This is a genomic window from Clostridium sp., from assembly GCF_047718555.1.
Classification (GTDB): domain Bacteria; phylum Bacillota; class Clostridia; order Clostridiales; family Clostridiaceae; genus Clostridium_I.
Window position 1 is genome coordinate 1 of the sequence record NZ_JBDNRK010000033.1, and the last position, 44,175, is coordinate 44,175.

At 30.2% G+C, this 44,175-nt stretch carries 44 protein-coding genes, 2 tRNA genes and 1 riboswitch; of the genes, 31 read left to right on the forward strand and 15 right to left on the reverse strand.

Features of this window, described 5'->3' with window-relative positions:
* Positions 1 to 62: 62 nt before the first annotated feature.
* A tRNA-Phe gene (locus ABF633_RS13295) sits at positions 63 to 138 on the forward strand.
* An 8-nt stretch (positions 139 to 146) separates the two neighbouring features.
* Positions 147 to 220: transfer RNA gene (locus tag ABF633_RS13300), tRNA-Cys, on the forward strand.
* 228 nt (positions 221 to 448) lie between these two features.
* On the opposite strand, the gene ABF633_RS13305 is transcribed toward ABF633_RS13300, so the two are convergent.
* On the reverse strand, positions 449 to 1,366 hold the full coding sequence (locus ABF633_RS13305) for a S66 peptidase family protein (RefSeq protein WP_415524372.1): 918 nt from the start codon (positions 1,364 to 1,366) through the stop codon (positions 449 to 451).
* A 58-nt stretch (positions 1,367 to 1,424) separates the two neighbouring features.
* Complete coding sequence (locus ABF633_RS13310; protein ID WP_415524373.1) at positions 1,425 to 2,606, reverse strand: metal-dependent hydrolase; 1,182 nt, start codon at positions 2,604 to 2,606, stop codon at positions 1,425 to 1,427.
* Positions 2,607 to 3,025: 419 nt separating this feature from the next.
* On the opposite strand from ABF633_RS13310, the gene ABF633_RS13315 reads away from it, so the two are divergent.
* From ABF633_RS13315 to ABF633_RS13370, 12 genes are all read left to right on the forward strand, one after another.
* Complete coding sequence (locus ABF633_RS13315; protein WP_415524374.1) at positions 3,026 to 3,697, forward strand: L,D-transpeptidase; 672 nt, start codon at positions 3,026 to 3,028, stop codon at positions 3,695 to 3,697.
* Between the two features lie 703 nt (positions 3,698 to 4,400).
* Positions 4,401 to 4,607, forward strand: a complete 207-nt coding sequence (locus tag ABF633_RS13320; protein ID WP_415524375.1) for a sigma factor G inhibitor Gin — start codon at positions 4,401 to 4,403, stop codon at positions 4,605 to 4,607.
* Positions 4,586 to 5,998 (forward strand): aminotransferase class I/II-fold pyridoxal phosphate-dependent enzyme, encoded by a 1,413-nt coding sequence (locus ABF633_RS13325; RefSeq protein ID WP_415524376.1) that lies wholly within the window; start codon positions 4,586 to 4,588, stop codon positions 5,996 to 5,998. The genes ABF633_RS13320 and ABF633_RS13325 overlap by 22 nt, the downstream gene beginning before the upstream one ends.
* Before the next feature lie 16 nt (positions 5,999 to 6,014).
* The gene (locus ABF633_RS13330; RefSeq protein WP_415524377.1) at positions 6,015 to 6,620 is read left to right on the forward strand and encodes a guanylate kinase; all 606 of its coding nucleotides are present in this window, start codon (positions 6,015 to 6,017) and stop codon (positions 6,618 to 6,620) included.
* Between the two features lie 230 nt (positions 6,621 to 6,850).
* Positions 6,851 to 7,180, forward strand: a complete 330-nt coding sequence (locus tag ABF633_RS13335) for a cyclic-di-AMP receptor (protein ID WP_415524378.1) — start codon at positions 6,851 to 6,853, stop codon at positions 7,178 to 7,180.
* A gap of 11 nt (positions 7,181 to 7,191) precedes the next feature.
* Positions 7,192 to 8,166, forward strand: a complete 975-nt coding sequence (locus ABF633_RS13340; RefSeq protein ID WP_415524379.1) for a DNA polymerase III subunit delta' — start codon at positions 7,192 to 7,194, stop codon at positions 8,164 to 8,166.
* Between the two features lie 79 nt (positions 8,167 to 8,245).
* Positions 8,246 to 9,151 (forward strand): PSP1 domain-containing protein, encoded by a 906-nt coding sequence (locus ABF633_RS13345; protein ID WP_415524380.1) that lies wholly within the window; start codon positions 8,246 to 8,248, stop codon positions 9,149 to 9,151.
* 10 nt (positions 9,152 to 9,161) lie between these two features.
* Positions 9,162 to 9,365, forward strand: coding sequence for a heavy-metal-associated domain-containing protein (locus tag ABF633_RS13350; protein ID WP_415524381.1), 204 nt, complete (start codon positions 9,162 to 9,164; stop codon positions 9,363 to 9,365).
* A gap of 81 nt (positions 9,366 to 9,446) precedes the next feature.
* Positions 9,447 to 9,617, forward strand: coding sequence for a DUF362 domain-containing protein (locus ABF633_RS13355; protein WP_015613588.1), 171 nt, complete (start codon positions 9,447 to 9,449; stop codon positions 9,615 to 9,617).
* Positions 9,618 to 9,739: 122 nt separating this feature from the next.
* Positions 9,740 to 10,219 carry a PTS sugar transporter subunit IIA gene (locus ABF633_RS13360; RefSeq protein WP_415524382.1) on the forward strand — a complete coding sequence of 160 codons (480 nt, stop codon included), beginning with the start codon at positions 9,740 to 9,742 and terminating at the stop codon, positions 10,217 to 10,219.
* 155 nt (positions 10,220 to 10,374) lie between these two features.
* Positions 10,375 to 11,169: a flagellar motor protein gene (locus ABF633_RS13365; protein WP_415524383.1), complete on the forward strand. Its 795-nt coding sequence runs from the start codon at positions 10,375 to 10,377 to the stop codon at positions 11,167 to 11,169.
* Complete coding sequence (locus tag ABF633_RS13370) at positions 11,169 to 11,945, forward strand: OmpA family protein (protein ID WP_415524384.1); 777 nt, start codon at positions 11,169 to 11,171, stop codon at positions 11,943 to 11,945. Before ABF633_RS13365 ends, ABF633_RS13370 begins: the two co-directional genes overlap by 1 nt.
* A 206-nt stretch (positions 11,946 to 12,151) precedes the next feature.
* Here ABF633_RS13370 and ABF633_RS13375 read toward each other — a convergent pair whose 3' ends face one another.
* Positions 12,152 to 12,856 carry an LrgB family protein gene (locus ABF633_RS13375; protein ID WP_415524385.1) on the reverse strand — a complete coding sequence of 235 codons (705 nt, stop codon included), beginning with the start codon at positions 12,854 to 12,856 and terminating at the stop codon, positions 12,152 to 12,154.
* On the reverse strand, positions 12,853 to 13,209 hold the full coding sequence (locus ABF633_RS13380) for a CidA/LrgA family protein (RefSeq protein ID WP_415524386.1): 357 nt from the start codon (positions 13,207 to 13,209) through the stop codon (positions 12,853 to 12,855). Before ABF633_RS13380 ends, ABF633_RS13375 begins: the two co-directional genes overlap by 4 nt.
* A gap of 530 nt (positions 13,210 to 13,739) precedes the next feature.
* Here ABF633_RS13380 and ABF633_RS13385 point away from each other — a divergent pair.
* The 4 genes from ABF633_RS13385 (at position 13,740) to ABF633_RS13400 (ending at position 18,528) form a co-directional block, all read left to right on the forward strand.
* A complete protein-coding gene (locus ABF633_RS13385) occupies positions 13,740 to 14,477 on the forward strand; it encodes a tRNA1(Val) (adenine(37)-N6)-methyltransferase (RefSeq protein ID WP_415524387.1) in 738 nt (245 codons plus the stop codon).
* A gap of 26 nt (positions 14,478 to 14,503) precedes the next feature.
* On the forward strand, positions 14,504 to 15,346 hold the full coding sequence (rsmI, locus tag ABF633_RS13390) for a 16S rRNA (cytidine(1402)-2'-O)-methyltransferase (RefSeq protein ID WP_415524388.1): 843 nt from the start codon (positions 14,504 to 14,506) through the stop codon (positions 15,344 to 15,346).
* A gap of 422 nt (positions 15,347 to 15,768) precedes the next feature.
* The gene (locus tag ABF633_RS13395) at positions 15,769 to 17,013 is read left to right on the forward strand and encodes an NlpC/P60 family protein (protein ID WP_415524389.1); all 1,245 of its coding nucleotides are present in this window, start codon (positions 15,769 to 15,771) and stop codon (positions 17,011 to 17,013) included.
* Between the two features lie 369 nt (positions 17,014 to 17,382).
* Entirely contained in the window at positions 17,383 to 18,528 is a 1,146-nt protein-coding gene (locus tag ABF633_RS13400) for an NlpC/P60 family protein (protein WP_415524390.1), read from the forward strand.
* 217 nt (positions 18,529 to 18,745) lie between these two features.
* Here the strand turns inward: ABF633_RS13400 and ABF633_RS13405 are convergent, their stop codons facing one another.
* Positions 18,746 to 18,991, reverse strand: coding sequence for an AbrB/MazE/SpoVT family DNA-binding domain-containing protein (locus tag ABF633_RS13405; protein WP_415524391.1), 246 nt, complete (start codon positions 18,989 to 18,991; stop codon positions 18,746 to 18,748).
* A 637-nt stretch (positions 18,992 to 19,628) separates the two neighbouring features.
* Here ABF633_RS13405 and ABF633_RS13410 point away from each other — a divergent pair.
* From ABF633_RS13410 to ABF633_RS13430, 5 genes are all read left to right on the forward strand, one after another.
* Complete coding sequence (locus tag ABF633_RS13410; protein ID WP_415524392.1) at positions 19,629 to 20,831, forward strand: HD domain-containing protein; 1,203 nt, start codon at positions 19,629 to 19,631, stop codon at positions 20,829 to 20,831.
* Between the two features lie 453 nt (positions 20,832 to 21,284).
* The gene (locus ABF633_RS13415) at positions 21,285 to 22,424 is read left to right on the forward strand and encodes a cysteine desulfurase family protein (RefSeq protein ID WP_415524393.1); all 1,140 of its coding nucleotides are present in this window, start codon (positions 21,285 to 21,287) and stop codon (positions 22,422 to 22,424) included.
* Positions 22,421 to 23,569: a tRNA uracil 4-sulfurtransferase ThiI gene (thiI, locus tag ABF633_RS13420; RefSeq protein WP_415524394.1), complete on the forward strand. Its 1,149-nt coding sequence runs from the start codon at positions 22,421 to 22,423 to the stop codon at positions 23,567 to 23,569. Before ABF633_RS13415 ends, thiI begins: the two co-directional genes overlap by 4 nt.
* Positions 23,570 to 24,106: 537 nt before the next feature.
* Positions 24,107 to 24,643 (forward strand): RNA polymerase sigma factor, encoded by a 537-nt coding sequence (locus ABF633_RS13425; protein ID WP_415524395.1) that lies wholly within the window; start codon positions 24,107 to 24,109, stop codon positions 24,641 to 24,643.
* Positions 24,644 to 24,711: 68 nt separating this feature from the next.
* Positions 24,712 to 26,019, forward strand: coding sequence for a DUF4179 domain-containing protein (locus ABF633_RS13430; protein ID WP_415524396.1), 1,308 nt, complete (start codon positions 24,712 to 24,714; stop codon positions 26,017 to 26,019).
* A gap of 254 nt (positions 26,020 to 26,273) precedes the next feature.
* Here ABF633_RS13430 and ABF633_RS13435 read toward each other — a convergent pair whose 3' ends face one another.
* The 3 genes from ABF633_RS13435 to ABF633_RS13445 form a co-directional block, all read right to left on the reverse strand.
* Positions 26,274 to 26,942 (reverse strand): DUF1292 domain-containing protein, encoded by a 669-nt coding sequence (locus tag ABF633_RS13435; RefSeq protein ID WP_415524397.1) that lies wholly within the window; start codon positions 26,940 to 26,942, stop codon positions 26,274 to 26,276.
* 17 nt (positions 26,943 to 26,959) lie between these two features.
* Entirely contained in the window at positions 26,960 to 27,631 is a 672-nt protein-coding gene (locus tag ABF633_RS13440) for a PspA/IM30 family protein (protein WP_415524398.1), read from the reverse strand.
* Positions 27,632 to 27,730: 99 nt separating this feature from the next.
* Entirely contained in the window at positions 27,731 to 28,057 is a 327-nt protein-coding gene (locus ABF633_RS13445; protein ID WP_415524399.1) for a hypothetical protein, read from the reverse strand.
* A gap of 702 nt (positions 28,058 to 28,759) precedes the next feature.
* On the opposite strand from ABF633_RS13445, the gene ABF633_RS13450 reads away from it, so the two are divergent.
* The 5 genes from ABF633_RS13450 to thiE all read left to right on the forward strand — a co-directional run bounded on the left by ABF633_RS13450 (position 28,760) and on the right by thiE (position 32,833).
* On the forward strand, positions 28,760 to 29,359 hold the full coding sequence (locus tag ABF633_RS13450; RefSeq protein ID WP_415524400.1) for a DUF1836 domain-containing protein: 600 nt from the start codon (positions 28,760 to 28,762) through the stop codon (positions 29,357 to 29,359).
* Between the two features lie 23 nt (positions 29,360 to 29,382).
* Positions 29,383 to 30,186 carry a bifunctional hydroxymethylpyrimidine kinase/phosphomethylpyrimidine kinase gene (gene thiD / locus ABF633_RS13455; RefSeq protein WP_415524401.1) on the forward strand — a complete coding sequence of 268 codons (804 nt, stop codon included), beginning with the start codon at positions 29,383 to 29,385 and terminating at the stop codon, positions 30,184 to 30,186.
* Positions 30,179 to 31,330, forward strand: coding sequence for a putative hydroxymethylpyrimidine transporter CytX (cytX, locus tag ABF633_RS13460; protein WP_415524402.1), 1,152 nt, complete (start codon positions 30,179 to 30,181; stop codon positions 31,328 to 31,330). Before thiD ends, cytX begins: the two co-directional genes overlap by 8 nt.
* Positions 31,323 to 32,126 carry a hydroxyethylthiazole kinase gene (gene thiM / locus ABF633_RS13465; RefSeq protein WP_415524403.1) on the forward strand — a complete coding sequence of 268 codons (804 nt, stop codon included), beginning with the start codon at positions 31,323 to 31,325 and terminating at the stop codon, positions 32,124 to 32,126. Before cytX ends, thiM begins: the two co-directional genes overlap by 8 nt.
* Before the next feature lie 89 nt (positions 32,127 to 32,215).
* On the forward strand, positions 32,216 to 32,833 hold the full coding sequence (thiE, locus tag ABF633_RS13470) for a thiamine phosphate synthase (protein ID WP_415524404.1): 618 nt from the start codon (positions 32,216 to 32,218) through the stop codon (positions 32,831 to 32,833).
* Between the two features lie 82 nt (positions 32,834 to 32,915).
* Here the strand turns inward: thiE and ABF633_RS13475 are convergent, their stop codons facing one another.
* Positions 32,916 to 33,536, reverse strand: coding sequence for a GNAT family N-acetyltransferase (locus ABF633_RS13475; protein WP_415524405.1), 621 nt, complete (start codon positions 33,534 to 33,536; stop codon positions 32,916 to 32,918).
* A gap of 531 nt (positions 33,537 to 34,067) precedes the next feature.
* Here ABF633_RS13475 and argF point away from each other — a divergent pair.
* A complete protein-coding gene (argF, locus tag ABF633_RS13480) occupies positions 34,068 to 35,063 on the forward strand; it encodes an ornithine carbamoyltransferase (protein WP_415524406.1) in 996 nt (331 codons plus the stop codon).
* A 103-nt stretch (positions 35,064 to 35,166) separates the two neighbouring features.
* On the opposite strand, the gene ribE (ABF633_RS13485) is transcribed toward argF, so the two are convergent.
* The 4 genes from ribE (ABF633_RS13485) to ribD all read right to left on the reverse strand — a co-directional run bounded on the left by ribE (ABF633_RS13485) (position 35,167) and on the right by ribD (position 38,976).
* Entirely contained in the window at positions 35,167 to 35,628 is a 462-nt protein-coding gene (ribE, locus tag ABF633_RS13485) for a 6,7-dimethyl-8-ribityllumazine synthase (protein WP_415524407.1), read from the reverse strand.
* A 273-nt stretch (positions 35,629 to 35,901) separates the two neighbouring features.
* The gene (locus tag ABF633_RS13490) at positions 35,902 to 37,104 is read right to left on the reverse strand and encodes a bifunctional 3,4-dihydroxy-2-butanone-4-phosphate synthase/GTP cyclohydrolase II (protein WP_415524408.1); all 1,203 of its coding nucleotides are present in this window, start codon (positions 37,102 to 37,104) and stop codon (positions 35,902 to 35,904) included.
* 96 nt (positions 37,105 to 37,200) lie between these two features.
* Positions 37,201 to 37,851, reverse strand: coding sequence for a riboflavin synthase (gene ribE / locus ABF633_RS13495; protein ID WP_415524409.1), 651 nt, complete (start codon positions 37,849 to 37,851; stop codon positions 37,201 to 37,203).
* Between the two features lie 30 nt (positions 37,852 to 37,881).
* The gene (ribD, locus tag ABF633_RS13500) at positions 37,882 to 38,976 is read right to left on the reverse strand and encodes a bifunctional diaminohydroxyphosphoribosylaminopyrimidine deaminase/5-amino-6-(5-phosphoribosylamino)uracil reductase RibD (protein ID WP_415524410.1); all 1,095 of its coding nucleotides are present in this window, start codon (positions 38,974 to 38,976) and stop codon (positions 37,882 to 37,884) included.
* 171 nt (positions 38,977 to 39,147) lie between these two features.
* Positions 39,148 to 39,262, reverse strand: a riboswitch (FMN riboswitch).
* Between the two features lie 622 nt (positions 39,263 to 39,884).
* On the opposite strand from ribD, the gene ABF633_RS13505 reads away from it, so the two are divergent.
* Both ABF633_RS13505 and ABF633_RS13510 read left to right on the forward strand, forming a co-directional pair.
* Entirely contained in the window at positions 39,885 to 41,864 is a 1,980-nt protein-coding gene (locus tag ABF633_RS13505; protein WP_415524411.1) for a hypothetical protein, read from the forward strand.
* Between the two features lie 145 nt (positions 41,865 to 42,009).
* Complete coding sequence (locus ABF633_RS13510) at positions 42,010 to 43,260, forward strand: EAL domain-containing protein (protein WP_415524412.1); 1,251 nt, start codon at positions 42,010 to 42,012, stop codon at positions 43,258 to 43,260.
* A gap of 133 nt (positions 43,261 to 43,393) precedes the next feature.
* On the opposite strand, the gene ispF is transcribed toward ABF633_RS13510, so the two are convergent.
* Entirely contained in the window at positions 43,394 to 43,867 is a 474-nt protein-coding gene (gene ispF, locus ABF633_RS13515; RefSeq protein ID WP_415524413.1) for a 2-C-methyl-D-erythritol 2,4-cyclodiphosphate synthase, read from the reverse strand.
* An 85-nt stretch (positions 43,868 to 43,952) separates the two neighbouring features.
* Positions 43,953 to 44,175: hypothetical protein (locus ABF633_RS13520; protein WP_415524414.1), on the reverse strand; the 223-nt coding region annotated here is incomplete at its 5' end.

Below are 44,175 nucleotides of genomic sequence, written 5' to 3' on the forward strand. Positions count from 1 at the left end.
TGTGCTGATGGTACTGCAGGGGTAGCCCTGTGGAAGAGTAGGTCGATGCTGGGTTCTTATTTGGCCAGTTAGCTCAGTCGGTAGAGCAGAGGACTGAAAATCCTCGTGTCCCTGGTTCGATTCCTGGATTGGCCACCATATATTATGGCGCTATAGCCAAGTGGTAAGGCAGAGGTCTGCAAAACCTTTACCCCCAGTTCAAATCTGGGTGGCGCCTCCAATTATTTAAAGAGTAGTCTATTGCTGATTTTTCAGTGGATAGACTGCTTTTTTTTAATGTAGAAATTTTAATACTTTGAGAGTTTTCGAGAGTATTATATAGATGAAGAAACTTGAATGAATAGTATGGTATTAAATGATCAAATTTTAGCAAGTAATAATATAAACGAAACTTCTCGTATGAAAATATTGTTTAGATTATGAAAAATAATGTAGGCTAACCCTTGGGTTAGCCTACTACTGGTTCAAGAACCCCTATAACACCATTTTTACAATCTAGTTGTATATTTGCACCAATGGGCAGGGTAAGTTTTGGATAGTCATGTCCGGACATGAAATTTAATACCGTAGGTATATTTAAAGATAAAATTCTATCCTGTATTATTTCTTCCAGGGTTAAGCTTCTCTCATAATGAGGCAGAGAGCATTTAGTAAATTGGCCAAGTATTATTCCCTTGCAAACTTGGAGTTTGTTAGCTAGCAATAAGTGTGTAAGCATTCTATCTATAGAGTAGGGTTCTTCTCCTACATCTTCTATGAATAAAATTTTATCTTTAGTATCTATTTCAAAATCAGTGGATAGTGTACTGCAGATTAGCGATAAATTACCACCTACCAGTGTGCCCTCTATAGTTATATCTGAATTGCAGTCAGTTGGTATATGATCAGGATTTTTTATAGTAAAAGAATTATATCCATTCATTACCGTATTTAAAAGAGAATTTAATGTAAATTCATCTTCAAATTTTGAAGTAAGCATAGGTCCATGAAAGGTTATTAAATTACATTTTTCATAAAAGCTGTTTAAGTAAGTAGTTATATCACTAAAGCCCACAAATATCTTAGGATTATTTTTTATGATATCAAAATCTATATAGGGTAAGGTTCTCATGGAGCCATAACCGCCCCTTATACATAATATCATTTTTATATTGGGATCAAGAAACATATTGTTTAAGTCTTGGGCTCTTTCCATGTCAGTTCCAGCAAGGTATCCTAAGCGATTATATATATGTTTTCCCTCTTTTAGGTTAAAGCCTTGCTTTCTAAAAAAATTTATTCCATTTTGTATAGCTTCAACATTTTCAGCACTTGATGGACATATTATGCCTATGGTATCTCCAGCACAAAGTCTTTTACCTATCATACATAATTGCACCTCTTTAAAATACTATATTAGCTTAACTGCTATAGTATAGTATATATTAAATAAGTGAATATGTTAAATTATTTGTTTTTGAGGATAATTCCATTTTAGCCTCTGAAATTAAAGATTCTTTTTCTATTAAGTCCAGTCCAGTTATAGCAAGGGCATTAGCAGTTTTTATAAGTATGTCTTTGGCAAAATCAGTTTGAGTAGCCAGAGCAAAATCTCTGGTACCATATTTTATAGTTTTATCTTTAGTAATATTTATATAATAATTTACGCTGGGAACTAAATGGCTGACATTACCAAGGCTTAAAGGAGAATTTAAATTTTTTGTTCCAAATATGTCTATTATACCTATTTCTTTTAGATTATGAGAAAGAAGCCTATTTAGGGTGTTATTTGGAATAAGTTCCCTACAAGGTAAGTCATATATATGCAGCTCTCCATCTATATTTAATAATTTCTCTATGGAATTCATAAAATAATCAATTTTATTTTTTATATTTTCAGCATTTTTTATGTTGTCTGTCTTTAATAAAAAACGAGCAGTAGCCTGTGAAATACTTTTATTTTTAGAATCACTATGTATATCTACGCTGTCAATAGAACAGATATTATCAAAACCTTTAATTATTAGATTAACTGCATTAAAAGTGAACATGCAAGAATCTATAGGAGAATATAGCTTAAGGTGATTTTCAAAAGTTTCTTTAATAGTAGTATTACTATACTTTATTTCAAGAGGTAAGACAGCAGGAGAAGTACCACCAGTGGCTGTTTCAGTATAAGGTTGTGCTGCAAGAACTATGTCTAAATCCTCAAAGGCACCCTGATGTGCCATGGTTAGCTTTGAACCTCCCAGTATTTCCCCAGGACAACCTATAACAATAACAGAGCCGCCTAATCTAGAAATTACATTGGAGAGCCCTAGAGCGGCACCTATAGATATAGCCGATTGAAGATTATATCCATATATTTGTCCCATATCCTTTATACCATCATACTGGCATAAAAAACAAATTTTTGGATGACCATTACCAAATTCTGCTTTAAACGCAGTATCAATATTAAGATATCTCTTTTGTATTTTAAAAGAATGATTATTTAATAGATCCGTTAAGTAATTGCAACTTTTGTTTTCATGAAAACTTTCTTCAGAATTTTCATAAATGTATTTGGATATTCCATATAATTCATCTTCAACAGTGCTTAAAAAGCTTATAATTTCTTGTTTCATATTCAGTCCTGCTACTTAAAATATAGATAAATATGTCTATATTAAGATTTTTCCTCTTTCAACGTGTCCGATTTTGCATAAGCTACTTTCGCTTGATATGACACTCTAAAGGCGTAAATTCCCCAAATAGCCTTGGGTACATACCTATAAATTCTTTAAAGTAATTATTTATAGGTTCGTAGCATTTCCTTCCTTTCTTTTTTATTTATCAAAATTGTAAATCATAGAGTAACTCTAAGATAAACATAAAAAACTTAGATATTTTATGATATTTATAGTATGTGCTAATAGAATCAAATATATTTACTATAAATGGAATATAAAAATAGTTGTAAATAAATGGAAAATGATATAATATAAAACTTGTCAATATAATATTATATTCAAGAATTCATAAAAAATTACTGGAGGAATAAGAAATGTATAAAAAATCCTTTAAATTTTTAAGTCTAACTGCTTTTATACTTGTATGTTTTTTTACATTAATACTTTCTTTTAATGTAAAGGGAATTGAAAATACTTATAAGGAACCTAAAAATAAACCTATAGGGATTAAGGACAATAAAGCAAAAAGTACTAATGTTAAAATTCTAGGGAATACCTATTCAGATAAAGAAAAAAGTAATGAAATAGTAGATTCTATTAATAATAAAAATTTAAAACCGAAAAATTATAAATTTAAAAAAATTGCTGGCAATTATAAGAAAAAATATACTAATGTTTATAAGGTAGTTGTTCACATTGGAAGCCAAACTGTAGATGTGTATAATAATAATGATCTAATAAAAACCATGGTTTGTTCTACTGGTATAGATAGTGCGCCTACACCTACGGGTACATTTGTTACTGGAAATAAAGGTACTTCTTTTTTTAGCGATAAATATGGTGAAGGCGGATATTATTGGACAAGCTTCTGGGGAAATTATCTTTTTCACAGCGTCCCCTTTGATAAAGATAAAAATATCATACAAGGTGAGGTGGCTAAACTAGGTGAGAAAGCGTCTCATGGTTGTGTTAGACTTTCTGTAGAAAATGCAAAGTGGATTTATAACAATATACCTAGAAATACTAAAGTATATGTGGAAACGTGAATCACTCCAATTTATCCGATGGCTACCCACTCTAATACTCCCATCTTCTTCAAAGTGGGAGTAAAGAGTGGCTACGTCCCTGGATAACGATTTCTAAGCATCAGAGGTCATAAACAAAAACTCCACCTGATGCCAAGAACTCTGTTTATAGAAGTTAGAGTTTCTTGCTTCCTAGAGTTTATAATCTACACTTTGCACAGGCTTAAAATTTATTTGCAGCAATGGTATTGTGCTATAAAATAATGATTATTATATAAATACAATTAAAATTGCAATTATATAATAATAGTTAAAATTCAAATAAAATAGTAGTTTTATAGTAAGAATATAAAGCTGTATATAATATAAATAAAAAATTAACTCTTTCTAATGCTTAAAATAGAAGGAGTTAATTTTTTATTTATTAAAAATATTTATGGACAAAATAAAAATGGACATGTGATTGAATAAAATATATATTAAGAGGCAAAATAACAAGTGATAAAACTTTATATAAATATATGCAAATTTACTGAATTCATATAATGTTTACATTATAATAAATTGAGATATTGAAATTATAGGCAATAATCAAGCTATGTAATTTGCATCAACAAATTGCTGATTAGTATTTAGACAAAAGTAATAAAATTATGAGCTTAATTAGTTATTTAGCAGTATAAACTATATAGTTTGTAAATGAAGATGATTTTAGGAGGTTGTAATGAAAAAACCAAGTTGTATTATATGCGGGAAGCCTCTAGCTGATGGTATAATAGTTAATGGAAGAGGTATTTGTAAAGCTTGTGAAGAAAGACTGGTTAATTTGGAACCTGGAAATGATTTCTACGAATACTATAAAGAATCCATAAGAAAAAATATGATCCAAGTAAGAGGAGCTGAATGTAATTGTCAAAATTACCACTTGTAGAGGGCATAATTAAATACTTAAAAGAAAATAATTTAATGTTCTGCATGCCTGGTCATAAAAGTGGCAGAGGATTTAAGAACACCAATGTAGGGAAAGAATTGTACGAGAATTTTATAAAGGCCGATATTACAGAAGTGGATGGAGTAGATAATCTTCACCATCCAGAGGGCATAATCAAAGAAGCAGAAAATATGTTAAGAGATTTTTACGGAAGTAAAAAGTCATATTTTTTAGTGAATGGAAGCACCAGTGGAAATTTAGCTATGATATTTTCCTGTCTTAAAGAAGGAGAGAAGGTAATAGTAGAGAGAAATTGTCATAGATCAATTTTTAATGGAATAATAATGAGAAAACTTAAACCCGTTTATATAAAAAATAAGATACACAATAAATTTAATGCCCCATTATCTATAGATGAGGATTACTTAATAGATTTGTTTGATAATAATTCAGATGCAAAGGCTGTTATAATAACTTATCCAAATTACTATGGTGTATGCTGTAATTTGAAATTCATAGTAGAAGAAGCCCATAAAAGAGGTATAAAAGTACTTGTGGATAGTGCCCATGGGGCTCACTTTGGAGTTCATAATGAGCTGCCGCAGCATGCTGTAAATTTAGGTGGGGATTTTGTTGTTATGAGTTCTCATAAAACACTTCCCAGCCTTACCCAAACAGCTTATTTACATATTGGCCAGAATATTGATACTGAAAAAGTAGATTTTTATGTTAGTGCATTTTTAAGTACAAGCCCTTCTTATATGTTAATGTGTTCAATGGATTATGCACGATATTATTTACAGGAAAAGGGTACAGGCGAATACAAGAGATTAATAGATTTATGCAATCATTATAGAGAGAAAATAAATTTAATAGAAGGGTTTCATGTAATCTCAAGGGAAGATTTACAAAATAATATAGATGTAACAAGATATATTTTAAATGTAAAAGAGGGATTTAGTGGATATAAATTGTATGAGTACTTGAAAAGTAAAAAAATACAGCCTGAAATGTGCGATGGAAATAATGTAATTCTTATATTTTCTACTTTTAATACGGAAGAGGAGTTTGAAATTCTTTATAAAGCGCTTTTAGAATGCGAGCTTGAGGATATAAAACTTAGAAATTTTCATATATTAGAGTCAAGTATAGCGGATATGAAAATTATGCCTTTTGAGGCTGTAGAAAAAAAATATAGTTTAATACATTATAGTAAAGCTCAGGGGGAGCTGTGTAGAGATTCTATTGTTCCGTATCCACCGGGGATACCTATAATATTACCAGGAGAGATTATAGATAAAAATACGATAAAAGCTATAGAGCATTATCTAAAAGAGAAATGTACTGTACTTGGCATAAATAAAGGTGAAGAAATTAAAATTATAGACTAATACATTGGAGGAACTTATGGGTAAAATATTTTGCTTATTAGGAAAAAGCGGATCGGGAAAAGATACTATATTTAAAAAGTTGATGGAAGAAAAAGTCTTAAATCTAAAGCCAATAATTTTATATACAACAAGACCGAAAAGAGAGAAAGAAAGGAATGGAGTAGAGTATTATTTTATAAATAAAGAAGAATTAGATAAGTATAAGGCATTAGGAAAGATTATAGAAATTAGAGAATATAATACTGTAAATGGACAATGGTATTATTCCACTATAGATGATGGTCAGATTAATATAAAAATTAATAGCTATCTTATAATAACTACATTAGAAGCATATAAAAACTTACAAAAGTATTTTGGAAGAGATGAAGTATTTCCAATTTACATTACTTTAGATGATGGAATAAGATTGGAGAGAGCACTAAAGAGGGAAATGAATGAGGAAGAACCTAATTACAATGAATTATGCAGAAGATTTCTTGCAGATCATAGCGATTTTAGTATGGAGAAATTAAAGGATGCTGGAATTGAAAAATTATATTATAATTATGAAATTGATGAATGTATTAATGACATAAAGGAAGATATTTTACAGGAAGCCAAAGGACAGTATAATTACTGATGTTGTAACAGTGATTATATAAGCCGCTTAATAAAAATTACTTTTTAGCAGCTATTATCAAACCAATGTATAATTTCAATTGCGATCTATATATTTATATTTAATTAGAGAAATTTATGATAAAATATAAGTATATAATATGTAAGTTTATATATTTACAAAAATTAATTGGCATGTAGGTAACTAAGTAATATAGATGTATTATAAAAGTATAAGGGAGGGTTATATTTATGAAGCTTATTATTGCTATAGTACAAGATGATGATGCTGGTGATTTAATAGATGTGCTCACTGAAGAAAATTTTCGTGTAACAAAGCTTGCTACTACTGGAGGATTTTTAAAGGCTGGAAATACAACTCTTATGATAGGCGTTGATGAAAAGGATGTAGATAGGGTATTGGGAACTATAGAAGAAGAGTGCAAAACTAGAGATCAAGTTATAACGTCACCTTCGCCTGTAGATGGAGCTACAGGAGTATATGTACCCTATCCTATTGATATAGAAATCGGTGGAGCTACTATTTTTGTAGTGGATGTAGATAAATTTATAAAGATTTGATGGTGAAAAGTATGAAGTTTGACAATATAATAGGGCATACTGCTATTAGAAAAAATTTTATTAACTCTATAGAATCGGGGAATTTCTCTCACGCACATTTGATAACCGGCGAAGATGGTATAGGGAAAAGTTTTGTTGCCTTAGAAGCTGCCATGAATATTATAGGTAAAGAGGTATATAGAGAATATGCTGATATAGTAGAATGCAGAATAGCAAATAATAGAAAATCCATTTCTGTAGATCAAATTAGACAAATAATAGAGGAATCAAATAGGAAACCCTATGAGGGAAATAGAAAAGTAATAATACTTCATGATTCGGATAAAATGACCATACAAGCACAAAATGCTTTTCTAAAGACTATAGAAGAACCTCCTGATGGTGTATTTATATTATTGTTATGTGAAAATCAAGAGAAGATTTTGGATACTATTAAATCAAGATGTCAAATTCATAAATTAAGAAAATTAAGTGATAATGAGATAGATAAATTTATTTACAATAAGTATCCTAATATTTTAGAAGATGAAAAAAAAGCTGTTAAGGCATTTGCAGATGGAGTTCCTGGAAGAATAATAAGTTTTATTGATAATGACTCATTTAAAGAAATAAGGGAAAAATTAATTAATATAATGATGGATGTAAATAATGCAGATATAGAAACTTTTCTTAAAAATGAAGAATTCTTAACGAAGTATAAGGATATGTGGCAAGAAATTCTAACTTGTTTGTTATCTTATGTTAGAGATATTATAATATACAAGGAAACGGGAATGGATGAGTTAATTATAAATTTGGATAAAATTGACTATATAAAAAAATTAACGGAAGTGTTCTCATACAATAAACTTAGTAGTATTATTGATATTGTAAACAATACTAAAAGTAATTTAGAAAGCAATGTAAATGCAAGTATGGCTTATCATATAATGCTGCTTAACATGAAGGAAACTAAATCTTCCAGTTATCATAACAGCTTAGGATAATAATTTGAAAATATGGATAACATCTTTAAGTAGTTATTTTTTAGATGGTTTACTGATAAGAGAATACAGGAGGTTTAACATGGTAAATGTTGTAGGAGTACGTTTTAAGAAAGCTGGTAAGATATATTATTTTTCTCCTGAAGACAAGGTTATAGCTAGCGGGGATAATGTTATTGTAGAAACTGCTAGAGGAATAGAGTTTGGTAATTGTGTCATAGGACCTAAAGAAGTTAGTGAGGATAAAATAGTATTACCATTAAAAAATGTTATAAGGAAAGCAAATAAAGAGGATGAAAAAAAATATTTAGAAAATAAGTCTAAGGAAAAAGATGCCTTTAATATTTGTTCAGAAAAAATACAAAAGCACAATTTAATTATGAAACTTATAGATGTAGAGTATACTTTTGATAATAATAAAATAATATTTTATTTTACTGCGGAAGGAAGAGTGGACTTTAGAGAGCTGGTAAAGGATTTAGCTTCAGTTTTTAGAACTAGAATTGAACTTAGACAGATTGGAGTAAGAGATGAAGCAAAGATGATAGGGGGATTGGGACCTTGTGGAAGACCAATGTGCTGCTCTGTACATTTAGGAGATTTTGCGCCTGTATCTATCAAAATGGCTAAGGAACAAAATTTATCACTAAACCCTACTAAAATATCAGGAATTTGTGGAAGACTTATGTGCTGCCTCAATTACGAACAGAATACTTATGAGGATATAAGAAAAAGGCTTCCAAAGGTGGCATCAATTGTTCAAACTGAGTATGGTAAGGGGGAAGTTGTATCTAACAGTGTAGTTAATGAAAGTGTTAAAATAAAGGTGAAGATTGAGGATGGGGAAGACACCATTAAAGAGGTTTCTATAAATGAACTTACTTTAGTATCTGGCTCTTTTGAAGGTGCTGTTGATGAAGCAGACATTAAGCTAGAAATTGATGGAGAAGATGAAAAGATTATAAAGGAGCTATTTAAACCAGACTAGGAGGATAAAAATGAAATCCATTCTTAAAATTTGCAATATGAGGACTTTAAGGGACGTTAGTGTAGTAAGAAATTCTATAGCGTCTAATGAAGGTATTGTTGCATGCCAGATAAACAAAGAAAAAGGTGAAATAGAAATAGTATATGATGCTTATTCTATAGATATGGATAAAGTTATAGAAGCTATAGAAGATTTAGGATTTACTGTAATATAAAATACACTTTTAAAAAATAAAAAAACGTGATACAATAGTTTTGGTAAACTTGTGACTAAAACTTTAAGGAGGTGTGTTTAAATGGCATACAAAATTACTGATTCTTGCGTAAGCTGTGGAGCTTGTGCTTCAGAATGTCCAGTTAACGCTATAAGCCAAGGAGATTCTATATTTGTTGTAGATGCTGATACTTGCATTGATTGTGGAAACTGTGCTAATGTTTGTCCAGTTGGAGCTCCAGTACAAGAATAGTTTATAATTAAGAGATAAAATAAGAAGTATATCTAACAAGATATACTTCTTATTTTTTTATTGTAACCAAAGTTCAATATGCTATACTGTATATAGAAAGAAAATATCAGGGGGAAACGGGTATGCTTAATATATTTAGGGACACCTTTCAAGTCATGTCACCAGTTAATGGAAATGTAGTGAATTTAAATAATGTTTCAGATAGAATGTTTTCGGAGGGAATAATAGGAAGGGGAATAGCTATAGACCCAACAGATGACATAATAAAATCACCTATAGATGGAAAACTAAAACTTATATTTAATACAAATCACGCTTTTGTTGTTACCAGTAAAAAAGGTATTGAGCTATTGGTTCATATTGGAATAGACACAATAGAGTTGAATGGGGATGGATTTAAAAGATTAGTAGAGGAAGGCGAGTTTGTAAAGGTTGGAGATCCTGTTATAAAAATAGATAGACAAAAAATTATAGATAAGGGTTATGAACTTATTACACCTGTGGTTATTACAAATTTAGATTATATAAAAGATGTAATTTTCACAAAAAATACTTGTGTATTAGGTAGTAAAAATTTTATCATGACTTATAAAGTTAAATGAATTTAAATGAATGAATTAAGCACTATAAGGAATTATTTTAATTTAAAAATTAGTAATATTAAAAACAAACATAAATTTATGCAATAAATCTACGATAATAAATATAAGGATAATAAAATTAATTAACTTTAGAGAAATGCGAGGGGGAAGAGAACTTGGCCATATCTACTATATTATTTTTAATTATAAGCTTTGGTGCGTTGATTGGATCATTTCTTATGGATGGAGGGCATTTAATGGCTCTTGTATCCTTAGCGCCAGCTCTAATTGTATTTGGAGGTACTATTGGTGCTGTAGGTGTTTCATTTCCCGGAAATGAAATTAAAACTTTAGGAAAAGTTTTAAAAGTTGCTTTTGCCAACAAACAGATAGATACTATAGGGCTTATAAGATATTTTAAGAATATTGCTTTCAAAACTAGGAAAGAAGGACTTCTTAGTATTGAGGAAATGATTTCTTCAGATGAAAATATGGATCCATTCATGAAAAAAGGTCTTCAAATGGTAGTTGATGGAATAGAGCCTCAAACAGTTAAAAATACTCTTGAACTTAGTGTTGACCTTATTGAAGAAAGACATAGAATTGGTATAGCTATGTTTGAATCGGCAGGTGGCTTTGCGCCTACAATGGGTATAACAGGTACCGTTATGGGGCTTATTCACGTTTTAAATAATCTATCAGATCCTACTAAACTTGGAGGACTTATTGCAGGGGCATTTATAGCTACTCTTTACGGTATAGGTTCAGCTAACCTTTTTTGGCTTCCAATTGGAACTAAGTTAAAGGAATTGAATTTTCAAGAAATAGGAGAAAAAAATTTAATAATAGAAGCAATACTCTGTATTCAAGAGGGAGTTAATCCAAATACGCTTGAAGAAAAATTAAAGGGCTTCTTAGATAAAAAGCAGCTAGAAGAATATAGCAGAGGGGAAAGTGGTGAACAAGAGTAATGAGAAAGAAAAAGCCACAGGAACATGTTAATACGGAGAGGTATATGCTTACTTACTCTGATATGATAACGCTCCTAATGATGTTCTTCATAATAATGTATGCTTCTAGTAATATGGATGCAGTAAAATATAAAGAAATATCTGATTCTTTTAAAATAGCTTTTAGTGGTGGACAAACCATTGTTGGCAGCGGGAATTCAATGGATATAAAAAATAAACCGAATCGTAGCAGTACAGAGTCTAATGGACAGGTACAAAATGATAAAACTAATGAAGCTAATCAAGCGGAAGAGAACAGGCTTAAACAGGTAAAACAAATCATAGATAATTATATACAACAGAATAATATGAATACAAGTGCCAGTACCCAAATTGAAGAAAGGGGACTTGTAATAAGTATCCAAGATACTTTATTCTTTGACTCAGGAAAAGCAGATGTAAAACCGGAATTTCAGAAGAGAATTGTAGAGATAGGGAAAATACTAAATACTATTGATAATTACATAAGAATAGAAGGTCACACAGATAATGTTCCAATAAGTAATTATAAATACATGGACAACCTTGATTTATCTACAGCTAGGGCAAATGCAGTGCTTAGAGTTTTACAAAATCAATCTAATATAAATCCTAAAAGACTTGCATCAATGGGATATGGGGATCAAAGGCCGGTAGCAGATAATAATACAGATGCTGGAAGAGCACGTAATAGAAGGGTAGACATAGTAGTAATTGATAGCAAATATAATGCTACAGAAGATAATAGTAAGAAATAAAGTAATCTATAAGCAGAATTATAAGGATGCTAACAGGCAAATCTGTAAGCATCCTTATAATATGTGTCACTAATTAATTGTGTTTTTTTAGTTCATATAAGAATATTTAATAATATATAATGACCAATATGACATTAATGAGCCTTACTCAGTGAAGGTTTGTACATCTGCTAACTAGGGCCCTTTTAGCTGTTATGAGGTAAGGATTATTTAATAAGGCTGCTAAATACTCTAGACATTATAGGTGCAAGTATTACAGTTAAAAGCCCAGCAACGCCAATAGCTAAACTGCTCATAGCACCTTCTACTTCTCCCATTTCTATAGCTTTTGTAGTGCCTATAGCATGGGAAGAGGTCCCTAAAGCTATACCTTTAGCAATTGGATCTTTAATTTTTAAAGCTTTGAATACCACTGGCCCGACCACTGCGCCTATAATTCCAGTTATAATAATAGCTGCAACTGTTATTGGTGGAACTCCTCCTAGTTGTCTTGAAACTTCCATACCTATTGGAGTTGTAACTGATTTTGGTATTAATGATAAATCTATATTTTTAGGAATAAGAAATATACGGCACATTATTATTATGCAAAACATTCCTGTTGAGGAACCAACCAATATACCAACTATTATAGGAATTGCGTTTTTTTTCAGCAATTGTAACTTTTTATAAAGTGGTACAGCAAGTATAACCGTTGATGGAGTTAAAAAGAAATTAATTAAATCTCCACCTTTATTATAGGTAGCAATACTTATGTTAAATATTTTAAGTAAAATTATTACGATTATCATGGCAACAAGTAGTGGATTAAATATAGGAAAATTTGTCTTTTTATACAGAAAACAACCTATTTCAAAAGCTATTAAAGAAATCATAACGGAAAAAATAGGTGAACTAATTACTGTACTCATTTGGAACCAGCTCCTTTATTTTTTAGAGCGGTTACTACCAAACTAGTAACTGCCATTATTATTATAGTTGATATAAAACAAATAATTAAAAGAATAGGCCAACTATTTTTAATTATTCCATAAGATGCCATGAGTCCAACTCCTGCAGGTAAGAAAAAGAAAGCTAAGTGATCAAGTAAAAACTTGCTTATCAAATCAATTTTGTCAAGTTTTACAATTCCAGTACAAAGGCATATTAGTAAGATTATAAGACCAAGAACATTACCCGGTATAGGTAAATTAAAAACAGTGCTTAAAAAGCTGCCAACAAAGCATATTATAACAATTATGCAGAGCTGCCTTAAAAGTTTCATAAGAATCACCCCAATTTAGATTTAGAAATATATAATTATAATATAAACCTTTTTTATAAAAAAAAGCTCATTTTATGAAAAAATAAAATAGAGTGAATATTCAATTAATTTTAATCAGATAAATATATATAGTAAACAATATATATTTATATTGTAAATTCTACATTGAATTACATATAATTCAAACAATAAATATATTTGAAATTTTCATGCTAATAGGATTTAATATTCTAATTCTAATTTTATATATTTCATAAAGATTGCATATTAAATTTTAAATGGATAATGATATAAAGTCAATTATAAAATCATAAATTTTTAATTTCAAAGCAATGCAACTATGGTGTATAATGTTAAAAAAGATTTTTAATTGGTTTTAAAAGAAATAATTGTTTAGATATTATGTAACATCTGGTATTATATAAGACTAGAGTTATAATAATATAGTTATATTTACATAATACAGTATAAAATAAATTGGTATATTGGATAATTGTCTTAGTGAATTATATGGAAAGGGCGAGTGAAATTTGAGTTTATTAAGAGAAAATGAGACATTAGATGATTTACAACTTAAAGGTATTTTTGTTATACAAAAAAAGGATGCATTTAGGTTTGGAATAGACGCAGTACTTCTAGCAAATTTCGCCAAAATAAAGAAGGGTTCTACAGTAATAGATCTATGCTCTGGAACGGGAATAGTGCCATTTATAATTTCGGCGAAAACAGAGGCTTCGAACATAGTTGGAATAGAAATTCAAGAAGATATGGTAGACATGGCTAATAGATCTGCAGTTTATAATAAATTAAATGATAAAATTAAATTTATACATAAAGATATTAAAGATATTGAATTCATTAAGGCTATGGCAAAAGCAGATGTGATTACAGTAAATCCTCCATATAAACTTAAAAATTCAGGCATTTTAAATCCTAATGATAAAAATGCTATAGCAAGGCATGAGATATGTTGTAATTTAGAAGATGTAATAATTGCAGCTAGAATACTTTTAAAGGATAATGGAAGAATATTTATGGTGCATAGACCGGAAAGATTGGTAGATATACTTTGTCTTATGAGAAAACATAGAATAGAGCCTAAAACTATACAAATGATACATCCTGCTTTAAAAAAGGCACCGAATATTGTACTTATAGAAGGACAGAGGGATGGCGGTGCATTTCTTAAATGGAGAGAACCAATTTATGTACACAATGAGGATGGAAGCTACACTAATGAAATAGAAAATATTTATGGAAGAGCATAGTAAAAGATTATTTGAGGAGATATATTATGTGGGGAAAATTATATTTAGTAGGAACTCCTATTGGAAACTTAAAGGATATTACTTTAAGAGCTCTGGAGACTTTAAGGGAATGTGATGTGGTTGCTGCAGAGGATACCAGGCAAACCCTCAAGCTTTTAAATCATTTCAACATAAAGAAGACAATGATAAGCTATCATAAATTTAATGAAAATGACAAATCCAATGAAATTATCAATTTACTTTCAAGTGGTAAAAATATAGCCCTTGTAACAGATGCAGGTATGCCTGGAATATCAGATCCAGGAAGCATAATAATAAAGAAATGCATAGAAAACAATATATTGTTTGAAATAATACCAGGGGCTACGGCTCTTATTACGGCCCTTGTATATTCAAATATTGATACAAGTAAGTTTGTGTTTAGGGGATTTTTACCTAGAGAAAATAAAGATAAGAAAAAAGTGCTGGAGGAAATAAAGGAATATAGAGATACTATTGTAATTTATGAAGCACCTCATAGACTTAGAAGTACACTTATAGCTATTATGGAAATATTAGGTGATAGAAATATATCTATATGTAGGGAACTTACTAAATTACATGAGGAAATATTTAGAGATACTATAAAAGAGGCAGTAGAATATTATGATAAAAATCAACCAAGAGGGGAATATGTATTGGTGATATCAGGTAAAAGTGATGAGGATATTGAAAGAGAAAGAAGGGGTAAATGGGAGGAATTAAGTATAAGGGAACATATAGTGAATTATATAGAGCAAGGCTTTACTAAAAAGGAAGCTATTAAAATAGTATCAAAGGAAAGGGAAATTCCAAAGTCTGAAGTATATAAGCACTCATTAGATATTTAAAAGCAAATAACAAATTAAAGATTTTACATGTATTCCATACCATGTACTCAAGTAAGTACTAATTAGCAGCACTATTAAAAGTTTTTGCATAACTGTATATTTACAAATGCATTAATGAAATGTATGAAGATTTTTCAAGAGATGTCAGATGTGTAAGAAGTACTTTTGGGGAAAATATTGACAAAAATAGTATATAAAAAAATAAATTTGATGATAGAATTCAACTAATTTTGCAAATTAGCTGAAAAACAGTACAGAGACATTGAAAACATTTAATATTTTTAAAAATACTTTAAAATACACTGAATTTATAGCAGATATTATTATTGTAGCATATACCTTGTTAATGATAGAATAGAAAGTAATAGGGGATTTTGTATAATACGAATGTGTAATTAAGAAGAAACAGGGGGGAATAAAATTTGCATAAAAGGATAATATGTATTGTTATGGCAGTAGGTGTTGTATTAGGTATTAGTACTAAGGCATTTGCGGATCCTTCTTTAAGTGATCAGCTAAGTTCGTCGCAGGCTCAATACAATCAAAGCCAAGCTGCATTGAATGCATCACAGGCTAAATTTAATGATTTGGTGAAGAAGATACAGGCTTTAGATGTTCAAATGCAAGAGAATATGACTCAAGCAGAACAAATAAAAGGTAAAATAGATAAGGTCCAAGGTAATATAACTGAGGAAAAAAAGAATTTAGAAGCGGCGCAGCAGCGTGTAAAAGAAGAACAGGCCTTATATAAAAGCAGGCTGAGAGCCATGTACATAATGGGTAATGATGGATATCTAAGTGCTTTGCTGGATTCCAAAGGCTTTGCTGATTTTATAACAAAGATTGATAACATCAGTAAAGTAGCTCAATTTGACAATAATTTAATAGCTTCATTAAATGAAAGACAACAGGAAGTTCAAAACAAGGAAAATTCATTAGAGGCAAGTAAAAAAGAATTAGTTTCATTACAAGCTGAAAGCAGTAAAAATTTAGCGGCTCTAGGAAAACAGAAGGCTGATCAGGAGCCTTTAGTGGCACAGTATCAAGCTGATGTATCTGCAGCAACTACTGCAAGTGCTGATGCAAAAGCACAAGTGGATGCGGTAAATGGTAAGATAACTGCACAGAAGAATGCAGAGGCAGCAGCTGCTGCACAAGCAGCGGAGGCAGCTAAAGCGGCAGCAAGTTCAGCAATTGCTAGTGCATCGGTATCAACTGCTGATGTTACGGTTCCTATTAATAGAGGGGGTTCGGGTTCAGTAACACCAAAGCCAGTACCTAAACCAACGCCAGCACCTAATCCAGCAGTAAGCGGTTCTATCGTTGGATATGCAGAAACGTTTCTTGGAACACCATATGTTTGGGGAGGTACAAGCCCTAGTGGATTTGACTGTTCGGGATTTGTTCAATATGTATATTCTCATTTTGGTGTATCAATACCTAGGACAAGCGAGGATCAATTTGGATACGGAACACCTGTAAGCCAATCACAACTTCAAGTAGGAGATTTAGTATTCTTTGAACCAGATGGTAGTGGTCTTCCAGGTCATGTTGCTATGTATATAGGCGGAGGAGATATAATACAGGCACCTCAAACAGGTGATGTTGTAAAAATAACGCCACTTTCATATATGAGTTCATATATGGGCGCAAGAAGAGTGAGATAGATTTAATCTATCTCTTCTTTTTGTGTAGATAAAAGTCTAAAATTGATAGATGATGATATATAATAGAGAAAATAAGAGCATTCCTATTTAATTTATATTATATGGGGGATAATGCTGTGTGAACCTGTTGTAGCATTTTATCTATTAATGTTATAATAAAAAGGTAGTTTTAAAAATTGATTATTATAACACATAGTTTATCGGATGACTATCCACTCTAATACTTCCATCTTTTTCAAAGTGGAAGTAAAGAGTGGCTACGTCCCTGGATAACGATTTCTAAGCATCAGAGGTCATAAACAAAAAATCCACCTGATGCCAAGAACTCTGTTTATGAGGATATGTACAACTAAAAAAGGGGGAATTTAGGTGCACAAAAAATTACTATGTGCTGTTATAGCTTTAGGTATTACTTTATCTATTAGCGGAAGAACCTTTGCAGATCCATCTTTAGATGATCAGCTTAATTCCGCACAAACTCAATATAATCAGGGACAAAGTAAACTTAATTCAGCGCAGAAAAAGGCCAGCGATTTACAGCAGAAAATAGAGATGCTTGATAATGAGATTCAACAGGGAATGGCTCAAATTGACAGTTTGAATGGCAAGATAAGTAATACAGAAGCTGATATAAAAGTATCACAGGACAAAATAAAAAGATCAGAAGAAAATATAAAAATAGAGCAAGGTAAGTATAATGAGACTATAAGAGCTATGTATATTAACGGAAATAATGGCTATTTAGATGCATTATTACAATCAAAAGGATTAAGTGACTTTATTTCTAGAGTGGATAACATAAAAACAGTAGCTAGTTACAATGATAGGATTATCACAGATTTAAATTCAAGAAAACAGGAAATACAAAAGAAAAAAGATGTTTTAGACGGAGAAAAACAAAAGCTTGTTGCTCTTAAGGATGAACAGAATAAGAAGCTTGCTGACTTAAATAAACAAAAATCAGATCAGGCTCCTCTTGTGGCTCAGGCTAATGCTGAGGTGAATTCAGCACAGCAGTTAAGTGATTCCGCAAATGCTCAAATTTCAGCTATAAATAAGAAAGTTCAGGATATGAAAGCAGCACAAGCAGCGGCAAAGGCAGCAGCTGTTGTTTCAATAAATAGAGGCGGAAGTGCTCCAGCAGTGACCGGTGGATATTCTAGTGATGCTATAGTAACCTATGCTGCCCAATTTCAGGGGGTTAAATATGTTTGGGGTGGGACAAGCCCTAGTGGATTTGACTGCTCAGGCTTTGTTCAGTATGTATATGCACACTTTGGTATATCCATACCTAGAGTAAGTGAAGATCAATTTAATTTTGGAACTCCTGTAGACATATCAAATCTTCAACCAGGAGATTTAGTATTTTTTCATTATGAAGGCAGAGGGCCAGGCCATGTTGGTATGTATATAGGCGGAGGGCTTATGATACACGCACCTCAGACTGGAGATGTAGTTAAGATTGTGCCGCTTGCAGGCCACAGTGGATATTGTGGAGCAAGAAGAGTAAGATAGTAGTTAATTATTATAAATAAGAAGTTAAATACATAATAATGCAATAAATTTTATATGTGTAATTTATTTAGATAAGTTCTTATAAGAAGTTTATATTTAATTTGTTAGATATAGACTTCTTTCATTGTATATAAAGTTAATGAGAGTTTTTTATTGTTTGGACTAGAAAAAACCACATGATTTTTAATCATGTGGTTTTTCAAAAATTTAATTATGTTTATCTACCTTGCTTTAATTCTTCTAAACAAGATTTACAAATGTTTTTCCCTTTATAATTGGTAACGTCTCTTGCGTCTCCACAAAATATACATGCTGGTTCATATTTTTTTAATATGATTTGTTCTCCATCTACGTAAATTTCTAAAGCATCTTTTTCAGCTATATTTAAAGTTCTTCTTAATTCTATGGGTATAACTATTCTACCTAGCTCGTCCACTCTTCTTACTACACCTATTGATTTCATTTTATATTCCTCCTTAAATTCACACTATTCGACAAAACTTATATTTAAATAATAACAAAAATTACAATAAAAGTCAATATAAATTTTTACTTTTTTATCTTTTGTTACAAAATTCTTATGAAATTCCATCTATAGTAAATATACTACCATATTATAGGAAAGTCAATGGGTTTTGTCAATTCCGATAAAGCTATAGCTAGCAAGCTATTAGAGCAAATATTAATAAAATAGATCCATATAATAGGTATAAAATTTATATAAAAAATAAAAGTAATTTTATGGATTTAAATTTTATATTTGTCGAAGACTTGTATAAAACATAGATTTAAGTATATAAATTTGTTATATAAATTTTTTCTATAGAGAATAGTAATATATTTTTAATGTAAAAGATATTATTTATGTAGAAATATCTAATATTATTAATGCTTATTTTATAAATATTGTTAAAAAAAAGAATAATTTTTATAGATGTAAGTTAGCTGATTTATTTGGTATTTATCGCCTAATAAGATATTGAAGTAGATGATTATCAGATAAAACAGTCTATATGATATAATACAATCAACGAATTTTATTAAAAATAGTGAAAAAGTATAAATTTTCATATAAATTAGAATGGAGACGTGCAGTAAACATGGTAAAGATAATAAAAGAAATAAAAAAAGCACTTGTTGATTTAGGCGGAGATGCATATTTAGTAGGTGATTATGTAAGGGAAAAACTTATAAGGCCTGAAGTTAATATTAAAAAAATGCAGATTCTTTATAGTGGAGATATCAATGAGCTTTTTAAATTATTTAATGAAAAATTAAATTGTAATATTAGATTATATAATAACAAAAAAATGTTAATAATAGAAGATGAAAACTTCACAGTGCAAATATGGGAGTTGACTTTTAAAAATGTAGAAGAATATTTAGAAAATATGGACTACACAATGAATGCAGTGACTTTGAAATTAACAGATAATAAGATTATTGATCCGTATCAAGGGAGAATTCATATTAAGAGAAGAATTATACAGGAAATTAATGATAAAAGTATAGAAAAACATCCTTTGAGTATACTAAAGGGTATTGCCTATTATATAGAATATGGAATGCATTTTAGTATTAATACTGAATTGAACATAAAGGAGCAGAGTAAAAATTTAAAGAACAAATTTGGCGATGCTTTACTAAGAGAATTTATGCATATTATTAATATAGATAAAAATGGTGTAGCTTTTAATATATTGGATCAATATTCAATTTTAGAAAATATATTGCCATATACTAAGGAACTTAAAACTATAGGAAAATGTAAGTATCATTTAGAGGATGCTTTCACCCATATGAATACTGCTTATGAATTATTGAAAGAAGTTCAGGCTAAAAAAATAGAATTACAAGGGCTGGATTTAGAATTATTAAATGAGGATATGGAAGGATATAAATTAATAGATTTTTTAGCTTTAGCTGTTTTCGTGCACGATATAGGGAAATTTAAAAGTTATAAAAAATATGATAATAAGGTGAGTTTTGAAGGTCATGAGATAGTTGGAGAAAACATAATGAGAGAGGTTTGTAAACAGTTAGACATTCCTAAATCAGCACAAGAATTAATCTGTACTGTAGTAGAAGCACATATGTATCCTTTGAGATTATTTAAAATAAAGAAAAATGACAATGAGTTTAAGAAAGAACTAAATAAATTTTTTCACAAGTATAGTGACTATAGCATCTATATAATTATAGCATCTTATTGTGATATTTTAGCAACCACTATGTATTATGACTCACAGCATAAAGCAGAAGAATATAAAATTTTTATTGAAGAACTTATAAAAATGAAATAATTCTTGCTTAAATATATTAATGTTTTTCACATACTTTAAACAAGTTATACACATGCCAATTGTGGATAATGTGGATAAAAAATTTGTAAGTTTTTAAATGCAACAAAAATCAATATTGTAGATAATTATATACTTATGCACAGTTTCTGGGGATTAAATCCTTAAAATTGTGGACAACTGTGAATGATGTGGATAACTTATTGAGATGAAGGGGATATAAGTAAAAATTTCATTTGTCATAATGTTAACTCTTGTCGAAATTAAGAATAAAATAGTTAAGACTAGCTGTGGATTATATTATGTTTACAATATTTTTTATAATATGTGAAAAAATATTGAATTACGTCATAATTACTTATATTATAGTAACTATGTGGTTAGAATAGTAACAGTTTTATATTTGTAATTTCTATAATAAGAAATAGAATCTATATATTTTAAGAAGGTGATTGTTTGGAAGTATATATGGATAATAGTGCAACAACCAGGCCATATAAAGAAGTAATAGATGAAATGGTGTATGTCATGGAAAACTACTACGGTAATCCTTCCTCAGCATATAGCATTGGCATTAAAGCAGAAAAAAAGTGTAATGATGCAAGAAATATAATTGCAAAGTCAATAAATGCTTCTAAGGAGGAAATAATATTTACTTCAGGAGGCAGTGAGAGTAATAATTTTCTCATAAAGGGTTTTGTAAAAGGTGAAGGGCATATAATTACAACAAAGATCGAGCACCCAAGTGTTATGAATACTTGTATGCAGCTAGAACGTGAAGGGATAAGGGTTACTTACCTAGATGTAGATGCACGAGGTAAAGTTGATGTACAAGCATTAGAAAACATCATAAATAAGGATACACAAATTGTAAGTATCATGCATGTGAATAACGAAATTGGAGTAATACAGGATATAGAGAAAATAGGAAAGATAATTAAAGAAAAAAGCAGTAGAATAAAATTTCATGTAGATGCAGTACAAAGTTATGGAAAACTCAATATAGATGTTCATAAGTGTAATATAGATTTGTTATCGGCCAGTGGACATAAGATACATGGACCACGGGGAATTGGTTTTGCATATGTTAGAAAAGGACTTGTACCAAAGGCATTAATTGAAGGGGGAGGACAAGAAAAAAATTATAGGTCGGGCACAGAAAATCTTCCAGCTATTTGTGGTATGGCAAAAGCTTCAGAAAAAATATATAAAAATATTAAAGATAATTATAAAAATGTAGAGGCTGTTAAGAAATATTTTATAGATAAATTAGTGAATATTAAAGATATTAGAGTAAACAGTGAAATAGCCGACGACTACCTTCCTCACATACTAAATGTTTCCTTTAAAGGTGTGAGAGCAGAGGTTTTACTGCATTATCTTGAAGAATATAAAATTTACGTTTCCAATGGTTCTGCTTGTTCTGCTAAAAGACATAAGATGAGTCATGTACTTAAATCAATAGGATTAAGTAATACTGAAATTGAAGGAGCCATAAGATTTAGTTTCAATGAATACAATTCCTTTGATGAAGTAGACTATACTATAGAAAAGCTTAATAACGGTTTGCAAATGTTAAGGAGATTAAAGATATGAGAAAACTTATACTAGTTAAATATGCTTCAGAAATATTTTTGAAGGGATTAAATAAGAATAAATTTGAAAAAAAACTTAAAGACAATATGAGATATGTGTTAAAGGGATTAGACTATGAGTTTATAAGTGATCAGGGAAGATGGTTTGTTTATTCAGAACAAATAGATGAATTGGTAAACAGACTTAAGAAATTATTTGGTATTGCAGAACTTTGTATTGTTACAGAGATAGAAACGGATATGGAAGAAATATATGAAGAATGTATTAGAGAGATCAGAGAAGATGGATCTAGCACTTTTAAGATAGAGACAAAGAGAGCTAATAAAAATTTTTCTGTAAATTCTATGGAGGTTAATCAGAAGGTTGGAGCATACATATTAGAAAATGTAGAGAATGTTTCAGTAGATGTAAAAAGCCCTGAATGCAGAATAACTGTGGAAATAAGAAATAATACCTATGTATATTCTAAGAAGATAAAAGCAGCGGGAGGAATGCCATATGGTACTAATGGTAGAACTCTTCTTATGCTTTCTGGGGGGATAGATTCACCGGTAGCTGGGTATATGATGGCAAGAAGAGGTGTTGAACTGAGCTGCGTTTATTATCATAGTCATCCTTATACCAGCGAAAGGGCAAAAGAAAAGGTTAAAGACCTTGCAAGAATTCTGCAAACCTATACGGGAAATATAACTCTTTATGTAGTACCATTTACAGATATTCAAATGAGTATAATTGAGAAGTGCAGAAAAGATGAACTTACAATTATTATGAGAAGATTCATGATGAGAGTTGCCTGTGAAATTGCTGAAAAAAATGGAATTCATTCAGTAGCTACTGGTGAAAGTATTGGGCAAGTGGCAAGCCAGACAATGGAAGGACTCGTAGTTAGTAATGATGCAGCTGACAGACCTGTATTTAGGCCGCTTATAGCTACAGATAAGGGTGATATTATGGATACTGCAAGAAGCATAGGAACTTATGAAACATCTATATTACCCTATGAGGATTGCTGTACCATATTTGTACCAAAGCACCCAAAGACAAAGCCGGTACTAGGGGAAATCATTAAGGAAGAATCTGTTCTAGATATAGATAGATTGGTAAGAGAAGCTATAGAGAATATGGAAATTTATAGTGATCTATAGAAAGATGACTTGTATTTTTCTAGTTGAAATTTAAAATAAATAGTTATTTATTATTTTCATGCTGTAGGATAAAGAGGTTGCTTCAAAAGGTATTTTGTGTTTAGGATTTATAAATAGACTTCTATAATTATAAAGAAATACTATGAAATTCATATGATTTTAATTGATTTTCATAGTATTTTTATATTGTTATGAATGTAGTTCTAATGAATCTTTATTAATTTTAACTTTTGATATAGTCTCTTTATTTTTTATCTTTTCCTGACTGAAAGGTTCATACCTCCACCTCTAAGCGAAGCGAAGGTGGGATTTTCCAATCAGGTGGGGTAGACTCCCCACCTGATTTACCGATGTTTCAGCTTGCTGAAACGAGTTCACTCTTAGATTTTAAGTGTAATTAGCATTATATGCTGATATATTCATCTGAACAAAATATATCATTAGATATAAACATCGATACATGCAGAAGTAATGAATTTATTTCTTATGAACATTTTTATACTCATAGCCGTCTAATAAGTGAAAGGAAGTGATAGGATGGATTTCACATTAGGTCTAATAAAATCTCAGCATAAAAATATTGATGTAATGCTAGCGAAAAAAGGAGATAAACGGGCTTTTGAAAGATTAATAGATGAACATAAACTCTCATTATTCAGAATATCAAAAAGTATTCTTAGAAAAGAAGAAGATGTTGAGGATGCATTTCAGGAAACAATTATAAAAGCATATAAGAAAATTGTTCATCTTAAAAAAGAAGAATATTTCAAGACCTGGCTTATAAGAATAATGATCAATGAATGTAATACAATTTTAAGAAATAGAAAAAAGACAATATACATGGAAGAAATTAATACACGTGACAGTACAATTGAAGATAACTATGAAAATTTTGAACTTATTAATGCCATCAATTCTTTAGAAGGAGAACTTAGGACTGTTACTTTGCTTTTTTACTATGAGGACATGCCACAGAAGACTATAGCAGAGATTCTCGGCATACCAAATGGAACTGTACGTTCCAGACTTTCAAGGGCAAGGGAAAAACTCCGTGAACTTTTAAATATAGAATAATTTAGAAACTAAGATATATTCATATTAGTTTATATTTAGAACAATAAATTAAAGGGAGGGCTTAAATAATGGATAATAAATATTTTGATGACATTTTGCGAAGTAAAGCTGAAGAAGAAAAAATCATGCTTTCAGCTAGTTTAAATAATAAAATAATAACAACAATTAATAATCTGCCTGAGAGGATAGGTAATAAGAGAATATGGAAAAAGTATGGGTTTATCTCAGCCGTACTTGCTTTTGTGTTTACAATAGGTATTGGTTTTGCTTCACCAGCTCTTGCGCAGGATATTCCTATAATTAGCAATGTATTTGAATATTTAAACAGCAAAAACATAGTGGGAGATGAGTACGTAAAGTATTCGGAAAATGTAAATCAGAGCAAGACCGATAATGGCATAACCTTGTCTATAAAAGATGTAGTTTATGATGGAGTAAATTTAAGTATAGGATATGTTGTGAAAAGTGAAAAAAAAATTCAGGACCCATTTGTTAATTTTGATATAAAAATAGATGGAATGAGAAGAGGGATTTCAGGTAGAGGCAGTGCATATAATAATGATGAAAAAAGCTTTGCAGTTGTGAATAATATTATGTTGGATGCAGAAAAAATTCCCAATAACTTCGATGTTGATTTAAAAGTAGATGAAATAGATAAGGTAAAAGGAAATTGGAATTTTAAAATTAAAGTATCTACTGATAAAACTAAGGATAAAATTATAAAGGTGTCGCCAAATAAAGATCTATCTTCCTTGGAAAAAGACTCAGTACTAAAAAAGATAACAGTAACTCCTCTTACAACCACTTTAGAAGTTGAAGGGAAAACAAGTATTGCAGAGTCATCTGTTGGCTGGAATTTTATGATCTTTGATGACAAGGATAAGCAGATTAGTAATGTTGGAATATCCGGAAGTGGTTACAACAATTATTCGGATGAAATATATGAATATAAGGGCTTACAAACAAAATCTGATTATATAACTATAGTGCCATATTTAATGAAGAGTACCTTTCAAAAATTTATAAAGGTGGATTTGAGTGATAAGTTCCCTTTGGTTATTTCCAATAAAGATCAAGGTGGCCTGATTATTAATAAAATTGAGTTCTTGAAGGATAAAACTCTAATACATTTTCAACTGGATAAGCTATTTCCACAATGGACAATAGGGGGAACCTGTATAAATTTAGAAGATGAAAATGGATATCTACATCCCTTATTTCCTAATAATATTAAATTTTCTACTGAGGAAAATTGCTATATTGGGGAAATGGAAGCATTGCCTTCAAAGAATAAGTATAAAATTGTAACAAAAGATATTCGAGATGGTATTGATATTCGAGATGATCTGAGTTTTAAGGTTTACCTGAATAAATAAAAATTCATCTTAAAAGATTCAAGGTAAAATTTCATTAACTTTTAGAGATGTGTTAAAAGTTATTTATTTGAATATGTCTTATATGAAAGAGTTATAATTAAACTCCCATAATTTGAAAAAAGACTATAAAATTCATATAATATGAATTTTATAGTCTTTTAATTATTTTAGATTCAGGTATGATATATTTTTAAAAATTGTTTATTAATTTTAAAGCTTGATACAGGCATTTCACTATTTGCTGCGTTTTTTGCTTAGCTTCTCTCTATATTTTCATAGGCAGATGCTGCAAAATTAAAGTCTTCTTCGTCAGTTATCTCACCATAGGTGTCCTCTGGAAGTTTAGGATAATAGTAGAGGATAAAACGTTCTTTATCATGTATATTTTCTATTAATATATATCTTTTATCCTCTAAAGCATCTTGCACTACAGCTAGTACATTATATCTGTCTTGCTGTCCAGTATTATTGTTTACAAGATTTACTACAGCATTTTGTGAATTGTCAAATAAGGCAACATTTGTTCTCTTGTGATCGCAGTAGCCTACACGTCTGCCAATTTTGCAACCAGTACAGCTGTCAAATTTACAGACAGCTGTACAGCTTAAACATTCACATTTCCAGCACTTTGCCAGTTGATCAAGCTCCTCATCGTGATCTGTCTTAAAGGATTCAAGCAGGTTGATATATTTGTCACCATCCATGAAGCCCTTTATAAAGCCTCTCTTTTTACTTTCTTGATTTGCAGAATCTAAAAGTTCTATATATTTGTCCAAAACAGGTTGTCTTGAAAAATACTTTCTACTTTTAAGAGTCTCCTCATCTAGAAAATCTCTTATTTCATCTATGGCAAAAGCTATGTCAGAATAGATTTTGCCATAGTATTCCTTTTCTTGTGATATAAATTCTTCTGTCTTACCCATAATGACCTCCCTACTTTTTATTTTGAATTTGTAGAGTCTATAGAAGATTTATATTTTGCAAGTTCATCATCAAGATTAAGCTCATTTAATTTTTCAAATTCTTTATCTAAAGAATTATCAACTTGTAAATCGCCAAGACCTTCAGCAAGAGCCTCTTTTCTCTCAATTTTTCTTTCTATATCATCAATATTGATTTTGTTTGAGCCAGCATCTACGTTTGCAAGAACTTCATTGACTTTTTTAGTGGCTTCTGCATTGTTGTATCTTGCAGCAGCTTCATCTCTGTAGTTTCTAGTTTTTTGTATTTCATCTTCTAAATCTCTTAATTTTGTTTTTATGGCGGTAGCTTTTGCAGAAGCATCAGCATAGCTTGCTTCTAGGCTTTGAATTCTTTTGTCAGCCTCAAGTTTTCTTTCAAGAGCTCTCTTAGCTAAATCATCATTACCTGCTTTTACTGCCAGTTTTACTTTTTCATCAAAATCTTTTGATTCAACTTTAGCCTTTTGAAGTTTCTTTTCAATTTCATGAACATTACCAAGTATTTGTGCTGAAGAAAGCTTTGCATCATTTAGACTTTTGTCCATGTCTCTTAATTTTTGATCCAATAATTCAATTGGATTTTCAACCTCGTCTAATGCGTTATTAACCTTTGCCTTAAAAATATTCGATATTCTGTTTATTACTCCCATTTTAAATTCCTCCTAAAAATTATCTTCTAAATTTTTTAAATATTTTGTAAATAATTATGATTATTATGATAAAAAATATAAGTTGAAAAATAAATGAAATTATTGATCCACCGCCATAGCTGCCGTAATGTGATCCACCAAAGGGTATAGGTATTGGTATGGGTATTGGTAAAAAAGAACGTTTTGTTGAACTCTGGTTCGAATTATTGTTATTTTGTCCAAACCAACCATTGCTGCTGGTGCTGCCCCCTGAAGAATTACTGCTTTTACTTCCAGAAGTTCCTTTACTAGAACTGGAGCTGCTGGAGGAACCACTGCTAAAGCTGCCGGACTTAAAGCTTTTAGAAGAAGAACTGCTTTTAGAACTTCCTGAAGATGAACTTCCCTTGAAGCTTCCGGATTTATAACTGCCGTTAGGTGCTCCATAGACTACATTATATTTGTTCTTAGAATTAAGGTCTAAGAGTTCAGGAGATATTAAATTATAAAAGGTAAATACTAGTGTAAGAAATAAACATAAAATTAGACGCTTTTTCTGCTTTATTGAAAGCACCCCCTTTACAATAAAGATTACTTTCACTTAATTATATTATATACTAATTTATGTAGATAAGTAATAAGAACATGAGTTTATTATAAGTTATTTAATACCATATTACAACTTAAAAATAATCATATTTAAAGTTAATTATACCTATTACACTTAATTATTTAATGTAAATCTCATTAAAGCTTTATTTATCTTAATATAGCTTTATAAAATGACTATTTTGAACATAGTATATAACTTGTAATAAGTTTTTGTATAACTTATAATGAAGATAAATTAATAATGATTAATGTATTGTAATGACCTTTTAAGGCCAATTCATAGAGAAAACTGAATTACTGAACCCTAGAAATCGTTATCCAGGGACGTAGCAGCCGTTATCTCCCACTTTGATAGAAAAGCAGAGAACAAAAATCTCTGATTTTCTGTGAATCGCTTTCACACAGTGCGTTGGGAGTATTACGGATGGTAGTCATCGGATAAACAATTTGCTGAAGCTGCTTATGTAATGAACCTAAAGGTGAGAGTATTAGATTGTATAGTTGTTGGATAAAATATTAATAGGAGGTGCGATTTTATTGGAATATAAAAATTTTACTATAGATGACATAAGAAAAATGGCAAAGGAGATATCTCAAAATAGTGTTATACCCTATGAAGATTTGCCTAGATATGATCTATTTTTATCTCAAGTAACAGATTATCTCAATGATAAATTTAAAGGAGAAAAATACACTAATAATATAGTTCAGAATTATATAAAGAATGAGGTTATATCCAAGCCAGAGGACGGAAGAAAAAGAGGATATACTAAAAATCATTTAGCCCAGCTTTTACTCCTTAGCTATATGAGACCCATTCTAACTACAGAAGAAATTAAAAAGGTATTTAGATTAGCCTTTAATGAAATTGATGATCGAGAAGATGATATAATATCTTGGGAAATGGCATATAAAACTTTTTCAAATATACAACAGGAAAATTATAATAATTTTTTATCTAAAGATTATTTTAATGAAAAAGAGTTTAAAAATATGATAAAAGAGGCTAAACTAGAAGGTGAAGAAGAAGAAAGAATAATGGTATTTATTGTAGTTATGAATCTTATAGCAGAAGCCAGTGTTATTAAGAATATAGCTAAAAATGTCATTGATGAATACTTTAACGGAAGAGAATAGGATTATAGAGAGGTGTATTAAGATTGAAAAAAGTTTTGACAATAGCAGGTTCAGATAGCTGCGGCGGGGCAGGTATACAGGCGGATATAAAGACAATGAGCGCTCTTGGTGTATATGCTATGAGTATTATAACAGCTGTTACAGCTCAAAATACCATGGGAGTTTTTGATGTTTTAGAAGTGGATAAAAAGATGATAGAAGCTCAAATTAAATGTATTTTTGAAGATATAGAAGTAGATGCTGTAAAAATAGGTATGGTTTCAAACAATGAAATTATAAAGACTATAAAAGATATGTTAATTAAATATAAGGCTAAAAATATAGTTGTAGATCCTGTAATGGTCTCTAAAAGTGGATATTTTCTTTTAAGGGAAGAATCAGTAGAAGAACTAAAGAGTCTTATTTCTATTGCAGATGTAGTAACTCCTAATATACCGGAAGCAGAAGTTTTATCAGGGCTAAAAATAAACAATGAAGAGGATATGAAAGAAGCAGCAAAAATAATTGCTAAAACGGGAGCTAAGCATGTATTAGTTAAGGGTGGACATAGATGCAATGATGCTGATGATATTTTATATAGTGGAGAGAATTTTTTCACTTTGAAAGGTGATAGAATAAATACAAAGAATACTCATGGCACAGGCTGTACACTATCTTCAGCAATAGCATCGCATATTGCAAAGGGATATAGTATAGAAAAATCAGTAGATCTATCTAAACAGTATATAAATGAAGCAATAAAAAATTCTTTTTCAATAGGAAAAGGGGTAGGACCGGTAGGGCACTTTATTGATTTATACAAACGAGGCGGTGTAGACTTTGAATAAAATAAAAAATTCATCTATGTTCTTTTTATGGGCTGGTGCGGCCATATCCATAGCTGAAATATATACAGGAAGCATGATAGCACCTTTAGGCATAAAAAAAGGATTATTGGCAATACTTATTGGACACGTAATAGGAACATTGTTTTTGGCTTTTGGAGGCTACATATCCTTCAGGGGAAATAGAAATGCTATGGAAAAGGTTAGAGACTCTTTTGGAGGTTTGGGAGGTAAAATAGTAGCGCTTTTAAATGTTCTTCAGCTTATAGGGTGGTCAGCCATAATGATAATACAGGGAGGAAGAGCAATAAGCGGGCAAACAAAGTTATCATTAAATTTATGCATTTTAGTGGTGGCTGCAGCAGTATTTTTATGGTCTTATTGTTTTAGCAATTATACTAAAAAAGTAAATGATATATCAGTTATTATACTTATAATATTATGCGTATTATTATTTTTTAGAATGGACAGTTCAAAGGCTCTTCAAATTTCACAAAACATAAGTTTTACTACTGCCATTGAGATAACCATAGCAATGCCAGTGTCCTGGCTGCCTCTTATAGGAGATTATTCAAAGGATGGTACCAGTGGTAAGGGAGTTTTTCTATCAAGCTTTTGGGGATACTTTATAGGTAGTGTTTTGATGTATTCCTTAGGACTTGCAATAGCCTTATACACAGGAAAGGACATAGTGGAGTTTTTATCAAGTACAGGAATAATTGCAGCACTAATAGTACTTTTGGCCACTGTAACTACTACCTTTGTAGATATATATTCTGCAGTAATATCCACTAAGCAAATATACAGTTTTAAAAGAAATAATTTGGCAATAATAATTTATTGTGTAGTATCTACAGCACTGGCATTTATTTTTCCTATGGAAAACTACCAAAATTTTTTGCTTCTCATAGGTAGTATATTTGTACCTGTATACACAGTAGTTTTCATAAATTATATATTAAGGAAGAAGTATAATGGTAATATCAATATTGTTGGAGGTATAGCAGCTATAGCCGGAATATTATTATACAATTATTTTAATAATAATAGTTTAGGTATACCTACAGTATTTACATTCATTGCAGTTGCAATTATATATCTAATATTGAAGAATGTGAAATTTTTAGGAGGGCTTGAGAATGATTGAGGATATTTCTAAGGTTATAACAAAATTAAGAAGGAAAGTGCCTTTGGTACAAGCTATTACCAACTATGTAACAATCAATGATTGTGCCAATATTTTACTGGCTTTTGGTGCTTCACCAGCCATGTGTGAAGCTTATGATGAGAGTTTTGATTTTGCCAAAATAGTTAGTGCCTTGTATTTAAATTTAGGTACTCTTACAAAGGAACAAGAGGCATCAACTATTATGGCGGCAATATCTGCAAAGGTACATAATATACCTGTAGTATTAGATCCGGTTGCATGTCCTGTAATCAAAAGAAAAGTAGATATAATAGATAAAATTACTCGGCTGGGAAGAGTTGATGTTATAAAGGGCAATTCTGGGGAAATAAAATTTTTAGCTGGCTTACAAGCAGAGGTCAGAGGAGTAGACTCAATAGGTGACCAAGAAGGCTTAATAGAAGCTTGTATAACATTAGCTAATAAATATAATTGTGTGGTAGCGGCTACAGGTGAAAAGGATATTGTATCTGATGGAAAAAGAATAGCAGTAATTGAAAATGGAGTGGAAATGTTAACTAAAGTAACAGGGGCAGGATGTATGCTTGGAGCTCTTTGTGCTGGGACTGTAGGAGCTGAGGAGGATGCATTTATGGCAACCTGTGCAGCTATAGTTTCTATGGGAATTGCTGGTGAAAAAGCTTATGAAGCTGCAAAATCCCCTGGAAGCTTTAGAGTTAAACTTTTAGATTCAATATATGAAATAAATGAAGAGGAGATAATTCAATCTTCTAAAATTACTTTTTTAGGGGAATAAAACTTATTTTTTACTTTATTCTTAGGATAGTAGCCAGTACTTAGTGACTAAGAGTCACATAATTTAAAAAGATTAGAGGGGATTTTCATATGGATATAGATTATAGTTTATATTTAGTTACTGATAGGAGATTTTTAAAAGATAGAACTCTTAAAAATGCTGTTGAGGACTCCATAAAGGGCGGAGTAACTATAGTACAGGTGAGAGAGAAGGACGTAACTACTAGAGAATTTTATAAAGTGGCGCTGGAAGTAAAGGAAATTACAGATAAATATAATGTTCCACTTATAATTAATGATAGAATTGATATCGCACAGGCCATAGATGCTGATGGAGTTCATCTTGGTCAGGATGATATGCCTATTAAGCTAGCAAGAAAAATACTTGGTAAGAATAAGATAATAGGAATATCTGTGGGAAATGTGCATGAAGCTAAAGATGCAGAAAAAGATGGAGCGGATTATGTGGGGATAGGAGCAATTTTCTTTACAGGAAGTAAAAAGGATATAGATACGCCTATAGGCACTTCAGGATTAAAGGAAATTGTTGAGGGTATAAATATACCATCAGTAGCTATAGGTGGAGTTAATAAGGAAAATTTATTTGAAGTTATAAAGACAGGCACCAACGGTGCAGCAGTAATTTCCGCAATACTTGGCAAGGAAAATATAGAGCAGGCAGCTAAAGAATTGAAAGTAACACTGTAAGATTTTTAAAATAGTAGTAGACTTTATTAATGAATCTTACTCAGTGGGAGTTTGTATTCCCACTGAGTTTAGATGAATAAATTTATTTATCAAATCTATTTTCAATGTTTATTAGCCTTTCTGCGCCTTGTATTATTTTTTCAAATTCAGGAGTGTTATTTATTTTGTCAATTGCCTTTGGTCTTTCAGGAGATTTTGGATAATCCATGAGTTTTAATTCATAGCATATTAAATCCCGCCAGCTGTCAAATTTAAAAGCAATATTCCTGTATATACCTACAGGTTTAAAACCCAGTGATTTGTGTAGACCTTCACTTTTAATATTTGGATAAGTAATTTTAGCATAGACATTATAATAACCTTGTAGTTTTAATAATTCAAATAAGCTAAAATATAATGCTTTACCAATTTTCATACCATGATATTTTGAATTTATGTAAATTGAAAACTCAACTGACCAATCGAAAGCAGCACGTTCAGCAAATTGAGAGGCATAAGCATAACCTACAATTTTATTATTAATTTCACATACAAGCCATGGGTATTTCTTTTGAATGTTAAATATTCTTTCGCTGAAAGCTTTTATAGTTGGAACTTCATATTCAAAAGTAATGACAGTGTCAGTTATAAATGGAATGTAAATTTCTAAAATTGAAGCAGTATCAGCTTCTGTTGCCAGTCTGATTTTTTTATTAATTGTCATTTTTATGTCCTCCTATAAAAATATTATAACTAGTTAATAAATGTTGTATAATATAAGATGAAAATTGTTTTACAAATGATAAATATTAGTATTAATAATGTATCATACACTAATATTTGCTATGCAGAATATCAATGAATCTTACTTAGTGGGAGTTTGTATTCCCACTAAGTTTAGATGAATTATCCAGGAACGTGTGGCTGTTATCGGATAAAAATTCACCAATAGTATTTCTTGAAATTATAAGACACAAAATGGAATATCATTGAGATTTAAATTGTAATATAGCTAGATTATAGCATTATTAATCGTCAATAATCAATGAAGTTTGATCAGTGTTGGTTTGTATTCCCAATGATTTTAGATGAATTAAGTTGATAAATTATTTGAATTCCAATAAAAAACATATGATTTTACTAAGATCAAGTAAAAATCTAGTGATTGAACAAATACAGGTTGAAATTTTTTATGAAATGTAGTATAATTATACGCAAATATGAATAAATATAAAATGGTAAAAGGGTGATGTGATTGGTTAATTTAAAGAATAGAAACTTTTTAACTTTAAGAGATTTTTCTACCGAGGAAATAAATTATTTATTGGATCTAGCAGAAGAATTAAAATCCACCAAAAAAGCGGGAACAGAAGTACAAAGATTAAAGGGTAAAAATATAGCGTTGATATTTGAAAAAGATTCTACTAGAACAAGATGTTCATTTGAAGTAGGTGCTTATGATCAAGGAGCAAACGTTACTTATTTAGGACCAACAGGTACTCCAATAGGAAATAAGGAATCTATTAAGGATACTGCAAGAGTTTTAGGCAGAATGTTTGATGGAATTGAATATAGAGGATTTGAACAAGAAAAGGTTGAAATATTGGCGAAGTATGCTAAAGTACCGGTTTGGAATGGACTTACGGATGATGATCATCCTACTCAGGTTTTAGCGGATCTTTTGACTATAAGAGAACATTTTGACAAGCCACTAAATAAAGTTACTTTAGTGTATTGTGGCGATGGGAGAAATAATACGGCTAATGCATTAATGATAGGTGCTTGTAAAATGGGAATGGATTTTAGAATAGCTACTCCAAAGACGCTTTTCCCTAAAGCTGAACTCATAGAAGAATGTACAAAAGTAGCAGAGAAAACTGGTGGGAAAATAACAATTACAGAAGATGTATATAAGGCTGTTCTAGGAGCGGATGTTTTATATAGTGATATCTGGGTATCTATGGGTGAGGATGAGGAAGTTTGGAAGAAACGATTGGAAATATTATATCCTTATCAAATAAATAAAGAACTATTAAAAAAGACTAATAATGATAATGTTAAATTTATGCATTGTCTTCCTTCTTTTCATGATTTAAATACTACTGATTCAAAAGCAATTCATGATAAATTTGGAATAGATCCTTTCGAAGTAACTGATGAAGTTTTCGAAAGTGAATGTTCTCTGGTTTTTGATGAGGCTGAAAATAGAATGCACACGATAAAAGCCGTAATGGTTGCAACTCTGGCTTGAGAGTAATCTTTTGGTAAAATATAGATATATAATTTAATAATTAAAGTATAATATTAAGCTTTCAAGCAGCAATTGTATGAATTGCCTGAAAGCTTAATGTTTTTTAAAATTCTTTTAGCATATTTGCCATTTCTATAGCTGTAACGGCTGCGTCATAACCTTTATTGCCAGCTTTGGTGCCAGCTCTTTCAATAGCCTGTTCAATAGTGTCTGTAGTGAGAACTCCAAAGATAACAGGAACTTCTGTTTCAAGAGATACATGAGCTACTCCTTTAGATACTTCGCTAGAAACATAATCAAAGTGAGGTGTGGCCCCTCTTATAACTGCACCTAGACATATGATTGCATCATAGTTTTGTGATTTTGCCATTTTTTTTGCTACCAGGGGAATCTCAAAGGCTCCTGGAACCCAAGCTATACTTATATCATTATCTTCAGCACCGTGCCTTTTTAAACCATCAAGGGCACCAGTTAAAAGCTTCCCTCCAATAAATTCATTGAATCTTCCTATAATAATGCCAAATTTTAAATTGCTAGCTATTAATTTACCTTCGTATGTTTTCATAATGTTATCTGTTCTGTAATTATCTTAAAACTTAATGACCTGGGATTACTAAAAAATAGATGTTAGTGCTCTTATTCACAAGTAGATAATTACTAAATCAGATTTTTCACCTGCCTTTTTTATTTTTTATAAAATTTATTTATATTGAAGCAAGTTCTTAATTCAGGTGGGGATTCTTTTATCCCATCTGAATTTTAGAACTGCAAATGCATGGCTTACTTGGCGTTGAACTCCCGCTTGAAGAAGTGGGAGACTTACGCCAAGTTAGTCAGGTTAAAAATTTAATAAGTGACCTAATTTTGCCTTCTTTGTTTTTAGATAAAATTCATTATTAGTGTTAGCGGGAGATTGTATGGAAATCCTGTTAGCTACCTCTATACCGTATTTAGCAATAGAATTTATTTTTCTAGGATTGTTTGTCATCAGATTAATCTTTTTTACACCCAAATCCTTTAACATTTGTGCACAAGTCCAGTATTCTCTGAGGTCGTCAGGAAAACCTAAGGCTAAATTTGCTTCTACAGTGTCCATGCCTTCATCTTGAAGTTTATATGCTTTTAATTTATTCAAAAGCCCTATTCCTCTTCCTTCTTGATTCATGTATAGAATAATACCTCTTCCTTCACTTTCAATTTTTTTCATGGCTTCATGAAGTTGATCTCCACAATCACATCTTGAAGAAGCAAATACATCACCAGTTAGACATTGAGAATGAATTCTTACTAGAGGCGCTTCAGCGTCGGAAGATATGTTACCCTTTATTAGTGCTACATGGGAATCGCCATTTATGGCATTTTCATAGCCTACAATTTTGAATTCACCATATTTTGTAGGCAATTTAGCCTCAGATATTGCTTTTACAAGAATTTCATTCTGTTTTCTGTATTCAACTAAATCAGCCACGGTTATAATTTTTAAATTATGTTCTTTTACATATTCCATAAGCTGAGGAGTTCGTGCCATAGATCCATCTTCATTCATTATTTCACAAATTACACCAGCTGGATAAAGGCCAGCAAGTCTAGCTAAATCTACAGCGGCTTCAGTGTGGCCTGTTCTTTCTAATACTCCCCAAGGTTTAGCAGCTAAAGGAAATACATGTCCAGGTCTTCTGAAATCCTCTTTTTTTGAATTTGGATCAATTAGTTTTAATATAGTTTCAGCTCGATCGTAGGCTGAAATTCCTGTAGTTGTATTTATACCGTCTATAGACACTGTAAAAGCAGTGTTGTGAGATTCTGTATTTTCTTCTACCATTAAACCTATACTTAATTCTTTTAGCTTTTCATTTACAATTGGGGTACAAATAAGGCCACCAGCATATTTAGCCATGAAGTTAATTGCTTCAGGTGTAACTTTTTCAGCTGCAATTATTAGGTCACCTTCGTTTTCTCTGTCTTCGTCATCTACCACTACTATCATTTTACCTTCTCTGATATCTTCTATGGCTTCTTCAATACTATTAAATTTATACATATAATCAATCCTGATTTTTAAAGCTATCTTTAAGAAATTTCTTTACTATTAACTGTAAATCAGGATTTTCACCTGCCTTTCTTTTTATTATTTTAGTTACATAAATCCATTTGAAGCTAAGAAGTCTAAATCAATACCTTTTGAGTTTGACTTATCTTCTTTTAAACCCAAAAATTTTTCTATATATTTTCCAACTATATCGCATTCAAGATTTACCTCATCACCAATTTTGTTTTTAAGTAAAGAGGTTGCGTCTTTAGTGTGAGGAATAATTGAAACCTTAAAAGATTTTTCATCAACATAGGCTACAGTAAGGCTTACCCCATCAATGGCAATAGATCCCTTCTCTACAATGTATTTTAATAATTCAGGAGAAGTATCAATAGTAATCCATACTGCATTATCTTCAGTTTTATATTTTTCTATAACTCCAATACCATCAATATGACCACTTACAATGTGTCCGCCTAAACGGCTATTTAATTGTAAAGCTCTTTCAAGGTTGACACTAGAACCAATAGATAGATTTTTTAAATTACTTCGTCTAATAGTTTCAGCCATAACATCTACTGTAAAATAGTTATTATTGAAGTCAACAACTGTGAGACATACGCCATTAGTACTTATACTGTCGCCCAGTTTCAGATTATCTAGTACATCATGTGCTCTTATTGTAATCTTAGCGGATTTAGCACCCTTAATTATTCTTTCCACTGTGCCTATTTCTTCTACTAACCCTGTGAACACTAGAAATTTCCTCCTTCGATAATTTTTTAATCAATGGCTTTTTCTTAGATATCCTTCAATCATAATATCTTCTTGAAAATTATGAATACTGATGTCTTTTAACTTAATAGCATCTTTAATAAGTGGAATTCCCTGTCCTCCAATAGGTGTTTTTGATATAGCTCCACCTATAAATTTGGGGGATATAAATGTATACACTTTGTCTATTATGCCCTCATCTAGAGCAGAATAATTTAAAGTGCTGCCACCTTCTAAAAGGATGCTGTCTATTTTATTTTCTCCTAGCACTTTCATGAGGTAACTAAGATTAACTTTGCCTTCTTTTAATGGGGATACTATAATATCTGCACCTATAGCTTCTAGGGCCTTTAGCTTTTTTTCGTCTGCCTGTTCTGTAGTAGCAATAATTGTTTTTGCTTTAGATTTAAGGGTGAGTACATTGGCATCTAAAGGTATTTTTGCACTACTGTCAATAATTATTCTTGCAGCATCACTCCCATTTTCCAATCTTGTAGTTAAAAAAGGATTATCTGTTAATATTGTGCCTATTCCTACCATAATTCCAGAAACTTTATTCCTTATTCTATGTACAAAATTTCTGGAAGCTTCATTTGTAATCCATTTTGAATCTCCCGTGTAAGAAGCAATCTTTCCATCTAAAGTCATGGCAGTTTTCATTATGCAAAAGGGAAGCCTTGAGGTAATATATTTAAGAAATATTTCATTGAGTTTTTTTCCTTCAACTTCAAGAACACCTGTAACTACATCTATACCATTTTCTTGTAAGATTTTTATTCCCTTGCCAGATACTAAGGGATTTGGATCCTTTAAGCCTATAATTACTTTTTTGATACCTTTTTCTACAATAGCTTTAGCACAAGGTGGAGTTTTTCCATAATGAGAACAAGGTTCCAGAGTAACATACATAGTGGCTCCAGTAACGTCTTCTGTGGAATTTTTAAAAGCATCTATTTCTGCATGATCACCACCGTAGGTGTGATGATAGCCTTCACCAATGATTTTATTGTTTTTTACAATAACAGCACCAACTAAGGGATTGGGATTTACATAGCCAGTACCTTTCTTAGCTAGTTCTAGTGCATGTTTCATATATTCTACATTCAAGAAAACACCTCCAAATTTTGAATTTCAAGAGAATTTTTATTTTAGGGTGAGTCCATATTCTAACAATAAAAAAAGCCCTGAAACAATTTTTCAGGGCTGCTAATTAGCTATATTGTATATAAAATCATTATTTATAAATGTAATAAATCTAATAATCTTATATAAAAATACGTTCATCTTCTTTCATCCAGACTATACTGTCGGCTTCGGAGTTTCACCGAATCAACCATTATGGTTCGCGGGCTATACCGCCGGTGGGGACTTTCACCCCGCCCTGAAGATATTATTCACTTGTATAGTAAAAAAATAACACTTTAGAATTGTAATGTCAATAGTAAATTTATTACTGCTGCAATTTGTAATTTTAACATATATAAAAAATACTTTAATGAAGCAATGTAGTTTCAGGATATTTTTGCCATGAATATTTATACAAAAATTCATGAATATCTAATGTACAAATTGTATATTACCAATTACAGTCATTAATAATAAAAGTTCCATATAAAATTGGGAGAAATAATACTTGGGAAACTTATTCCATATATTCTAATTGGTATCTGTGACTTTTTGCTTTCAATGATTTTTGGATTTTATTATTTCAATATGCCTATTAGAGGTAGTATGTTTCTTTTGATTTTTAGTATATTTATGATGAAGATGTACTGTTTTTTCTGTATAATATAATTTAGGCACATTCAAATAAATAACTAGTCAGTATGCTAGTCTATTTTGAATCCTACTACGTCAACAGAACCCTCAGATAGCTTACTATCTTCGGAACCTGTTTCCTTGTATGATTCAAAATATCCGTCGCATCTTTGACTTACTATTTATTTTCATATGCCTTATAGTAAAGCATCTGAGAATAAATAACAAGACGAATGGTATATTCAGGAGGAAATCAAGTGGAAGAAAAGTACAAGCATTTAGAGTTTAAAGATGAGGTATTTAATAGTACTCCTAAAAGTTTGCAAGGTAATGCCAATAGATATGCGCAGGGTAGGGAAACTTCTTTTGAAATTTTAGATGAAATTAAAATAAATAGTATATCCAATTCTAAAGAAGAATTTTTTACTAAATTAAATATAACTTTAGAAAAATATAAATTTATTATAGCTGCCTGTTGTGATGTGGCAGGAGTAAACAGTGAAATTCTAATATTTTTAAATATTTCTAATAAGGAAAAATATAAATATATTCTAGGCTTTTTACTATATCTTAAAATAGGGCTTCCAACAGATGTTATGAAGTTTTTGTGTTTTACTGTAGAAGATGAAAAAATTATAATTACTAAAAATAATTTAATTGACCAAGATGAAAATTCTAGAGAAAGATCTGTGGATTCTAAAAGTACATTCTTGTTTAATTTTATATCAGAAAAATTTAAAATTTATAATTTAAAAATAGAATTTCATATGTATTTAGATTTTATTTGGGAAAATTTAGATTTTAATAATAAGCTAGATAAATTTAGGCATATGGCACAAATTTTAGTTGAAGATAAATTCATATTGGATGAATATGATAGAATTTGTACTTTGTTTTCTATAAATGAAAATAGAAAGCTTCTAACTGAAAGTGAACGAATAGAAGCTTTAAAGTACATATACAATAATGTTATAAATTCAAAGGATTTAATAAAAAACAAATGCTATTGTGAGCTTTTCGTAAATATACTTAAAGTAGAATTAGAATACAAAAAGTTAAAGAGACAGAAATATTTACCTTCAAGTCATATGATTGAAGTGATATTAAATTTTTATGATTTAGTAGAAATTTACTTCCATGAAACTGAAGGAGAAGAGATAAAAAAAATAATAAATTGTTACATATTGATAAGCATAATAGATGGTAAAGAAGCAGGTAAACTTGTATACATTTCAAATATATTTTTAAATGCCAATACAAAGATTGCTATGTTTAGAAATTTAATAGATAATATGTTTGTACATGAACAATTTGTAGATGAAATTTTAAAATGGTATATACTTAAAAGATTTGCTGAAATCAATGATTTAGATAAGTTTTTAGAAGAAATAAGATTTTGGGGAAATATATCAGTCAAACTTATTGATATGGATTTTTTTGCGGAACATGTAGAGAATAAATTATTAAACATGCTTAGGGAGGAGTATAATAAATTACCAATTTGCATAAAAATATATAATTTTTTAGATGATTTTAGAAATTTAGATGACACGGGAGGAGACAAGTATAGATATACAAAATTTAGTGATAGGTTAAGAAATCATATATATGCATATATGATAGACGTTATAGATATGGCTAAAATAACTTATAAAGATTTAATGTCTATAGAAATTAAAAATATAAATAAAGAGAATAATAAATATAAAGCTATATATTATATTCAAAGGCTTCTGAAGGAAGATGAGAATACAGATATAAGAGAAATAGAAATGTATATTTGTTCTTTGGATAAATATGTAATGATTAATTTAACACAATTGATTCGGGAGCATTATAAGGAAAATCTAAATCAACAAGATTTTAGAAAAATAATGGCAGGATTTATAGATCAAGCAGTTTATGCAAACAATATAGTTTTATATAATTTTTGTGATTTATTTAAATTTATAAAAGATAATAGAGGAACAGAGGAAGTTAGAAAATATATAATATGGGTAGCTGACAATTTTAAAGAAATAAAAAATCCTATGCATTTAAGCAGATTAAAGAATGGTTTATGGCTATATGTAGAGAAATATGATACAACTTTCTTTAAAGATAAAGCTGGAAATAAATTGTTTTTAGAAATAAAAGACGAGGATATAAAAGCAATATTGAAACATGTAAAGATTAAATCTTCACCTGGTTTAAAAGGAATTATAGCAAAGTTATCTAAATCACATAATAAAATTTAATATATTTTGATACATTTCAATGCATAAAAAATATGATATTTAGCCAATTTAAAAGTAAAAAAACAACAAATAATGTTGCACAGTATTAATTGTACAAATATAATATACTTATGGTATTAATAAAAAAAGAAAGGCGGGCTGAATTTTGGATACGAAAAAAGAAGGCGTAAGCTTGAATATAAATAACATAATAGAACAAAAAAGTGTTAAGTTGGTATTTCAACCGGTAGTATCTGTAATAAAAAAATCAGTTATAGGACTTGAGGCTTTATTTACAGGTTCTTTAGATGCTAATGGTAAATTTATAAATAAAGATTACTTATTGACTTATGCATCAAAAGAAGGGGAAGCCATAGAATTAGATAGATTGTATAGGGAAAAGGCTTTGGGGAGTTTTGTAAATGTGTACAAAGATAATAAAGAAGCACTATTGTTTATTGATATAAATATATCCATAATAGATAAATATATAGGCTCTAAAATTTTATTAAATGTAGTAAATGAATATAAAATAGAACCTAAAAATATTGTGCTAGAAATAGTTGCAGAAAAAATAGATGATATAGAAGCTATGCAAAAATTCATTAATTTCTATAGGAGCAGAGGGTTTTTAATTGCACTTAAAGATTTGGGAGCAGGTTTTGCTAATCTGGATATGATTTCTTATGTAGAACCAGATATAATAAAAATTAACAGTGTAATAACTAAGGAGATATCCTATAATTATTATAAACAGGAAATATTTAAATCACTTATAAATTTGTCTAAAAAAGTCGGAGCACTTGTGGTTACTGAAGAAATAGAAACTGAGGCAGAAGCCATGGTAGTTATGGAATTAGGTGCCGATATGATTCAAGGATCAGTATTTGGAGAAGCTATTAATATAGAAAATGTTAACTTATCAGAAATAACAGAAAAAACTAAACAATTATCTATAGGTTATAAGGATTACATGATAGAAGAGATAAATGCAAAAGAAAAAGCACATGAAGATTATGATAATATAATAAATAATATTATAGATAAACTTGTTAAGGAAGATAAAAAGAATTATGATAATACAATAGATAAAATAGTGGAAGACTACTCTATATTAGAATGTGTATATATTTTAGATAATGATGGATATCAGGTTACCGATACTGCAACCAGATGTAAAAATATGCTATCACAAAAGGCTCTCATATTTCAGCCAGCTAAAAAGGGAACAAATCATGCACTAAAGAAATACTATTATTTTCCAAAGAGTATGCATTTAAACAAATATGTAACAGAACCATATGTTTCATTGGCTACAGGTAATCTTTGTATAACGATCTCAGCTTATTTTAAAAATACTTCAGGTGAGGATTATATACTTTGTGTAGATTTTAATCCAGATTATATAAATATTTAATACTTAACATAAAAAATTTAGAAGTTAATCAGCTAATATATTACAAAAATAATAAAAGGTAAACTAAAAAAGTCATAGGAATTTTAAAATTTCTATGACTTTTTTATAATAGAAAGTTATTACTCTATTTGAATTATATTTCCTCCAGAAGGCATATGCTTTGAGAAGAGATACCTTCGCCACTCCCTGTAAATCCAAGCCCCTCTTCAGTAGTTGCCTTTATATTTATTTTATCCAAAGATATATTAAGAGTGTCAGCTATATTTTTTCTCATTTCAGGTATATATGGACTCATTTTAGGTTTCTGAGCTATTATTGTAGTATCTATATTGCCTATTTTATATCCTGAAGACTGCATAAGCTTTCCAACTTCTTTTAGCAAGGAAAGACTACTTATACCTTTATATTTATCATTAGTATCAGGAAAATGAGTACCTATATCTCCAAGGGCAGCAGCTCCTAATATACTATCCATTATGGCATGGAGCAATACATCGGCATCTGAATGCCCTAATAAGCCCTTAATATAATTTATTTCAATTCCACCAAGTATAAGCTTTCTATCTAATACCAATTTATGTACATCATATCCAAGTCCTATTCGCATATAGTACCTCCAAAAATTTTTATAATATAAAGAATTAACCGGGATTAAATTAACCGGTTAATTACTATTTTAATGAAAATTTTTATTAAGAAAAGTATCTCTTTTTAGGTATACGTTTACAAGTGGAAATATTTTTTTTGTTTTTAAATCTGTTAGATATAAATAATTTTTTTATAAATTTTTTTATTTTATTAAAAAATGAAGTATTATGGTTCAATAAAATTTTCCTCTCATTAAAATCTACATAAACAATATTATTTTTCATTATAAACCACCCGCCCTTCATTATCATATTAACTATTCTATAA

Coding starts and splice junctions, on each gene's coding strand:
- ABF633_RS13425 (WP_415524395.1), top strand. CDS start 24,107: ATGGATTTCACATTAGGTCTAATAAAATCTCAGCATAAAAATATTGAT.
- ispF (WP_415524413.1), bottom strand. CDS start 43,867: ATGCGAATAGGACTTGGATATGATGTACATAAATTGGTATTAGATAGA.
- ABF633_RS13355 (WP_015613588.1), top strand. CDS start 9,447: ATGGCATACAAAATTACTGATTCTTGCGTAAGCTGTGGAGCTTGTGCT.
- ABF633_RS13490 (WP_415524408.1), bottom strand. CDS start 37,104: ATGTATAAATTTAATAGTATTGAAGAAGCCATAGAAGATATCAGAGAA.
- ABF633_RS13320 (WP_415524375.1), top strand. CDS start 4,401: ATGAAAAAACCAAGTTGTATTATATGCGGGAAGCCTCTAGCTGATGGT.
- rsmI (WP_415524388.1), top strand. CDS start 14,504: ATGTGGGGAAAATTATATTTAGTAGGAACTCCTATTGGAAACTTAAAG.
- ABF633_RS13315 (WP_415524374.1), top strand. CDS start 3,026: ATGTATAAAAAATCCTTTAAATTTTTAAGTCTAACTGCTTTTATACTT.
- thiM (WP_415524403.1), top strand. CDS start 31,323: ATGATTGAGGATATTTCTAAGGTTATAACAAAATTAAGAAGGAAAGTG.
- ABF633_RS13435 (WP_415524397.1), bottom strand. CDS start 26,942: ATGGGTAAGACAGAAGAATTTATATCACAAGAAAAGGAATACTATGGC.
- ABF633_RS13350 (WP_415524381.1), top strand. CDS start 9,162: ATGAAATCCATTCTTAAAATTTGCAATATGAGGACTTTAAGGGACGTT.
- ABF633_RS13445 (WP_415524399.1), bottom strand. CDS start 28,057: ATGGAGCACCTAACGGCAGTTATAAATCCGGAAGCTTCAAGGGAAGTT.
- thiI (WP_415524394.1), top strand. CDS start 22,421: ATGAGAAAACTTATACTAGTTAAATATGCTTCAGAAATATTTTTGAAG.
- ABF633_RS13410 (WP_415524392.1), top strand. CDS start 19,629: ATGGTAAAGATAATAAAAGAAATAAAAAAAGCACTTGTTGATTTAGGC.
- ABF633_RS13345 (WP_415524380.1), top strand. CDS start 8,246: ATGGTAAATGTTGTAGGAGTACGTTTTAAGAAAGCTGGTAAGATATAT.
- ABF633_RS13440 (WP_415524398.1), bottom strand. CDS start 27,631: ATGGGAGTAATAAACAGAATATCGAATATTTTTAAGGCAAAGGTTAAT.
- thiE (WP_415524404.1), top strand. CDS start 32,216: ATGGATATAGATTATAGTTTATATTTAGTTACTGATAGGAGATTTTTA.
- ABF633_RS13330 (WP_415524377.1), top strand. CDS start 6,015: ATGGGTAAAATATTTTGCTTATTAGGAAAAAGCGGATCGGGAAAAGAT.
- ABF633_RS13375 (WP_415524385.1), bottom strand. CDS start 12,856: ATGAGTACAGTAATTAGTTCACCTATTTTTTCCGTTATGATTTCTTTA.
- ABF633_RS13335 (WP_415524378.1), top strand. CDS start 6,851: ATGAAGCTTATTATTGCTATAGTACAAGATGATGATGCTGGTGATTTA.
- ABF633_RS13310 (WP_415524373.1), bottom strand. CDS start 2,606: ATGAAACAAGAAATTATAAGCTTTTTAAGCACTGTTGAAGATGAATTA.
- ABF633_RS13475 (WP_415524405.1), bottom strand. CDS start 33,536: ATGACAATTAATAAAAAAATCAGACTGGCAACAGAAGCTGATACTGCT.
- ABF633_RS13405 (WP_415524391.1), bottom strand. CDS start 18,991: ATGAAATCAATAGGTGTAGTAAGAAGAGTGGACGAGCTAGGTAGAATA.
- ABF633_RS13360 (WP_415524382.1), top strand. CDS start 9,740: ATGCTTAATATATTTAGGGACACCTTTCAAGTCATGTCACCAGTTAAT.
- ABF633_RS13370 (WP_415524384.1), top strand. CDS start 11,169: ATGAGAAAGAAAAAGCCACAGGAACATGTTAATACGGAGAGGTATATG.
- ABF633_RS13430 (WP_415524396.1), top strand. CDS start 24,712: ATGGATAATAAATATTTTGATGACATTTTGCGAAGTAAAGCTGAAGAA.
- ribE (WP_415524407.1), bottom strand. CDS start 35,628: ATGAAAACATACGAAGGTAAATTAATAGCTAGCAATTTAAAATTTGGC.
- ABF633_RS13340 (WP_415524379.1), top strand. CDS start 7,192: ATGAAGTTTGACAATATAATAGGGCATACTGCTATTAGAAAAAATTTT.
- ABF633_RS13380 (WP_415524386.1), bottom strand. CDS start 13,209: ATGAAACTTTTAAGGCAGCTCTGCATAATTGTTATAATATGCTTTGTT.
- ABF633_RS13305 (WP_415524372.1), bottom strand. CDS start 1,366: ATGATAGGTAAAAGACTTTGTGCTGGAGATACCATAGGCATAATATGT.